The sequence below is a fragment of the Mycobacterium simulans genome (genome assembly GCF_900232995.1).
Lineage (GTDB): Bacteria > Actinomycetota > Actinomycetes > Mycobacteriales > Mycobacteriaceae > Mycobacterium > Mycobacterium simulans.
In genome coordinates this window covers 103781-160836 of record NZ_OCVX01000003.1, presented here as the reverse complement: position 1 = coordinate 160836, position 57056 = coordinate 103781, and the positions used below count along the sequence as shown (strand labels likewise).

Here is a 57056-nt window from a genome sequence, read left to right as displayed (position 1 = left end):
GCGCGCCAGGGCCTTGGGAGCGTGACCCCCGAACCAGATCGGTGGGTGAGGTCGCTGCACCGGTTTGGGCTGGATGGGAAGGTCGTCGACAACACGGAACTGGCCGTGGAACGTGACCCTGGGGTCGTCGGACCAGGCCGCCTTCATCAATTCCAGGCCCTGAGTGAAATACCTGATATGGGTAGCTTTCTCGACGCCGAAGGCGGCGAATCTGCGAAAGCCGCCGCCGGGTGCGACACCGATGTCGAGCCGGCCGTTGCTGAGCCGGTCGACGGCCGTGGCAGCCGAGGCGAGCTGGAGCGGGTCATGAAGCGACGTCACGAGCACGGCGACACCCAGCCGTAGCCGCTGCGTGCAGGCCGCCGAATACGCCAACAGCTCCAGCGGTGCCAGCAACGGCGCGTCGCCGATGATCTGCTCGAGGACCCACCCTCCCTCGAAGCCGAGCTGCTCAGCGCGCGCCAGGTAAGACCGTAGCCCAGCGGCATCCAAGCGCCCCGAGCCGTCGGAGTCGAGTTGGGGGATGGCAATCGAGAACCTCACTGCACCACCGTACGGTTGCCGGTCGGTACGCTTCAGACATGGTCGCTTTTCTGCCGTCCCTCCCCGGTGCCTTGAGTTTTGGGCAAGACGTGCGCGCCCTGGTCAGCCGGGTCGATACCGCCCGCCATCATGGCGTACCCAACGGCTGCGTGCTCGAATTCAACCTGCGGTCCATGCCGCCGGAGACCACCGGCTTCGACCCCTTCGCGATCGTCACCGGCGCCGGCCGGCCGATGGCTCTGCGCGACGCCGTCGCCGCGATCCACCGTGCCGCAGACGACCCTCGGGTCGCCGGTTTGATCGCCCGCGTACAGCTTCCGCCTTCGCCGATCGGAGCGGTTCAGGAGCTGCGGGCAGCCATCGCGGCGTTCAGTGCCGTCAAGCCGTCGCTCGCTTGGGCCGAGACCTATCCGGGAACGTTGTCCTACTACCTGGCTTCGGCGTTCGGCGAGGTCTGGATGCAGCCCTCCGGCGGTGTCGGGCTGATCGGCTTCGCGAGCAACGCCATGTTCCTTCGCGATGCGCTGCACAAGGCGGGCATTGAAGCCCAGTTTGTCGCGCGGGGCGAATACAAGTCGGCGGCAAACCTTTTCACCGAAGACGGCTACACCGACGCTCACCGCGAAGCTGTCACCCGGATGCTGGAAAGCATCCAAGACCAGGTGTGGCAAGCGGTTGCCGAATCGCGCAACCTTGAAGTGGGCGCACTTGACGAGCTGGCCAACCGGGCTCCGCTCTTGCGTGATGACGCGGTGGCCTCAGGATTGATCGATCGGATTGGATTCCGGGACGAAGCCTATGCGCGTATCGCGGAATTGATTGGTGCCGAGGATAATTCCGACGAAAAGCCGCCGCGACTGTACTTGGCGCGCTATGCCAGTTCGGCTCGGTCGCGTTTGGCGCCACCCATGCCGTCGATTCCCGGCCGCCGGTCCAAGCCGACGATCGCGGTGGTCACCCTCGAAGGCACGATTGTCAACGGACGTGGGGGGCCGCAGATTCTGCCGATCGGTCCGTCCAGCGCCGGTGGCGACACCATTGCGGCGGCGCTGCGGGAAGTGGCTGCCGACGATTCGGTGTCGGCGATCGTGCTGCGGGTGGACAGTCCAGGGGGTTCCGTCACCGCATCGGAGACCATCTGGCGCGAGGTGCAGCGGGCCCGCGACGACGGCAAGCCGGTGGTGGCGTCGATGGGTGCGATCGCTGCCTCCGGCGGCTATTACGTCGCGATGGGCGCCGACGCGATCGTCGCCAACCCGGGCACGATCACCGGTTCGATCGGCGTGATCACCGGGAAGCTTGTTGTCCGGGATCTGAAGGACCGGCTGGGTGTCAGGTCAGATACGGTGCGCACCAACGCCAATGCCGACGCGTGGTCTATTAATGCGCCCTTCACGCCGCAGCAGCAAGCCCACCGGGAGGCGGAGGCGGACCTGTTCTACACCGACTTCGTGGACCGCGTTGCGCAGGGCCGCAACCTTAGTGCCGAAGCCGTGGATATCGTTGCGCGGGGCAGGGTCTGGACCGGAGCCGACGCCCTCGAACGCGGCTTGGTCGACGAACTCGGCGGCTTTCGTACCGCGGTGCGCCGCGCCAAGGTGCTGGCCGGGCTGGACGAGGATACCGAGGTCCGCATCGTCAGCTATCCGGGCTCGTCACTGCGCGATCTGATCTGGCCGAGAACGTCATCGCAACCGGCTGCGGCATCGCTGCCGGATGCGGTGGGTGCGCTGCTCGCCCGATCGGTCGTCGGACTCATCGACCACGTGGAGCAGACGCTGAGCGACGTCAGCGTGTTGTGGCTGGGGGAGTCGCGCTTCTAGCCGGTGAGCCCGCCGCTGATGAAGATGATTTCGCCCAATGGGTCATCGTCTTCCGGGGCGGGAACGTCGATGCCGTTGCGGTTGAACAGCTCGGTTCGGGTGACACCCTCGGCGTCCCACCCCTTACCGCGCAGGTAGTCGACGACGTGGTTGCGTTCGCCGGTGTAGACCAGCGAACCCATGTCGATATCCAAGCCATGTGCGCGAAACGAACCCGACATCTCCCGTGCCCGGTCGACATCGAAATCCACAATGCCCGGCACAAATTCGGTGGCGACCGTGCTGCCCGGAGCGCTGAGCGCGGTGATGTGGTCGAACAACCGGTCCTGGGCCGCCGGTGGCAAGTAGATCAGCAGGCCTTCGGCCAACCAAGCCGTTGGTGCGCCGGTGTCCAGGCCGGCCGCTTGTAGTGCCGCCGGCCAATCAGCACGCAGATCGACGGGAATGGTGCGCCGAGTCGCGGTGGGTTCAGCACCGATACCGGCCAAGGTGGTTGTCTTGAATTCGATCACCTGGGGTTGGTCGAGTTCATAGACCACCGTCCCGGGTGGCCATGGCAGTCGGTAGGCGCGCGCGTCCAGCCCGGATGCCAGGATTACCGCCTGCCGGACGCCGCCGGCCATGGCATTGACGAAGTAGTCGTCGAAGTACTTCGTGCGCACCGCCATTCCGTCGACCATCGCCTGCGCCCGCACTGACGAAATGCCCTCGACCGCATCGAGATCGAGCTCACCGTCCATCATCTTGATGAAGAAGTCGACCCCGACCGCGCGCACCAGTGGTTCGGCGAACGGATCGCTGATCAAACCTTGGGGATCCCTGGTCGCAATCGCGCGTCCGGCCGCGACCATGGTGGCCGTCGCGCCGACGCTGGACGCGAGATCCCAGTTGTCGTCGTGAGCGCGTGCCATGCGGTGTCCTATCTCGGGGTTGTGTACAGGGTGCCACTGATGTACAGCATCTCAGCAGCGGACATCTCCTCGTCGTGAAGTGGCGGAAGTTCGTTGGCCGCACGCAGATCCTGCAGCGAGATGCTCGTTGTCAGCCAGCCGTGATCGCTGAGGTAGGGCCCAGCCTCGTTGCGGTCACCTAGATAGACGAGCCCGGTCATGTCGATGTCGAAGCCGTGCCTTCGCCACCGTTCGGACATGTTCTGCATCCGCTCCCTCATCCGGTCCTCTTGGGCAGGGTCGACGTTATGGAAGCTTTCGGTGGCCAACCGGCTGCCCGGAGCGCTGAACTCGGTGATGGTGTCCAGCAGGCGATCCTGAGTGTCGGGCGGTAGATAGCCCAGCAAGCCCTCGGCGCTCCAGGCGGTGGGCTGGGCCGGCTCGAACCCCGCCGCGCACAATGCAGCAGGCCAGTCGTCACGTAGGTCGACAGCTACCGCGCGCCGGTCCGCGGTGGCAGCGGCACCAAGCTCGGCGAGGGTTCGGGACTTGAACTCGATGACTTGTGGCTGGTCGATTTCGTAAACCACGGTCCCAGCAGGCCACGGCAACCGGTATGCGCGCGCGTCCAGTCCCGAAGCCAGGATCACGACCTGCTTGATACCCACCCGCGCCGCATCCAGGAAGAACTCGTCAAAGAACTGGGTGCGAACCGCCATGTTGTCTGCGACGTCTGCGATCGACCTGATCGGGCATTCTGGGTCGTCGTCGAGGTCGCTCGGGCCCATGTCCCCCGTCGCTAGCTTGGTAAGTAGGTCTACGCCGACGGCTCGCACCAGTGGTTCGGCGAACGGATCGTCGATCAGCCGGTTGTCGGCACGGGTTGCCATCGCACGGGCGGCCGCGACCATGGTTGCGGTGACGCCGACGCTGGATGCCAAGTCCCACGTGTCGCCTTCGTACCTGGTGGAGCCCGTAGACGTCATGCAGTACCTCATTCGAAGATGGCCTAGGTTGATATTTAGCAAATGTAACAAGCTTTCCGTGCAAAGGGTTCCCAAGGTGGGCCGGTTCACGGCAACCTTGAGCGATGACGTCTTTCCAGGCGGCCGGCAAGAGAGTGCTGGTTACGGGGGCTTCCTCGGGGGTGGGGGCGGCGTTGGCCAGGCGGCTGGCCGCCGCGGGTGCGGTCGTGGGCCTGATCGCGCGTCGGCGCGATCGATTGGCTCAGGTACTGGCCGACTGCCGGACGACATCGCCGGACTCCACGATGTGGGTGGCCGACCTGGCCGACACCACTACCGTCGGCCGGCTCGGTCTGCAGGCCTGGCATGGTCTGGGCGGCGTCGACGTGCTGGTGAACAACGCCGCAATTCCGAAGCGCCGGGCCGTCACCGCCCTCAAACCCGATGAGGTGGAGGCCGTCATGCGGGTCAACTTCGTCGCGCCGATGCGGCTGACGCTGGCGCTGCTGCCGAGAATGCTGGCGCGCAGATCGGGCATGATCGTCAACGTGTCGAGCGTGGCTGGCCGGCTCGCAGTTATCCACGAATCTGCCTACTGTGCAAGCAAATTCGCGCTATGCGGGTGGAGCGAAGGGCTGGCGGTCGACTTGGCGGGAACCGGGGTCTCGGTGAAGTTGATCGAGCCGGGTCCGGTAGATACCGAGATTTGGGATCGGCCAGACAATGACGAACCTATCTACCGTGGGCCCAAGGTCGCACCCGATGAGGTGGCCGAGGGCATTGTCGCGGCCATGGGCAGTGATCGCTTCGAGCACTATCTCCCGGACCTGAAACCGATTGTCGATGTGAAAAATGCCGACCTGGACGCCTTCATCGCGGGTGCGGCCAACATGGCGTCCAACGCGCCATGAGGGCGCTGGTCTACGGTGTGCCGCCGGAGCCTTTCGAGGTTCCGGAAGACGCCAACGCGTTGGCAGTGAATCTGGCCCGGACCCCCACAGCGCTGCGGCAGCTGCCCGATCCTACGCTGCTGCAACAGGATTGGGTCATTACTCGGCCCCGCCTGACCGGAATCTGTGGGTCGGACTCCAAGCAGATTCTGCTGGATTTTGGTGAGGGTGATGCCGACAACGCGATGGCGGCATTCTGTTCCTTCCCGCAAGTCATGGGCCACGAGGTGGTCGCCGACGTGGTTGAACTGGGCCCCAAGGCCCGGGGGCTGCGGGTGGGGCAGCGGGTGGTGCTCAACCCGTGGCTGTCATGCGGGCCGCGTGGCATCGAGCCGCCGTGCCCGGCCTGCGAAAGCGGCGATTACAGCCTGTGCTGGAGCTTTGCCGACGGTGACATCAAGCCCGGCATCCACACCGGCGTCTCGGCCGACGTGACCGGCGGATACGCCGAGTTGATGCCCGCCCACGACAGCATGCTGTTTGCGGTTCCCGATTCCGTGCCCGATGAAGCCGCCGTGTTCGCCGACCCGTTCTCGGTGTCCCTACATGCGATCACCCGTCATCCGCCGCCCCGCTCCGGCCGAGTTCTGGTGTACGGGGCCGGCTCACTCGGGTTGTGCGCGGTCGCGATCCTGCGGGCGCTGTATCCGGATGTGGTGGTGGCCGTCGTAGCGCGGTTCACAGCTCAAGCGGAGCTGGCCCGTCGGTTCGGGGCCGCGAAAGTCCTTGCGCACGAGCCGCGTCTGGCCATTATCGAGGACCTGGTCGCGTGGGGCGGGGGCCGGCTGCGGCAGCCGTTGCTGGGTCTGCCAATGGCGCACCCTGGTGCGGTTGATGTGGTCTACGACACCGTCGGGAAGCCGGAGACGTTCGAAGTTGGGGTGCGGGTGCTGACATCCCGGGGGACGCTGGTCAAGGCCGGTGTCCATGGGCCCGGACGGTGGGAGTGGAGTCCGCTGTATTTCAAAGAGATCAGCTGGGTCGGCTCCAACGCCTTCGGCATCGAGGAGGTCGGCGGGCAGCGCAAGCATGCCATCGCCCACTACCTCGATCTGGCTGCGGACAGCCGAATCGACCTGCGCCCCATGCTCACTCATACTGTGCCGCTGGAGCGGTGGCGCGACGCGTTCCTGGCGATCGCCAACCAGGGCGACAGCGGCGCCGTCAAGGTGGCCATAGATCAGCGCTGAGTCGTGGCGTCCTCGGCGCGAGGGCGACGAGCGTAACGCCACCGCGAAATGCCGAGCCGGATTTCGCGGTGGCGTTACGCTCGTGTCGCTACGGTGCGGTATCCGGGCGGGTGGCGCGATAGTAGGTGAGGCGTCCAACGAAGCGGTGTCGCTCCGAGGCGACCTCGGTACAGTCGAACCCGGCGGTACGTAGTAGGCGTGGAATCGCGTCGCCAAGGTTGCCGCTTGCGTGGTGGCTGCGCCTGATAATTCGCGCTGCCAGGCCGTCGTGGCTGGTTATCTCGCCGCCGATGTCAACAAGGTGCAGTCTGCCGCCGGGACGCAGGACACGAAAAATCTCCGCCGCCGCTGCGGGTTTCGTTTCGTCGTCGAGATGGTGCAGCATCATCGACGACAACACCCTGTCGAATTCGCCTTCGGCGTAGGGCAACTGCTGAGCGTAGCCGCGTTCGAAGCGGATCCCGGTCAGCCGGCCGGCCTTTCGCTGAGCCCGGCGTAGGGCCCGCGGATCGGGATCGGATCCGATCACTTCAGCCGACGGATGAGCATGCTTTACCCGCGTCGTGAGATTGCCAGTGCCGCAGCCAATTTCCAAGACACGATGGTCGGCGGCGATTTCGGCCTGGGCGATGAGGATCTCATAGACCTTGTTGAAGCCCATTAAGCGGGTGAGCAGGTCGTAGCCGGGAAGCAGCGCGTCGTGACCGGCCGCTGGGAGGTAATCATGTGGATGATGTTTGGTCACGCAAACCATAATGAGCCGTTCACAAGCTGAAGAATTGGGTGATCATCGCTCAAAGTAGGACTATCTTTGGCACCATGACCCATGCCGCGCGGCTGACCCGTCACCGCGGTGGCGTGCCAATCTATGAATATCGAACCGATCCGGATACACCTCCGGTATCGGTGGTCCGCGGCGGCCGTGACGACCTGCCAGAACGGGGTCGTCACATTCATGATTTCCCGGCGCTCTGGTACGCGGCCACCGCGGGCGTGGTGTACGTGGCTGCCGCGGGTGAGGTGCTCGACCCGGGACAATTGGACGACCTCGAAGCCGGGGTCGCGGTGCTCTTCGATCCCGCTGCGCTTGGTGAGGACGCGCGTTCGCCGTGGCCCTCGTGGCGGGCACACCCGCTGCTCTTCCCGTTCCTGCACGGACGTTCGGGAGGGATGCTGCGCCTCGAGGTGCCCAGAGCCCGGCGACCCGCGTGGGATGACGCGATCCGTTCGATTGAAACAGAGCTGGCCGTGCGACAGGACGGCTATCGGCAGGCGGTTCTGGCGCACCTGACAGTGCTGCTGATCGAGCTCGCGCGCCTGGCCCGCGACGTGGTGGCCGATCTGAGGCGCAGCGGCGAACCGTTGCTGGCCGAAGTGTTCGCGGTGATCGACCGGCGTCACACCGAGCCGTTGTCGCTGCGCGACGTGGCGCGCGAAATTGGCATGACGCCCGGACACCTGACCACCGTCGTGCGCCGCCGCACCGGGCGCACCGTGCAGGAGTGGATCATCGAACGCCGCATGGCAGATGCTCGCGACCTACTGGCTGAAACGGACCTACCGGTCGCAGAGATTGCCGTACGGGTTGGGATGCCCGATCCCGGGTATTTCAGCCGACTGTTCAGCCGGACGCACGGCGCCTCGCCGCGCGAGTGGCGCGGCCGTGCCATCAGAGCGTAAGGGCGCCAACGGATCCCACAACAGGTAGATCGATCGGTGTGATGACGCCCGGTCGCGCTTGGCAGACGAACGGTATGGCGTTGACCGCCGCGATGGCGGTGCTGACCATCAATTCGGTCATGATGTCCTGCCCGGGATGCCCGAACCGGATCATGGCGTCGACTCGTGGTTCGCCTTCGATGACAACGCTGAAACCTTCGGGATCGCTCCATTGCGGGTCGAGTGCGTCATTACTCATAGTCCAACAAATGGCCAGCTCAACCACGGGTCGGCCGTTACGGTGACCGCGATAGGTGCGGCGCTGGCCCCCGACCGTGCCGGCGGCGAACTCTGCCCACCCCAGGTCTAACTTTCGGGTCAGCACCGCATGTTCGACAACGGCGTCCTTGGAGTCGAGTTCGGCACCAAGCATGCTGGCGATCATGTCCAGCGTCTCGAAATAGCCGAGGCCGTATCGCTGGGTTTCCGGATCGAGTGACATCACCCGCTGACGCGGTTGCTTGCCGAATCCGAGAACCGTCCAGACTTCCCTGACGGGGTAGGTCGTGCTGTCCAACGTCTCTACGAGCTTGACGCTGTGCACTTTTCCGCACGCGCCGGTGAGGAAGCCGGCGACGACGTTGATAAAGCCAGGTTCGAATCCCGTGCCCAGAAAGGTCGAGCCGCCCTCGTGCGCCGCCGCGTCGAGGGCCGGGCGCTCGACCGGGTGATGGGTTCCGGTCAGAAAATCTCCCGTGGTCACCACGTTGATGCCGCAGCGCAGCATCCTGGCCACCAATTCATAGTCGATGACGCGCGGCATGTAGTTCACGCAATCCGGTCGGAGCTCGAGCAACGCATCGACATCGTTCGTCGCGGCAACTCCGATAGGTGGCCGGTCGACGAGCACGCCCGCGTCGCGTCCCACTTTCTCCGGTCCGAAAGCGTGGACCCCCACCACGGCGAAATCGTCGCGTTCGAGCAATAGCCGCAGCGCCCGCGTGCCGATGTTGCCGGTCGACCACTGAACTACTCGGTAGGGCATCACATTGACAGTATGGGTCGAACGTTGTTCTAATCGGAATAGCATTCGAATTCGGACGCTGTTCGAAAGCGGGGGGTCCGAAGTGGAGATAGTGGCCAAGGTGCCGGTGCTGCGATACGGGGCACTGGACCGCGCGCATCTGACAAAGCACCTGTGGCGGCTGGCGAAACGCGTCGGCGTCAACCGGGTCACGATCCGCGAGCTGGCGGCCCAGGCGGGTACGGCGCCGTCATCGGTGTACTACCACGTTCGCGACAAACGGGAACTGCTCGATCTGCTGATCGAATCGGTGCTCGCGCAGATCGAGGTACCGCAACAGGGCGACTGGGAATCCCGCGTGGTCGCGCTCTACACCAACGCGTGGCAGGTGCTTCTCGAGGTACCCGGCATCGCGGCGTTGCTCCTACAGCATCCGCATACCGCGGCAGCCACCGAGATGGATCGCGCCTCTCGCGGCATCCTTCGCGAATCCGGTCTGCGGGCAGAACATTTCGAAGCGGCGCACGCCGCGTTGTACATCCACCTATTGGGTTCGGTGCAGCTCGAGCACATGCGGCCCACCGACGCGGCGGCTGATGGGCCAAACGACAGGGCGTTTGCATACGGGTTGCGCCTGATCCTGGCCGGTCTGCGCAACGAAATTGGGGATACAACATGACAACGACGATCGATCTTGCCGATCCGGCGATCTGGGCATCGCGATTTCCCGAAGACCTGTTCGCCGAGTTGCGCGTCCGCACGCCGGTGTTCCACCAGCAACTCACCGACGACGTGAAATCTATGGTAGGTCGCGAGTTTTGGGTGTGCACCAGGCACGCAGACGTCGCGCGGGTGCATCGCGACTACGAGTCGTTCACGGCGACTCGTGGTCCGCTGATTCAGGACGTGCCCTTGTTCGACGCCTATCCGGCCATCGTGAGTCTGGACCCGCCGGATCACACCATCCGTCGCCGAGTCATAACGGGTGCCTTCACACCACGCGCGGTGGCGAAGTTGGAAGACGGAATTCGCGCTCGGGCCAGGACGATGGCGGGCGCGTTGCTGGAATCTGGTGGCGGTGAGTTCGTTGACCTGGCGGCGGGACTGCCGATCTCGGTGATCGGTGACATCGTCGGGATCCCCGAGGCCGACCGGCCGCGAGTGTTCGGTCTGATCGACCGTGTCTTGAAGACCGCCGGTGGCCAGATGTCGATCCCCGACGGTGACGACGTGGTGCCGTTTGCCGAGTTGTTCGGATACGCCAGTGAGTTGACCGCACACAAGCGTGCACATCCCGTGGACGACATTTGGAGCACGCTCTGTACCACGCAGATCACGGCCGAATCGGACGAGAGTTTCCTGCTTCCATCCAACGAGCTCGAGATCTTCTTCTTCGTCTTGGGCTTGGCCGGCGCCGACACGACGCGAAATGCGTTGTGTGACGGCATACGCGCCTTCGTCGCCAATCCCGACCAGATTGCGGTCTATCGGTCCGAGCCGGAGGCGCGGCGCACGGCGGTCGAGGAAGTGATCCGCTATTCGACGCCCATCATGTTCTGGGTTAGGGGAGCGACACGAGATGTGCGGCTCGGCGATGTGCTGATCCCCGAGGGTGGGCGTGTGGTGACGATGTTGCGCTCATCCAACCGCGATGAAGACGTATTTACGGATCCGTACCGCTTCGATATTCGCCGTGATCCCAACCCGCACCAGTCGTTTGGTGGTGGCGGCGCCCATCACTGTCTGGGCGCGATGCTTGCCCGCGCCGAAGTCAGGGCTGCCCTCGACGAGATCCTACTGAATACCAACGTCATTGAAGTCGGTGAACCGACGATGAGGCTCCCCGACCTGTCCAACAACATGACCGTGTACGAATCACTCCCGGTCAGTTTCGACTAGGCCGCCGACTGTGAAGCACACGACGCGTGATCGGCGTGTCGCGTCGCACAGTTCACAGTCGGCGTGGTCATCGGGGATTGGCGCGCAAGTAGCTGTAGACGCCAGCGAAGTTGCGGTTTACGTCCTCGGGAATGGGCACGGGACCGCCGAGAGCGCGTGCGCCCCAAACGATTTGGGCGGTGCGCTCGACCAGGGCGGTGACGTGCAATACCTTGTCGGGCCGGGGACCGACGGCCACCAAACCGTGGTTGGCGATCAGCGCGGCGCCGCGGCCGTCCAGCGCCTTGACCGCGTTGATACCGACCTCGGGCGTGCCGGAGGCGGCGTACTCGGTGCAGCGAACGTCCCCGCCGCAGTAGACCGCGAACTCGTCGATGCAGGCCGGAATCGACTCATGTGCGACGGCGAACATGGTCGCCCACACCGGATGGCTGTGGATGACGCTGCCGATGTCGTCGAACGCCTCGTAACACGCCAGGTGCAGCTTCATCTCCGTCGACGGCATGCGGCCGTCTTTGGCTTGCAGCACAGCGCCTTCCGGGTCGACCAGCACCAGGTCTTCGAGCACCATGTCGGCGTAGTCAACCGACGACGGGGTGATCACCAGGTTGCCGTCGGAGCGCCGGGCCGAGATGTTGCCTGCCGTGCCCTCGACTAGCCCCCGGCGCAGCATGTCCTTGGCCGCCGCCAGGACCGCGGCCTCTGGATTGTCGACAAACTTCATGAGCGCAGCACCTCCGGGTTGACGATATGGGCGGGCGCACTGCCGGATAGCAGCGCCTCCAGGTCGTCGGCGACCATCTGCGCCTGCCGGGCCTCAGTGTTCCACGTGGCTCCGCCGATGTGCGGGGTGAGGACGACGTTGGCCATCGCCGTCAGCGGATGATCGGCCGGCAGCCACTCGCCCGCGAAATGATCCAGGCCGGCGGCGGCGATCTTGCCGGCGCGCAGGGCCTCGACGAGCGCGTCGGTGTCATGTAGCTGGGCCCGGGCGGTGTTGAGGAAGACGACACCGTCGCGCATCGCGGCGAACTGCTTGGCGCCGATCATGCCGACCGTGTCGTCGGTGACCGGTGCGTGGATGGAGACGATGTCCGATTCGGCAAGCAGTTCGTCCAGGCTGTGCCGGGCATCGTCGTTGTACGGATCGTGCGCGATGACCCGCAGCCCCAGCCCGGACAACCGCCACTGGGTGGCCCGGCCGACGGCGCCCAGCCCGACCAGCCCGGCGGTGCGCCCGGCGATCTCCCAACCGCGGAAGCGCTGGTAAGGAATCATGCCGTCGCGAAACATATTGCCCGACCGCACATCTGCGTCGGCGGTCACGATATGGCGGGTGACGGCCAGCAGCAGAGCCACCGTCATCTCGGCGACCGCGTCGGCGTTGCGGGCCGGGGTGTTCAGCACCGGAATGCCGGCCGCGGTGGCGCCGGCGACGTCGATGTTATTCGGATCCCCGCGGGTCGACGCGATCGCGCGAAGGCGCAGTTCGAAAACGGGGTCTCCCACCGAATCACTTTCCACCACAACGATATCGGCGGCTTCGGCGGTGATCCTTTCGGCCAACTGCTGGGCGCTGTAGATCCGCAGCGGGGTCTGATCGATCCAGGGGTCGTACACCACATCGGCCAGCCGCTTCAGCTTGTCGAACCCCGGGCCACGCAGGGGGGCGGTCACCAGGGCACGCGGTCGAGACCTCACGTATGTCAATGCTGGCGTACCGTAGCGCCCGTGTCACGTGAAGACGTCACAATCGGCATCGACGTTGGCACCACCGCGGTCAAAGCGATAGCCGCAGACGAGAGCGGCAACGTCAAGGCGCGGGTGCGGATTCCGCATCAGCTGCGGGTGCCCGCTCCCGACCAGCTAGAGCACGACGCCGACGAGGCGTGGCGGCGTGGGCCGTTGACGGCACTAGAACAGCTGGCTCAGCCGAGTGCTCGAGCGGTGGCCGTTTCGGCGATGGTGCCCTCGCTGACCGCCGTGGATGCTGCCGGCCGACCCCTCACGCCCGGCTTGCTCTATGGCGACGTCAGGGGACAGGTGCCCGGTGCCTCAACTAGACCGGCGCAGCCGGTACCCGCGGTGGGTGAGGCGGTCGAGTTTCTGCGCTGGACAGCGGCCCAGGCGCCGGACGCGGTCGGGTGTTGGCCGGCGCCCGCGGTGGCCAACCACGCGTTGGCGGGCGAGGCGGTGATCGATTTCGCCACCGCGATAACGAGCCTTCCGTTATTCGATGGGACTGGATGGAGCTCCGCGGTGTGCGCCGAGTGCGGTGTGACGGTCGACCGCATGCCGCGGGTGGAAACCTTCGGAGCGGCTGCCGGGCAAGTGCACGGCACCGGCTCGGTGCTGGCGGTCGGCACCATCGACGCCTTGTGTGAACAGCTTGTGGCCGGCGCCGACAACGACGGCGACGTGCTGGTGCTGTGTGGCACCACATTGATCGTGTGGACGACCATCTCCGAGGCCCGGCAGGTGCCCGGCCTCTGGACCATCCCGCATACGGCCGCAGGTAAGAGCCAGATCGGCGGCGCCAGCAACGCCGGCGGGTTGTTCCTCGGTTGGGTGGATCGCGTCTTCGGACCGGGCGATCCGGAGGCGGTCGATCCGCGGCGGGTGCCGGTGTGGTTGCCGTACATACGCGGCGAGCGCACTCCTCTGCATGATCCCGATCGCCGCGCCGTGCTCGACGGCCTGGATCTCACTCAGGATGCGGCGGCCCTGCGGCGGGCGGCCTACGAGGCATCCGCATTCGTCGTCCGCCAACTCATCGAGCTGAGCGGCGCGCCGGTCTCGCGCATTGTCGCTTCAGGTGGCGGCACGCGGGTGCAGCCGTGGATGCAGGCCATAGCCGACGCGACCGGTCGTCCGGTGGAGGTGACCCGGGTTGCCGAGGGCGCGGCGCTGGGAGCGGCTTTCCTCGCGCGCATGGCCGTAGGTTTGGAAACGACCATCGCCGACGCGGCCCGGTGGGCCCGGATCGAGCGCGTCGTCGAGCCCCGGCCGACCTGGACGGGGCCGACCAAAGACCGCTATCGCCGGTTCCTCGAGCTCAGCGGATCACGGCTGGCTTAACGGGTGGCGCGATACCCGGTATGTCGTTCTACCCTTATGCAATGACAGACCACGACCAGACTGCAACCCGTCGAGAGATCGCAGATGCATTGCTCGCCGCGCTCGAACGCCGGCATGAGGTAACCGACGCCATCGTGGAGGCCGAGAACAAGGCCGCCGCGATTGAGGCGATCGTCGCACTGCTCGGCACGTCGCACCTCGGCGCCGAAGCGGTAATGAGCATGTCGCTAGACCAACTCACCCAGGACGTGCGTAAGAAGATCCTCGCCGAACTTGAAGACCTGAACAAACAGCTCAGCTTTACCCTCAAAGAGCGCCCGGCGAGTTCGGGTGAAACCCTCGAGCTGCGCCCCTTCTCCGCCGCTGAGGATCGTGACATCTTCGCCACGCGCACCGCGGAAATCGGCGCCGCCGGCGACGGATCCGGTGGACCGGCCGGTAGCGTCGACGACGAGATCCGCGCGGCGATGCGACGGGTGCAGGACGAAGAGGCTGCGTGGTTCGTTGCTGTCGATTCCGGCGAGAAGGTCGGCCTGGTATTCGGTGAGCTGGTCCACGGCGAGGTGGACGTGCGGATCTGGATCCATCCCGACCATCGCAAGAAGGGTTATGGCACTGCGGCGCTGCGCAAGTCGCGATCGGAGATGGCATGGGCCTTCCCGGCCGTACCGATGGTCGCCCGTGCGCCCGCCGCCCACCCCAGCTAGCAGCAGCTCGGCAACGCCGCGCAGGGCCTATCTTGTTGAGCAGCAACGGTTCTGCTGATGTCGCTTTTGTCGTCACCGTCATGGGTTGTTCAAACAACAACACCACAACCCGACATCGTCGAGATCGCAATCGACGAACCCGAACTCGCACCACCGACAGCGATCGGTTGGATGGCGAATGGGTATTTGCCGCCGTTCGCTGATCGACAGCTAGGCGCAAGAGTATCTCCAAGAAGAGCGGCCCAGGTCTGAAGTCGTCGTAGACTCGCGTGACCCTACCGCTGATCACTCTGCTTTCAACTCTCACATCAGCGGACCGGCCTAAAACCCTTGTGTATTACGAAGATTCGGTGATCCTGCGGAGCGGCTCTCACAGTGGCGGAGCTTTCGTACCGACCTTCCCGCGCGCAGTTGGTGGCGCTCCCAGGGACCACGAAACATGCGGATATCGCATCAATCTGTTCGCAATCTTTTACTAGACGCATATACGCGCGCTTCCTAGCGTGGGCTCATAACCAGGCCAGATCCGCGTGTACCGCAGAAAGCTGATGACCGTCATGAACTTTTCGGTATTGCCGCCGGAGATCAATTCGGCGTTGATGTTCGCGGGTGCGGGCTCGGGGCCGATGCTGGCAGCCGCGAACGCTTGGGACAATCTGGCCAGCGAGCTGCAGTCGGCGGTTGCGGGCTTCTCGTCGGTGACGTCGGGGCTGGGTGGTCAGGCATGGCAGGGTCCAGCCGCGCAGGCGATGACGGGCGTGGCGGAGAGGTATGCCGCGTGGTTGCGCGCGGCAGCTGCTCAAGCCGAGCAAGCGTCGATTCAAGCCGCAAACGTGGCCGTGGTGTTTGATGCGGCGCGCGCGGCCACGGTGCATCCGGCGGTGGTGGCGGCCAATCGCTCTGAGCTGGTGTCGTTGGTGGTGGCGAATCTGTTTGGTCAAAACGCGCCGGCGATCGCCGCCACCGAGGCGCACTACGAGGCGATGTGGGCTGCGGATGTCTCGGCGATGGTGAGTTATTACGGCGGGGCGTCGGCGGCGGCTGCCCAGTTGGTGCCAGTGCAGAGCACTATGCGGGATTTGTTGCAGACTCTGCCCAGCTTGGGGATCGGCAACCGCGGCAGCCTCAATCTCGGGAATGGCAACACCGGCGACCAAAACCTTGGCAACGGAAACTTCGGCAACTCCAACCTGGGCAGCGGAAATGGCAGCGGTTTCCTTGGGCAAGCTTCGAGCTTCAACGTGGGCAGCGGGAACTTCGGCAACTCCAACCTGGGTAGCGGCAACGGAAGCGTCGCGCGGGGTATCGCGGCAAGCTTCAACGTGGGTAGCGGCAACGTCGGCAACTCCAACGTGGGTGGCGGGAACTTCGGCAACCAAAACTTCGGCTTCGGGAACTTCGGCAATGGGAACATTGGTATCGGAAACGGGGGCCCAAACATTGGCCTTCCGTTGGAGCCCTCACCCGGCGATGGAAACGTCGGCATAGGTAACTCTGGCAACGGAAACTTCGGCGGCGGAAACGTCGGTAACGCAAACATTGGCTTCGGCAACGCCGGGAGCTACAACTTCGGCTTGGGGAACACCGGCAGCAACAACTTCGGCTTCGGGAACACTGGCAGCAATAACATAGGCATCGGGCTCACTGGTAATAACCAGGTGGGCTTCGGCGGGCTGAACTCGGGTAGCGGGAATATCGGCTTCGGGAACTCGGGCACCAACAACATCGGTTTCTTTAACTCGGGCAACGGTAACGTAGGCGTCGGGAACTCGGGTTGGGTCAACACAGGCTTCGGGAACTCGGGCGAAATAAACACCGGATTCGGGAACTCGGGCTTAGTCAATACCGGCATCGGGAATGCGCGAGATGTCAACACCGGCTTTGGCAACGCCGGCGGCAGCAATACCGGCTTTGCAAACGCGGGTGACCTCAACACCGGAAGTTTTAACGGTGGCTTCCTTAACACCGGTGACTTCAATTCGGGGTTGCTTAACTCGGGTAGTTTTAACGGTGGCGACTCTAATTCGGGCTTCTATAATTCCGGATCGACGAATACCGGCTGGGGAAACTCGGGCGATACGAATACCGGAGGTTATAACTCTGGCAACCTGAACACTGGCTTCGGTAGCTCGGGCGATGGCACCGGCCCGAACTCAGGATTCGGAAACACTGGCAGCGGAAATTCGGGCTTCTATAACTCTGGCAAGGGAAACTCGGGCATGCAAAACTCAGGTACGTTGCAGAACTCGGGAATCGGCAATGCGGGCCAGTCGCTGTCAGGTTACGGCAATCTGGGCAATATAGCTTCAGGTTTCAACAACAAGGCCACCGGCATCTCCGACTTAAGCTTCATTTCTGGATTTGGGAACACGGGCGAAGAGCAGTCCGGCTTTGGCAATTTTGATGCCGATCCGACCCGCCAGAGCGCGTCATCAGGCATTGCGAATTCCGGTGTGCAAAACTCGGGCGGCTTTAATGCCATTGATTTCGTCTCGGGATTTCTGCATCGTTAGTTAAACATCTCGATTTGCCGGGGTTGGCCCGAGGCGGCCGTTGAGCACGTGGGGTGGCTTCCTCACCACGGCCGGGCGCATTTGAGCCACGCCGACGACAGTAGTGGTGGGTCCGACGATCGGGCTTTGGTAACGGCTGGCGTGGCTGAACTGCATCAACGGCTGTCGCGGTCAAGCACAGTTGCGAATTACGCATGAATCTGTTCGCAATTTTGTACTGGACGCCGATACGCGGTCTGCATACCGTGACCTAGCAAGCAGAAAGGCCCTGATCAGAACCCTTCCGAGCAGAACGTTTGGCAGGAAAACAATGACGTCTGAGTCGAAGGTCCATCGCATCTACTTACGTGACGGCGGTGAGGCGTGATGCCCGGTCAGGTTGAGACCGTTACCGTCTTGTTCACCGATCTGGTCGATTCGACCGCGCTGGCGTCGCGAGTGGGTCCGGAGCGCGCCGAGGAGCTGCGCGTCGAACACTTTAGGCTGCTGCGCGGAGCGATTGCTGGCGCCGACGGGTTCGAGGTAAAGAACACCGGCGACGGGGTGATGGTGGTGCTGCCGTCAGCGGCCGCTGCCGTCGAATGCGCTCAAGCGATCCAGCAGCGCCACGAACTGCGCAACCGCCACGCCACGGAACAGCTGTTGGTGCGCGTGGGGATCAGCATGGGCGACGCGACGCGCTCGGATGGGGATGTGTTCGGACCTCCTGTGGTGGAGGCGGCGCGGCTGTGTGCCAAGGCAAATCCGGGTCAGGTGTTGCTGTCGGATGTGACCCGGGTGATGGTCGGTCGTCGTGGTGAGCACACGTTCCGTTCGGTCGGCGACCTCGAACTGAAGGGCCTGCCCGAGCCGGTGGCGGCGTGGGAGCTTTTGTGGGCGTCGCTGGCGGGTGCAACCATCCCGCTGCCGCCGCGGTTGCAGGTGTTGCCGTTAACCACTTATGTGGGCCGCGAAGACATCCGCGACCGGTTATCTCAGGTGCGCCAGCTCGCAATCGAGGGAGCGCGCCAGGTAGTGCTGATCGCCGGAGAGCCCGGCATCGGCAAGACGCGGTTAGCCGCGCAGTTGGTGTCGGAGGCTCACGCCGAGGGCGCCACCGTGCTTTTCGGGCATTGCGATGAGGAGTTGGCAGCGTCGTACCAGCCTTGGGTGCAGGCGTTGCGCGACCTTGTCGAGCATGCCCCGATGGAGGTGTTGGCCCAGCATGTGGGCGAGCACGGCGGCGAACTGTGCCGGCTAGTGCCCGAGCTGGCGCGCCGGCTGCCCAACGTGCCCGCGCCGCGGGTCGGTGACCCGGCGGCGGAGCGGTGCCTGCTGTTTGGGGCGGTCGTCGGACTGTTGCAGTGCGCGGCCGCCCAGGGGCTCTTGGTGGTGGTGTTGCTCGATGATCTGCACTGGTCCGACAAACCGTCGCTGGCACTTTTGAAGCACGTCGTCGCGCATGTGGTGCAAGCGCGCCTGTTGTTCTTGTGCACATACCGCGACAGCGAGATCGATGCGAATCATCCGCTTAGTGCGTTGCTGGCCGATCTGCGTCGAGAAGCCGGTGTGGAGTGGGTGACATTGCAGGGCCTGGCGCAGCAGGAGGTCGAGTCGCTGATAGCGGCCGCCGCGGGTCATGAGCTCACCTCCAAGGGTCGCAGGCTGGCCGCGGCGGTGTGTCGTGAGAGCGACGGCAACCCTTTCTTTGTCACCGAAATCCTGCGCGATCTCGTCGAGTCCGGGGGGATTGTGCAGGGCGACAGTGGCCACTATGTCGTTACCGCCGAGATCGGCAAGTTGCGTATCCCGCGCAGCGTCCGTGACGTGGTCGCTCAGCGGATCCACCGGCTCGGATCCGACGTCGTCAGCGTTTTGAGCGCTGCCGCGGTGATTGGGCGTGAGTTCGATCTTGAGCTGCTGTCGGTGGTCAGCGAACGCTGCGAGGACGACCTGCTCGCTGCGCTGGAGTCGGCGGTAGCCGGGTCGGTGTTGAGGGAGAGTCCAGAAGCGTTGGGGCGGTTCGTGTTCGCGCACGCGCTGATCAACCACACGCTGTGCGAGGCCCTTAGCCGAACCCGACGTGCACGGCTTCACCTCCAGATCGCCCAAGCCATCGAAGACATCGCCCGGGGCGACGTCGATGAGAGGCTTGGCGAGCTGGCCTACCACTGGGCGGCCGCGGGGCCGGCGGCCAGCTCCGGCAAGGCGATCTCCTATGCACGTCGCGCCGGCGAGCGCGCTCTTGCGCAGCTGGCCCCGGATGAGGCGCTGCGCTGGTTCGCCCAGGCTCTCGAGCAGCTCGGGAAGGCACGCAATGTCAGCGAGGCCGATCGCTGCGACCTGATGATCCTCATGGGCGAAGCGCAGTGGCAGACCGGGGAGCCGGCCTACCGCGATACGTTGCTGGCCGCCGGTGGGATCGCGTCAGGTATCGGCGACCGGGAGCGCATGGCCAGAGCCGCGATCACCAACACCCGCGGCTGGCTGAGCAACTGTGGCGATGTCGACACCGAGCGGATCGCGGGGTTGCAAGCGGCCATCGATGTGGTGCCCGCCGGTTCCCCCCATCGGCCCCTTTTGCTGGCGCAGCTGGCCGCCGAAGCGTGCGTCGACTGGGATTTCGCCACTCGGATACGCCCGCTCATCGACGAGGCGCTGGTGTTGGCGCGCCACGGCGCCGACAAACACGCACTGGCGAAGGTGCTGGAGTTGGTCACCTCGGCATTGGCGATGCGACCCGATCTAATGGCCGAGCGGCTGGGGCTCACCGGCGAGCTGCTGGCCCTGGCCGATGGTGTGGATGACCCATTCCTCGGCTGCATGGCCGCGGCCATGAGATTTATCGCCACGGTCGAAGTCGCCGACATCGACGAAGCCCGCGAGTGCGCGCGCCGAGCGTGGCTGCTCTCCGAGCAAACCGGTCAGCCCCGGATACGTTGGGTGGCACTGTTTCTCGCGACAGTGATGGCATCGGTCGACGGCGATCTGGAGCTCGCCGACAGGCATTCCCGCGACGGGCTGGCGGTCGGGATGGCCCTCGGCTTTCCAGACGCAGCCGTTTTCTACAGCCCCCAGTTCAACTACGTGCGATACGAACAGGATCGGATCGACGAGGAAATCATCGACGCGAACTTCCAGTTGAGAAAACTTGCGCCTGGCCTGTCTTCGATACCGGCCAGACTGTCGTTCTACCTCACCGAACACGGCCGGTACGACGAGGCAGGCGACCTGCTCGACGAGGTGATCCAAGCCGGTTTCGGGTCGCTGAACCAGGACTACCTGCGGCTGTATGCCCTGGCGCATTGGGGCTTAACCGCGGTGCGCCTTGGCGACCGCGATGCCATCGCGGAGATCTATGACCTGCTGTACCCCTACCGCGCCCACCTGATCTACCCCGTCCCGATCGCCTTCTCGTCGGCCGGCACGATCCTCGGACGCCTGGCGGGCGCGCTTGGCCGATTCGATGACGCCGAACAGCATTTCGCCGCAGCAAGCACACTGCACGACCGCATCGGCGCGCCGCTGTTTGAGGCACGGAACATGCAGTACTGGGCGGAGATGCTGCTGTCGCGAAATGCCGACGCAGACAAGCCACGGGCTCTGGCGATGCTGCATCGCGCCCGCGATACCGCCCGGGACCTGGGAGGGGCGGCAATCGTCAGGCACACAACACATCTCATCGATGCCACCGAAGTGCACCAGACAGGAGCGGCATGACTAGCAGAATCGCAGTGCCCCGGCGGCCTGCCCACAGATACACCCCTGATCGTGCCAGTGAGGGCAACGCCCGGACCGTCGCCACGGCAGACCGAAACACGGCGTATGAACCCGACCAGCCGTCCGACCACCCGCGCCCACAGCTCACGCAACGCCGCCAGCCGTCACCAACCGCGGTGCTGCTAGTAGCGGCTTTCGGCGCCTTTCTCGCCTTTCTCGATTCGACGATCGTCAACATCGCATTTCCGGCAATCCAAAGACATTTCCACAACAGCGACATCGGCAGCCTGTCGTGGGTGCTCAACGCCTACAACATCGCGTTCGCTGCGATCCTGGTGGCAGGCGGCCGGCTCGCTGACCTTCTCGGGCGCAACCGGATGTTCATTTACGGGGTCGTGTTATTCACGGCCGCTTCCGGGTTATGTGCCGCCGCCGACAGCGTCGGGCAGTTGGTTGCGTTCCGTGTGCTGCAGGGTGTTGGCGCGGCGATTCTCGTGCCGGCATCGCTCGGGCTTGTCGTCGAGAGCTTCGAGGCCACGCGCCGGGCGCACGGGGTAGGCCTGTGGGGTGCGGGGGCCGCGATCGCATCGGGCCTTGGCCCGCCGATCGGCGGTGCCCTCGTCGAGGCATCAAGTTGGCGGTGGGTGTTCCTGGTGAATCTTCCACTAGGCGTCGTGGCTTTGATGGTGGCCCGGCGGAGGCTGGTCGAAAGCCGCGCCTCGGGGCGGCGACGCGTTCCCGATCTGCGGGGGGCGGCGCTGCTCGCGGCCGCGCTGGCGTTCTTGACGCTCGGTCTGATCAAGGGCCCCGACTGGGGCTGGGCGAGCGCCACCGTCATCGGGTCGTGCGTGGCGGCGGCCGTGGCGATGGCGGGATTCGTCATGAGCTCGCGGAACCACGCGACGCCACTGATCGAGCCGGCGTTTCTGCGCATCCGCTCGTTCGTAACCGGCAACACGTTGACCCTGGTCGCAAGCGCCGGGTTCTACGCATATCTGCTGACCCACGTCCTGTTCTTGAACTACGTGTGGGGTTATAACTTGTTGCGCGCGGGCCTGGCGGTCGCTCCCGCCGCGTTCGTCGCAGCCATTGTCGCTGCGGTGCTTGGGCGCGTCGCTGACCGGCATGGGTATCGCATCATCATCGTTGCCGGCGCGCTGACCTGGACCGGCAGCCTGCTGTGGTACATCGAACGCGTCGGGCCGACACCGGATTTCCTCGGCGCGTGGCTGCCCGGCCAGCTGTTGCAGGGCATCGGAGTCGGCGCGACATTGCCGATGCTTGGCAGCGCCGCCCTGGCCGGGCTGGCCGCAGGCGGCAGCTACGCCACCGCGGCTGCCGTCGTCAGCAGCACCCGCCAGCTCGGTGCGGTGATCGGCATCGCGCTCCTGGTGGTAGTGGTCGGGACGCCGGGGCGCGAGGCGGCCGAAGCTGCGCTACGAAAAGGATGGGTGTTGGCCGCGATCTGCTTTGCCGCCGTCGCGATCGGAGCGGTGTTGCTGGGCCGCACCCGCCACGTCACGATCGACGCGGTCGAGTCCGAGCCGACGCCGCACCTCGAACCGTTGGCATCGAGGCCGGCACCCCGGCACCGCGCACTCGCCGAACCCCCGTCGGCCGCTTCCAGCGAGGACCCGCTTGGGGCTCTGCCATTGTTTGCGGGACTGGACGCTGTCGCGCTGGCGGGACTACGAGACTGCGCCGAGCAGGTTGAGCTGGCGGCCGGCTCGTACCTATTCCGGGCCGGCGACGCCTCCGACTCCCTCTACGTGATACGTAATGGGCGGCTGCAGGTGCTGCGCGACGACGTGGTGGTCACGGAGTTGGGCCGCGGGGAGGTCGTCGGCGAGCTCGGATTGATGATCGACGCGCCCAGATCCGCTTCGGTCCGAGCCGTGCGGGACTCCACACTAGTGCGACTGACCAAAGCCCAATTCGACAATGTCGCGGACTCGGGTGTGCTCAGGGCACTGGTCCGAGCCTTGGCCAGTCGTCTGTACCAGACGCCGCCATCTAAGGCTGCCCACCCGACGCCCGAAGTGGTCGTCGCTGTTATTGGCGTCGACGCCACGGCGCCCGTCGAAATGGTGGCCGCCGAACTGTCCACAGCACTGTCGAGACGGCTCCGAGTGGAAACATTCGGCCACATCGACCGCGACGGGTTGGAGCGCGCGGAGCGGGCCGCAGACAAGGTGCTGTTGCACGCCGCGGCGCATGACGGGGATTGGTGGGACTTCTGCCTGCGCGTCGCCGACCGCGTGGTGCTGGTCGCCGCCGATCCGGTACCGGCGCCTGAACGGCTACGAGCGCGAGCCGCAGGAGCCGATCTGGTGCTGGCGGGACCGCCCGCAACCAGGGATCACCGGCGCACATGGGAGGAATTGATCACCCCGCGGTCGGTGCATGAGGTCCGCCCCGGACATGCGGCAGCCGACTTGCGCCCGCTCGCGGCACGCATTGCGGGCCAATCAGTCGGGCTGGTCCTCAGCGGTGGGGCCGCGCGCGCCTTCGCCCACCTGGGTGTGCTCGAGGAGCTGGAGGCAGCCGGCGTCGAAGTCGGACGGATCGCCGGGACCAGCATGGGAGCGGTTGTCGCCGCTCTCGCCGCGATGGGCCTGGACGCAGCCGCCGTGGATGCCCACATCTACGAGTACTTTGTCCGCAACAATCCCGTCACCGACTACACGCTGCCCAGCAAGGGGCTGATTCGGGGCCGGCGTACCCTGGCCGCTCTCTACGACGCATATGGCGCACGCCTCGTGGAGGAACTACCGAAGGAATTCCGCTGCGTCAGCGTCGATCTGCTGGAGCGGCGGGCCGTCGTGCACCGCCGCGGCCCGCTCGCCGAGGTTCTCGCCTGTTCGGTGTCGCTGCCGGGCTTGTACCCGCCGAAACTCTACGACCAGTCGCTGCACGTCGACGGGGGCGTGCTCGACAACCTACCGGTGACCACGCTGGACCGCCGCGACGGTCCGGTGATCGCGGTGCAAGTCGGCGCCGGAAGGGAGGCACACCCCACACCGACGGCCGAACACGGGCGCTCACTACGGGTGCCAGCCATCAGCGACACCCTGATACGCACCATCACGATCGGCAGCGGCATGGCGTCGGCGGCCGTGCTGGCGCAGGCGGACCTGGCGATTACGCCCGACACCAGCGCCATTGGCTTCCTCGAGTTCCACCAGATCGACCGTGCCCGCGAGGCGGGTCGAGTCGCCGCGCGCGAAGCCTTACCGCAGATCATGGCACTGGTGTAGCGGTGAACCGGCGATGGCCATCTCAGATGCGTCGGTGCTCAGCCATCTGACCGACGCAGACGTTGGCGGCCTGGCCGCTGAGCTGGACGCGATCCGCGCCGAGATCGAGGACTGCCGTGGTGAGCGCGATGCACGGTACATCTACCGCACCATCGCCCTTCAGCGCGCTGTTGAGGTCGCCGGCCGAGTGGTCCTGGCGGCCAGTTCCAGGCGCTGGGCTTGGTGGGCCGGCGCGGCAACGCTCGGTTTGGCAAAGATCGTCGAAAACATGGAGATCGGCCATAACGTCATGCACGGCCAGTGGGATTGGATGAACGACCCCGAGATCCACTCGTCGTCCTGGGAATGGGACATGGCGGGCACGGCCAAACGCTGGCGGTTCACCCACAACTTTCAGCACCACAAGTACACCAACGTGCTGGGGATGGACACTGACGTCGGTTACGGGTTCCTGCGCGTCACACGCGATCAGCCCTGGCGCAAGCACCACATCGCCAACCTGCTGATGAGCGCCCTGCTCATGCTCGGCTTCGAGTGGGGAGTTGCGTTGCAGCACTTGGGCTTGCAGCTGCGCAATCTGTTCAACGGTCGCGCCGATCGCGCGGCCAAGCTGGAGTTGCGCGAACGTTTTTCCAAGGCCGGCCGCCAGCTGGTCAAGGACTACCTGGCGACCCCGGCGCTGACCTCGCTGTCGCCGGGTGCGACCTTCACATCCGCTGTGACTGCCAACGTTTTGGCCAACGTCATCCGCAACGTGTGGATCGACGCGGTGGTGTTGTGCGGTCATTTCCCTGACGGCGCAGAGAAGTTCACCAATCAAGACTTGGACAACGAGACGAAGGGGCAGTGGTACCTGCGACAGATCCTCGGCAGCGCCAATATCGATGCCGGGCCGCTGCTGGCGTTTCTGACCGGCAATCTGTCGTATCAGATCGAGCACCACCTCTATCCCGACCTGCCCAGCAACCGGCTCGCCGAGATTGCGGTGCGGGTGCGCCAAGTCTGCGACAAATACGACCTGCCCTACACCACCGGCCCCTTCCTGACCCAGTTCGCCCAGACGTGGCGCACCATCGCCACGCTGTCGCTACCCGCGAGGTCGCAGGTCAGTCATGGCGCGTCACCGGCATCAAACCGCGTCGACGTGTAGGACATCATGCACAGTCACACCCTGATGCAGCGTGTTGAGCGCTGCACGATCCCAGATTCCATTCGAGAACACCAGGGCGTCGTCAAACCAGATCCTGCATCCATCCAGAATCATGTCGAGATGTAGAGGCGAGCCCCAGCCAACCTTCGACCGCGGTTGTGATGGAGTTCCCAACCCAAGGTGCAGGCCCGGGTGGCGCTCATTTATGTGCGACAGGAAATTGACCCATTCCGTAATTCCTTCATTGGTGCCGAAGCCAACTTCGCCGACGCGGTCGGCGTTTTCGACCTTAAAGAAGTTACTCAGAACATACGACACCACTGGATCGGCGCAGGTTACCTTCTTGACCACGGATTCGGTAATTTCAAGGGTAACGGGACTAGTGGCCAATCGAGGATCGCCGGGAAATCCAAAGCTTGAATTTATCGCCCCATCAGCCACAACGGTTCCGGTCACGTGAGGAGTATAGGTATTTACCTCTCCGGGCGGCAGGATAGCGGGAAAACGTCCACAGAAATACCCGCTGCTGTTTGTCCATCCGCCGTCTGCTAATGGGCGGACGTGCAGATCGGTTCCGGCCTCATTAGTAATGTGGATGTCGTGTGTCGACCGAGCAGCTCCGATGACAGAATTATTCAAACTGTCCAGGGATGAACGATCGACGGCGAGAGTCAGTTTGAATAGCTGTGGGGAGAAGTTGAATAGCCGGAAGATTCGGGTCGGACTTAGCCCACCGGCAAATTCGAGGTACTCGAGTATCTTTGCGCGATGGCTGCTGGATACCCTGCTGACGAGCAGCAACACATCGCAGTCTGCAAGGTCGCATTCGTCGAATGCGTCGGCGGGCTTTATCCAAACGCCAACCGAATGCGCACCAATCCGTTCGCGTAGAGTGTCGAGCAAGCTTTGGTCATCGTCACCCTGCAGTTCGTGCGAATAAAGCATGAGTACCCGGTCATCGGGCTTCAATTCGAGATAGCTGGTGCAGAGTGTGTCCATGCCGTTAATTACAGATGGCTCGGCAGGTCTTTCCTTATTTTTCATTTGTCACACAAATACTTCCTCAGTAGGTACACCGGCGCAATTAGGGTCTCGACAGTAATGCGCCCACCCACCAGTCTCGTGGCTGGCCTCGTCGATATGCCCGCTGACGTAGCATTCCTTCCAACTCGAATCCTATTTTTCGTGCCACGGCCCGCGAACTCTCATTTCCCATCATTACCTTCGATCCGGTGTATTGGCAGTTCATCAAATCCCCACTGGCACAATCTATGGGCTGCTTCGGTGGTGAATCCGCCATTGCGATAAGCCGGTGCGGTCCAATAGCCTAGTTCTACGACACCGCGCAATACTGGCATCAGCGCACAGGTTCCGGCCAGCTGACCCGTTGAGGCTTCATAAAATCCGAAGCCGTAGGTGGTATCTTCTGCCCAGCCTACGGATGAGTCGGCAATGAATTTGCGGGCGTCTTCGTGAGTATATGGCACTGGGAACCACAGATACTGCGCAATCAGCGGATCATTACAGGCTTCAACGATTGCATCCTCGTCGGCTGCCGTCACGCAGCGTAGGACAAGGTGCTTAGTCGACAATACTGGGGGTTCCATCGCGTGGATCTGTGGCTTTCGGATCGCTGTGGCTAAGAGGGGTGTCACCGTCTCCTGGTGCAGGAAACTTCGGAACTACGTGAGCCCATTGACAGCGCTGATACAGAGCCAGGCGTCGTCAGCCAATTTCGTTGGGGCGGTGCGAGCGGTGGCGATTTTTTCATTGATGGCACGCAGCGTCTCGAGATCTGCCGGTGAGAAGCCCGTAGCCGCGAGCGATTCGTTGCGAGTGATTACGACAGACATTGATCAACCCTTTCTTGATTCCGAACTTTCTTGATTCCGAACGGCCGTGCCTACGTTGCCGGCGATTGCGCCCGCCCTGCACGACCGACCTGTCCTGACCGACCGGGGGAACTCTTGCACATGCGCAACAATAAATCAAGCATATGATTACTTCTATGGAATGTTGCCCTAGGCGAGTGTTGGCTGGTGCTCCGGACGCGATCGACTTCTTCGCCGACGAGTCCCTGCTACCGAACCCGTACCCCTACTTCGACCACCTCAGGGCGCAGAGCCCGGTGTTGAACCTGCCGCATCACGACGTGGTGGCTGTTACCGGCCACGAGGAGGCCACGGTGGTCTACAAGGACGCCGGGACCTTCTCGTCGATTGTGGCGGTCGGCGGACCGTTTCCACCGCTGCCGTTCGAACCCCAGGGCGACGACATCGATGAGCAGATTGAGCGGTATCGCGACCAGATGCCGATGAGTAAGTACATGACCACGATGGACCCACCCGAGCATTCCCGGGTGCGTTTCCTGCTGAGTCGCCTGCTGACGCCCAAGCGCATTCAGGCGAACGAGGAGCTGCTGCGGCGCCTCGCTGATGAGCAGATCGACAGCTTCATCGAAGCCGGGAAGTGCGAGTTTGTGTCCGGATACGCCAAGCCGTTCTCGTCCAAGGTGATTGCGGACCTGCTTGGCATACCGGTAGAAGACCGCGAGACGTTCGACGCACCGCGCCCCCACGTCCCGGTTGGCGCACTGGATCACATACCGATACAACACAATTCGCTCGAGTGGCTCGATGACAAGTTCGGCCATTACCTGCTGGACCGGCGACGCGAGCCTCGCCCGGACGTGCTGACGCGGCTGGCGAACGCGCGCTATCCCGATGGGGCGACACCCGAAATCGCCGACGCCGCCCGTTGCGCCACCCTTTTGTTCACGGCGGCGCGAGGCGTCACCGCCGTGTTGCTGACCTGGTCGCTTCGAATGCTGGCCGACCGCCCCGATCTGGTGCGGCAGCTCCGCGACGACCACAGCCGGATCCCGAATTTCATCGAGGAGGTCCTCCGGATGGAAAGTCCGGTGAAGAGCGATTTCCGGTTGGTGCGCAAGACAACCACGCTTGGCGGCGTTGCGATTCCCGCGGGCACCACCGTGATGGTGTGCCTGGGAGCCGTCAACCGCGATCCCCGCAAGTTCGAGGATCCGCACGAATTCCGGTTGAATCGGCCGAATATGCGCGACCACGTGGCTTTCGGCCGGGGCGCTCATTTCTGCCCCGGTACACACCTGGCCCGGGTGCAGAGCCGCGTTTCCATCGAGGGCATCCTCGACAGGATGACCGAGATCAGATTGTCGGCGGCCGAACACGGCCCGGCCGGCGCTCGCCTTAGCTACGAACCGACGTACACGCTGCGCGCACTGTCCGAACTACACCTGGAATTCAACCCAGCTCGGCGCTGATGTAGACCACCTCGCCGAACGGGGCGTCGTCGCCGTCAACCGGCGGCAGTCCGTGTTGGGCGAGCAGGTCTGAGTTGTTCGCGCTGGCGATCCGCCAGCCGTGGGCGGTGAGGTATGTCCCGGCGTCCGTGCGGTCGTCGAAATACACCAGTGCGGCCATGTCGAGGTCGAGGCCGTGGCGATTCCACCGCTCGTTCTGGCGCTGCATGCGGCGCCGCAGTTCAACTTCGTTGAGCTCGTTGACGTCGAGCAGACCCTCGGTGGCGAATCGGCTGCCCGGCACACTCAGCTCGGTGATCTGATCCAATAGCCGGTTCTGGGCGTCGGCGGGGAGATAACCCAGCAGCCCTTCGGCGATCCATGCGGTCCGCCGCGCCGGATCGAAGCCGGCTTCTTGCAACGCCGCGGGCCAGTCGTCGCGTAGGTCGGCGGCTACCGCGCGACGGTCCGCCGTCGTCGCAGCACCCAAACCGGACAACGTCGCGGTCTTGAACTCGATCACCTGCGGCTGATCGACTTCGAACACGATGGTGCCGGAGGGCCAGGACAGCCGGTAGGCGCGGGAATCCAGGCCCGACGCCAAGATCACGGCCTGTCGGATGCCGGCCCGTGTGGCGTCGATGAAGAAGTCGTCGAAGAACCTGGTCCGGACGGCCATGGCGTTGGCGAAGTGGCGCATGCCGTTCGCCTCGTCCTCATCGAGGTCGGCGGCATCGAGCTCACCGCTGGCCATCCGGGTGAAGAAGTCGACGCCGACCGCGCGGACCAGCGGTTCCGCGAATTGGTCGTGGGCCACGGCCCCGGCACCATGGGGGTTCCGTGCTGCCACGGCCCGGGCCGCCGCCACCATGGTGGCCGTCAGGCCCACGCTGGATGCCAGGTCCCATGTATCGCCCTCGAACCGCGCGCTGCCCAGCTGGGTCATTCGTGTTCCTCCCCAATGCCTACCCAATGTCTAACGCTTCGATATTTAGCCAATGTAATGAGCTACCAAAACTGTACCGGAGCGGGCGACCCTGACAGGACCTGCGCAGACCAGCTGTTAGTCTCGTACACGGTTTGACGCGCTGTAGATAATTCGGCCGTACGTCCTGGCCTGCGGGTGTTGGGCGCGTAACGCAGGTTGACCCCCGGCTGCGCAGGAGGAAGAGTGCTTTCGGCTTTCATCTCGTCACTGCGAACAGTGGACCTGAGAAGGAAGATCCTCTTCACGCTGGGCATCGTCATCCTCTACCGCGTCGGTGCCTCATTGCCGTCCCCCGGCGTCAATATCCCGAACGTCCAGCAATGCATCAAAGAGGCCAGCGGTGGCGCGGCGGGACAGATCTATTCGCTGATCAACCTTTTCTCCGGCGGCGCGCTATTGAAGCTGACGGTGTTCGCGGTGGGGGTGATGCCCTACATCACCGCCAGCATCATCGTGCAGCTGCTTACCGTGGTCATCCCGAGGTTCGAAGAACTGCGGAAAGAAGGCCAGGCCGGCCAGGCGAAAATGACCCAGTACACCCGCTACCTGGCGATCGCGCTGGCGATCCTGCAGGCCACCAGCATCGTGGCGCTGGCGGCCAACGGCGGGCTGCTGCAGGGCTGCCAGCTGGACATCATCTCCGACCAGAGCATCTTCGCGTCGGTTGTCATTGTGCTGGTGATGACCGCTGGTGCGGCGCTGGTGATGTGGATGGGCGAATTGATCACCGAACGCGGGATCGGCAACGGCATGTCGCTGTTGATCTTCGTCGGCATCGCCGCTCGCATTCCCGCCGAGGGGCACAGCATCCTCGAAAGCCGCGGAGGGGCCATCTTTGCGGCGGTTTGTGCGGCCGCGCTGATCATCATCGTCGGCGTGGTGTTCGTCGAGCAGGGCCAGCGCCGCATCCCGGTGCAATACGCCAAGCGCATGGTGGGCCGGCGGATGTACGGCGGGACCTCGACGTATCTGCCGCTGAAGGTCAACCAGGCCGGCGTTATTCCGGTGATTTTCGCGTCCTCGCTGATCTACATACCGCATCTGATCACCCAGCTGGTTCGCAGCGGCGCCGGCGGTGTCGGCCACGGCTGGTGGGACAAGGTCGTCAATACGTATCTGTCGGACCCGAGCAACCCGGCTTATATCGGCATCTATTTCGGGCTGATCGTCTTCTTCACGTACTTCTACGTGTCGATCACGTTCAACCCCGACGAACGTGCGGATGAGATGAAGAAATATGGCGGCTTTATTCCGGGCATTCGGCCGGGGCGCCCGACCGCCGATTATCTGCGCTTTGTGCTGAGCCGGATTACCCTGCCGGGCTCGATCTACCTGGGCGTGATCGCGGTGCTGCCCAATCTGTTCCTGGAGATCGGCAACGGCGGAGCGGTCCAGAATTTACCCTTCGGGGGTACCGCGGTCCTGATCATGATCGGCGTCGGTTTGGATACGGTCAAACAGATCGAGAGTCAGCTCATGCAGCGCAACTATGAAGGGTTCCTCAAGTGAGAGTTGTTTTGCTGGGACCGCCGGGGGCGGGCAAGGGGACGCAGGCCGAGAAGCTGGCCGAGAAACTCGGGATCCCACAGATCTCCACCGGCGAACTGTTCCGGCGCAACATCGAAGACGGCACCAAACTCGGCGTGGAGGCCAAACGCTATCTGGATGCCGGTGACCTGGTGCCTTCCGATCTGACCAACGAACTCGTCGACGACCGGTTGAACCACCCGGACGCGGCCAAGGGTTTCATCCTCGACGGATATCCGCGCTCGGTGGAACAGGCCAAGGCGCTGCACGAGATGCTGCAACGCCGGGGGACCGACATCGACGCGGTCCTGGAGTTCCGGGTATCGCAAGAGGTGCTGCTGGAGCGGCTCAAAGGCCGTGGCCGCGCCGATGACACCGACGAGGTCATTCTCAATCGGATGAAGGTGTACCGCGACGAGACCGCTCCGCTGCTCGAGTACTACCGCAGCGAGTTGAAGACGGTCGACGCCGTCGGCACCATGGATGAAGTGTTCGCCCGCGCCTTGCAAGCCCTCGGGGTGATCGCAAGCACGGCGGAGCCGGGCGCAGCGGGTCGCCCCTCATCAAACCCAGGGGTGATCGCAAGCACGGCGGAGCCGGGCGCAGCGGGTCGCCCCTCATCAAACCCAGGCAAGTAACGATGCGCGCTCTGGCACGACTGCGGGGTCGCAGAGTCGTGCCGCAGCGCACTCCCGGCGAACTCGACGCAATGGCCGCGGCGGGGGCGGTCGTAGCTTCGGCGCTGCAAGCAGTCCGTGCGGCCGCGATCGCTGGTGTGTCCAGCCTGGGTCTTGACCAGATCGCTGAGTCGGTGATTCGCGAAGCCGGCGCGACCCCATCGTTCCTGGGCTATCACGGCTACCCGGCGTCGATCTGCGCTTCGGTCAACGACCGGGTTGTTCACGGAATACCCTCCGCCGCAGAGATATTGGCGCCCGGTGACCTGGTGTCAATCGACTGCGGTGCGGTGCTGGACGGCTGGCATGGCGATGCGGCAATCACCTTCGGGGTCGGAACCCTGGCTGTGGCCGACGAAGCGCTGTCCGAGGCGACCAGGGAATCACTGGAAGCCGGAATCGCGGCGATGGTTGTCGGCAATCGGCTGTCCGACGTGGCACACGCCATCGAAACGGGCACGCGTCGCGCCGAACTTCGGTATGGGCGTTCGTTCGGTATCGTCGACGGATATGGGGGCCACGGCATCGGCCGGGAGATGCATATGGATCCGTTCCTGCCCAATGTGGGCACGCCGGGGCGCGGACCACTGTTGGTGGCGGGCTCGGTCTTGGCCATCGAACCAATGCTGACCCTGGGAACTACAAAAACCCTGGTGCTCGAGGACAAGTGGACGGTCACCACCGCCGACGGATCACGAGCGGCACACTGGGAGCACACCGTGGCGGCGACCGAAACCGGGCCTCGCATCCTGACGGTTGCCTAAGTCGGTATTGCCCAGCTCGCCCCCGCAAGCGGGTGGGGGCCCCACCTCACACCGCTACGCGGTCTGCATCGTCGCCGGGCTGGGCCTGAATTGCCCGGCTCCTCCTCACACCGCTACGCGGTCTGCATCGTCGCCGGGCTGGGCCTGAATTGCCCGGCTCCTCCTCACACCGCTACGCGGTCTGCATCGTCGCCGGGCTTAGGCTGAATTGCCCAGCTCCTCCTCGGCCGCGATGCGGCCGCATCGTCGCCGGGCTGGGCCTGAAATGCCCGGCTCCTCCTCACACCGCTACGCGGTCTGCATCGTCGCCGGGCTGGGCCTGAAATGCCCGGCTCCTCCTCACACCGCTACGCGGTCTGCATCGTCGCCGGGCTAGCGTTGAACTAAACGTCTACTCGACTCGTGTCAGTAGCGGAGGTGATCGAGTGGCTCGCGTGGCCGGCACGGCGGCTGCAGAAGCCGCTCTAATGAAGGCACTCTACGACGAGCATGCCGCGGTGCTGTGGCGCTACGCGCTCCGGTTGACGGGAGACGCAGCGCAGGCCGAGGACGTCGTCCAAGAGACGCTGTTGCGGGCCTGGCAGCATCCGGAAGTCGTTGGCGACACCGAGCGGTCGGCACGGGCGTGGTTGTTCACCGTGGCTCGCAACATGATCATCGACGAGCGACGCAGCGCACGGGCCCGCAATGTCGTCGCTTCGACCGACGTGGAAGGCGCGCCAGAGCAGTCCACGCCGGACGAGGTGAATGCGGCGCTGGACCGGCTGCTGATTGCCGACGCGATGGCTCAATTGTCGGTCGAGCATCGCGCGGTGATCGAGCGGTCCTACTACCGCGGATGGACCACAGCGCAGATTGCAAGCGACCTCGCAATCGCTGAAGGAACTGTGAAGTCGCGCCTACACTATGCGGTGCGGGCACTGCGGCTCACTCTGCAGGAACTTGGAGTTACACGATGAGAGCCATCCGAATGGCTGTTGGCTCCGAATACTTGAGGGTGACAGGAGATGGATGACATGAGGACGCCGCTACGAGGGCTCGGCCCGCCCGGTGGCCCGCCCGGCAACAAAGGGGTGCGTGAATTGACGACGGATGACAACCACCGTTATGCGACGTGGGACGCCGCTTACGTGCTGGGGTCACTGTCCGCGGCCGACCGCCGCGAATTCGAGGCGCACCTGGCTAAGTGCCCGCGATGCCGGGATGCCGTCTCCGAACTTTGTGGCGTGCCCGCCCTGCTTTCGCAGCTCAGCACGGACGACGTCGCGGCTATCAACGAGTCCGCCCGCACAGTTGGGACCCCACCGGCACCACAGATGTCGCCGGAGTTGCTGCCGTCACTGCTGGCAACGGTGCGTTGGCGTCGTCGCCGTACGCGCCTGACGACCTGGGTGGCCTCGGCCGCCGCGGCCGTGGTGCTGGCGATCGGCGTGCTGGTGGGTATCCAAGGCCATTCGGGCTCTCCGCAGCAGGCGACCGTGTCGGCACAGCCGATGGCGCAGGTCGGGACAAGCCTGCTGACCTCGACGGTTTCGCTGAGCAGCCAGCACTGGGGGACATTCATCAACCTGCGCTGTGTCTGCCTGGCGCCGCCGGATGCCCACCATGACACGTTGGCCATGGTCGTGGTGGGTCGCGACGGCAGCCAAACCCGGTTGGCGACCTGGGTGGCCGAACCCGGTCACACCGCGACGCCTGCCGGCAGCATTTCGACGCCGGTCGATCAGATCGCCGCCGTACAGGTTGTCGCCGCTGATACGGGCCAGGTTCTGCTGCAGCGTTCGCTATAGCGGCTAGACCAGGGGGGTCGCGACGGGCGGTGAACTGAAGTTCGCCGCCCGTCGTGTTACAGACATGCCCAGGAAGTACCGGGTGGTCGATTACATCGTCGAGCACCTCGCGGCAATTGGCGTCGACCACATCTTCGGTGTGGACGGCGCCAATATCGAAGACCTCTACGACTCGGCCCATTTCCAGTCGTCGATTACCGCGGTGCTGGCCAAGCACGAGTTCTCCGCAGCCACGATGGCCGACGGGTACAGCCGCAGCGGGGGCGGGCAGGGAGCCGGGTTGGGTGTTGTGGCGGCGACCTCCGGCGGTGGCGCGCTGAATCTCGTCCCGGGCCTGGGGGAGTCGCTAGCAAGCCGGGTCCCGGTGTTGGCGCTGGTCGGCCAGGCCCCAACGTCGATGGACGGGCGGGGCAGCTTTCAGGACACCAGCGGCAGCAATGGATCGCTGAACGCCGAGGCGGTGTTTTCGGCGGTGTCGGGGTCGTGCGAACGCGTGCTCACGCCGGCCGACATCGTATCGGCGCTACCACGGGCCATCGCGGCGGCGCGCACCGGGGGGCCCGCCGTGTTGTTGCTGCCCAAGAACATTCAGCAAGGAGATGTTGAGGCCGGAAGGCGCCTGGAATGCACGCAGGACCTGCGACCCATCGGCAACCCGCATCCGATCGTCGCGGTCCTGCGCCAGGTGAATGGCCCGGTCACGATCATCGCGGGCGAGCAGGTCGCCCGGGATAATGCCCGAGCGGAGCTCGAAGTGCTGCGCACGCTGTTGCGCGCGCGGGTGGCCACCGTTCCTGATGCCAAAGATGCCGCGGGCACACCGGGTTTCGGCTCGTCGTCGGCGCTGGGGGTCACCGGTGTCATGGGTCACCCGGGCGTGGCCGAAGCGGTGGCCGGCAGCTCGGTATGTCTTGTGGTCGGCACCCGACTGTCGGTCACCGCACGCACCGGCCTCGATGATGTGCTGGCATCGGTGCAAACGATCTCGATCGGGTCTGCGCCGCCGTATATTCCGTGCACTCACGTGCACACCGACGATCTGCGCGGCTCGCTGCGCATGCTTACCCGGATGCTGTCGGGATCCAGACGACCAACGGGCGTGCGGGTCCCGGATGCGTTGCAGCGCACCGAGCTGATGCCACCACCGTGGTGCGGTGCCGGGGTTCGCTACCGCGATGCCATGGCGGTGCTGGACGGTGTGCTGCCCGACGGGACCGACATCGTGGTCGACGCCGGCAATGCCGGTGCGGCCGCAATCCACTATCTGCCGGCCCGCCGGGGCGGCAGATTCGCCGTCGCGCTCGGGATGGGCGGCATGGGCTACAGCTTCGGCGCCGGCATCGGGATGGCGTTCGGGCGCGTTAGTAGCGGACGGCCCGGTGGACGAACCGTCGTAATTGCCGGGGACGGTGCATTTTTCATGCACGGCATGGAAGTGCACACCGCAGTTCAGTACCGGCTTCCGGTGATCTTCATCTTGTTCAACAACAATGCCCACGCCATGTGCGTGACCCGCGAACAGCTGTTCTACGACGACCTCTATAGCTACAACCGGTTCCGGGCCAGCCAACTGGGCTCTGGCCTGGCTGCCATGTTCCCGGGACTGACGTCCGTCGATGTCACCGACCTCGACCAGTTTGCCGCGGCATTGCGCGCGGCTTTGGACGTCGACGGCCCGGCGGTGGTCAGCGTCGAATGCGCCGCTGACGAAATTCCACCGTTTGCACCGTTTCTCACCGGCGCATCAGTCACACCCGCTGCCACACAAGAGATTGCGACTGCAAAGGAGGACCGAACCGATGTCGCTGCCCGCGCTTGAAGATATCCCTACCCCCATCGACGGGGTGACCCGCATCGAAACCAGCCCGCGCGAGAAGGCCACCCCAATCATCATGGAGATGATGCGGTCGGTGTACCCGCACCACGAAGTCTTCGGTGAGTACTGCACCGTCAACGACTTCATCGACTGCCCACCCGACGAGCTGTTCGAGTACATGGCCGACACCCGCAGCCTTGAAGAGTGGACCTACAGTCTGCGCGGGTTCACACCCACCGACGAACCGGGACTCTGGCTGGCCTTCGACCGGCTCGGCTCGGAGACCAAGATCTATACCCGCACCGTCGTCAACGAGCAGGCCCGGACCGTCGACTACCACTGCGCGTGGGATCAGGGCAAGCATCTGTGGATGGTGTACCTAATGCGCGTCATCGACGCCCAGGTGGTCTTCGACAAGCCGGGTTCGGTTGTGCTGTGGACCAATTGCCACCACCCGTTCTATGACAAAAACCCATATCCGGAGGCCGCGCCACCGCAGCGCCCGGTCTGGGTGGGCGACTTCTGGGACATGTTCGGCGCCGGCCACCTGCTGGAACTGAAAACCCTCAAAGCCATTGCCGAATACCGCCACCACAACGGCTTGCCGGTCACACCCGAATGGATGAGGTGACCACATCGTGAGCCAACCCACCGTCAGCCTGACGGACGTTTCGACCTACCTACCCGGTGAGCCGATCGGCGCAGACTACTACGCGCAGTTCGCCGAGTCCGACGACCTTCGCGACAACGTCATGTTCCGCTCTCCGAAATTCCGCCATCACGTCGCACCGGACGAGAGTTCGATCGACATGATCGAGCGCGCGGCGCACGGCCTCATCGAGCGGCACGGACACGACGTCATCGAAGGTGCCGACATATTGATCAGCCACACCCAGGTACCGGACATGGCGTTCTACGGGCAGGGGGCGGGCATCGCTCACCGCCTTGGCATGCGCCCCTCCTGGGTGCTCGACCTGCACAACGGCGGTTGCGCGGCGTTTGTGTTGGCGCTCAACGTGGCTCGCCAACTCATGGTGGCGGGTCAGGGGCACACGGCATTGATCGCGATTGCGCAAAACGCTGCCGGTCAGTTTTTCGATCAGCCCGGTGTTCGCCGCAAGGCGCAGTCCGCGGTTCCGGGTGATGGTGCTGCGGTGGGGCTGGTCACGCTGTCGGACCAGTCACCCGTTCTTGATATTGAGTGCCGCACCTATGGCGAGTACGCCGGTGAGATGACGCTCGCCTTCAATCCGCCCCGAAAGTGGTGGCAAGCCGGGCCAGGGGAGGGCTCCATTGGTTTCACCGAAAGCAAGATCACCAAGGTGTTGGCTCGCGGCAACCGGCAGGTTCCCGAAGTGGCGCTGTCGGTCTGTGATCGAATCGGCTTACATTCCAAGGACATAGACCTTTTGGTCACCAACCAGCCCAACCGGGTGTTCCTGCGCAATTGGCGCGAAGCGCTCGAATTGCCCCCGGAACGTCATCGCGACACCTTTGATGAGTGTGGCAACCTGTTCGGTGCCGGTATCCCAATTAACCTGGACCGGGCCATATCCGACGGTCAGGTCAAGTCCGGCGCTGTGGTCATGATGGCGGCGTTTGCGCACGCCGGCGATTTCGCGGGCGCGGCAGCGGTGCGCTGGGGCGGGCGAGCCTGATGTCGTCCTTCGGGGGGTCTGTCGACAGCCAAGTCAACGGCGAGATCGACTACGGTGTGCCGAACGCAATCGACCCGTTTGCGTTGTCTCTCAATGAGAATCCATATCCTCCGCTACCGGCGGTGCGAGCGGCGTTGATTCGCTCGATCGATGCGGCCAATCGCTATCCGGAGTTCCAGCCCGAACGCCTGCGCGGCCTGATCGCTGGTCATATAGGCATGCCGGCCGACCAGGTGGTGTTGGGCGCTGGAGCGACCGGTGTCGTGATGGAGGCATTGCAGGCATTCACCGCGCCGGGCGACTGCATCGCCATGGCTTCGCCCACCTTCGATGGCCATCCGATCGTCGCGCAGATGGCTCGGTTGAACGTGGTGACGGTCCCGCTGGATGAGTACGGCCACAACAATCTCGACGGGCTGGCCGAAGTTGCTGCGCACGCCCGCGTGGTGGTGGTGTGCCGGCCGCACAACCCGACGGGCACCTTGGAGCCGTCCTCAGAGATAGTGAGATTCCTGTCCCGGGTGCCGCGTGACACCGTGGTGCTGCTCGACGAGGCCTATATCGAATTCGTTGCCCCGGAGCTGCGGCTCGACATTTCGGCGTTGGTCGCGCGCTTCCCCAATCTGGTGGTGGTGCGGACGTTTTCCAAGGCGTACGGTCTGGCCGGACTGCGGATCGGTTATGGGCTGGCGTCGCCTGCGCTGGCCCGGACCCTGTGGGAGCATCAGCCGCCGTACGGCATGGCGAGCACCAGTTTGCTTGCCGTAGCGGCCTCGTACGAGGCCGAAGATCAACTACTGCAACGGATCCGGCTGATTACCGCCGAGCGTCGCTATCTTCGGATGCGCTTGAGTGCGATGAGGGTTTACACCTGTGATGCGCACGCCAATTTCATGTACCTGCCGTCAAGGGGGCGGTCGTGGCGTGAAGTGTTCGCCGACACCGGGTTGCATGTGCGGTTGTACGACGACGGCAGCGCGCGGATCACCGTCGGCGGCCGCGAATCGACCATGGCGGTGCTGTCCGCGGTGGGGCAATTGCGGGAAGAAGGGGCGTGGCTGCCTCACAAAAGCGTGACCCTATCGCTGTTGCCCGCGCCAATTGGGAGCGCGCCGGGTGGGGCGATGTGTCGGAGGGCATGGTCGCGGTGACGTCGGTGATGCGTGCGCATCAGATCTTGCTGGCGCGCGTCGAGACGGCGCTGCGTCCGTACGATTTGAGTTTCTCCCGGTTCGAGCTGCTGCGGCTATTGGCGTTTAGCCGCACCGGGGCGTTGCCGATCACCAAAGCGTCCGATCGGCTGCAGGTCCACGTCACCAGCGTCACGCACGCGATTCGCCGACTGGAAGCCGACGGCCTGGTGGAGCGCGTGCCGCACCCCACCGACGGGCGGACCACGTTGGTGCAGATCACCGAACTCGGCCGGTCCACGGTCGAGGATGCCACCGTCACGCTCAACGAGCAGGTGTTCGCCGACATCGGCATGGGCGCCGACGAGTCGCGGGCGCTGGTGTCGTCGATCGAAATGTTGCGTCGCAACGCGGGCGACTTTTGACCGCTCGCGCCACTCAGCCGCTCACCGCAGCGTCTGGATCACCGCGCTGAAGTCCAAGGCGGCGTGGGAGGCGTCGGACGCGATGAACTCTGCATAAATCTCCGCGGCATGGCTGCCCAACGGTGCAATCGCACCCGTCGAAGCGACCGCATCCATTGCCAGACTCAAGTCCTTGCTCATCAATGCGGTCGCGAAACCGGGCTTGAAGTCGTTGTTGGCCGGCGACGTGGGCACCGGGCCCGGCACCGGGCAATTGGTGTGCACCGCCCAGCAATTGCCGGTGGCTCCGGTGATGACATCGAACAACGACTGCGCCGACAGCCCGAGCTTCTCGGCCAGCACGAAGGCCTCGCCGATCACGATCTGCTGCACCGCGAGCACCATGTTGTTGCACAGCTTGGCCGCTTGCCCCGCGCCCGCTGCGCCGCAGTGAATGATCTTGCCCGCCATGGGTTCCAGAATCGGATGCGCCCGACGCAGGCTTTCCGAGGCCCCTCCGACCATGAACGCCAGGGTGCCGGCCACCGCACCCTTCACCCCACCGGAAACGGGTGCGTCGAGTTGCAGCATGCCTCGCGATTCGGCCAGCGCATGCACCTCGCGGGCGTCGTCGACCGAGATCGTGGAGCTGTCAATGAATAGCGAACCTGCTCGTGCGGCGGGCAGCACATCGGCGTAGCAGCGCTTAACGATATCGCCGCTGGGCAGCATGGTGATGACCACGTCTGCCTCGGATACCGCTTCGGCGGCGCTGTCGCACATCGTCGCGCCCTTGGCCGCCGCGGCGGACGCCGCAGCGGGGACCGGGTCATACCCGCGCACGATGTGTTCGGCGGCAAGCAGATTCGCCGACATCGGCGCGCCCATGTTGCCTAGCCCCAGGAACGCGATGGTGCTCATGTCGGCCTTTCTAAGCTTTCTAAGCGCTTGCGCGGAAACGCGCGGCCTCGGCTCGACCGATGACCACCCGCATGATTTCGTTGGTGCCTTCCAGGATTCGATGCACCCGCAAGTCGCGGACGATTTTCTCCAGACCATACTCGCGCAGATAACCGTATCCACCGTGCAGCTGCAGTGCCTTGTCGGCGACGTCGAAGCAGGTGTCGGTCACATAGCGTTTGGCCATCGCGCACAACTCGACCTTGTCGGTGGCGTCCTCGTCCAGCGCAGTCGCTGCCCGCCACAACAACAGTCGCGACGTCTCGAGACCGGTCGCCATGTCGGCCAGGGTGAACCGGATGGTGGGCTCGTCGAGCAAGGTGGCGCCGAACGCTTGGCGCTCGCGCACATAGGCGCCAGCCTTGTCGAAGGCGGCCTGTGCGCCGCCGAGGGAGCACGCCGCAATGTTGAGCCGGCCGCCGTTGAGGCCGTTCATCGCTATTCCGAAACCGGCGCCATCGCCGTCCGTGCCACCCAACATCGCGTCCGCGGGTATGCGTACCCCTTCGAGCACCACTTGCGCGGTGGGTTGTGCATGCCAACCCATCTTCTCTTCGTGGGCGCCGAAACTTAGCCCCGGAGTGTCCTTTTCGATGATGAAGGCCGAAATGCCGCGTGGGCCTTCATTTCCGGTGCGGGCCATCACCACATAGACGTCGGATGCGCCCGCGCCGGAAATGAACTGCTTGACGCCGTCGAGCACATAGTCGCCGCCTTGTTTGACGGCGCGGGTGCTCAACGCGCTGGCGTCGGACCCGGCGCCGGGCTCGGTCAGGCAGTAGCTGGCGATGACGTCCATTGTGGCCAGCCGCGGAATCCAGTCCTTGCGTTGTTCGTCGGTGCCGAACTTGTCGATCATCCATGCGCACATGTTGTGGATGGAAAGGAAGGCAGCGGTGACCGGGTCTGCGATGGCCAACTGCTCGAAGATGCGCACCCCGTCGAGCCGGCGCAGCCCACTGCCGCCCACGTCGTCGCGGCAGTAGATCGCCGCCATCCCGAGTTCGGCGGCCTCGCGCAACACGTCCACCGGAAAGTGGTTGGTGGCATCCCATTCCAGGGCGTAGGGAGCAAGGCGTTTGGTGGCGAACGCGGCCGCGGTCTCGGTAATCACCCGTTCTTCGTCGTTGAGGGTAAACATGGTGTAGCCAGCTCTAATTCATCGTGGGGATGACGAATTCCGCGCCGTCCTTGATGCCGGACGGCCAGCGCGACGTAACGGTCTTGACCTTGGTGTAGAACTGGATCGACGTCGGGCCGTGCTGGTTGAGGTCGCCGAAGCCGGACCGCTTCCAGCCCCCGAAGGTGTGGTAGGCCACCGGAACCGGGATCGGCACGTTGACCCCGACCATGCCCACCTGCACCCGGGAGACGAAGTCGCGTGCGGCGTCCCCGTCACGGGTGAAGACCGCCACGCCATTGCCGTACTCGTGTTCCGACGGCAGCCGCAACGCGTCTTCGTAATCGTGGGCCCGGACGATGCACAGCACGGGCCCGAAGATTTCGTCGGTGTAGATCGACATGTCGGGGGTGACGTGGTCGAAGAGGGTGGGTCCGATGAAAAAGCCGCCCTCCAGGTTGGCGTCACTGAACGCGAGGTCGTCGCTGGCGCGTTCACGGCCATCGATGACAATTTCGGCGCCGGCTTCCACACCCTGGTTGATGTAGTCACGCACCCGGGTGAGCGCCGCCTCGGTGACCAGTGGGCCGTAGTCGGCCTTGGGATCCAGGCTGTGCCCCACCCGCAGGTTGTTGATCCGCTCAATCAGCCTGGCACGCAACCGTTCTGCGGTCTGCTCGCCGACGGGAACGGCGACGCTGATCGCCATGCAGCGTTCACCGGCGCTGCCGTAGCCGGCGCCGATCAGCGCGTCGACGGCCTGGTCGAGGTCCGCGTCGGGCATCACGATCATGTGGTTCTTGGCGCCGCCGAAGCATTGTGAGCGCTTGCCGGTCGCCGCGGCCGTCTCATAGATGTACTGCGCGATGTCGGAGCTGCCGACAAAACCGACCGCCTTGATATCGGGGTGATTCAGGATTGCGTCGACGGCTTCTTTGTCGCCGTGGACAACCTGGAAGACTCCCGGGGGCAGGCCCGCCTCGAGGAAGAGCTCGGCCAGCCGAACCGGAACCGACGGGTCGCGCTCACTTGGCTTGAGAACGAACGCATTGCCGCAGGCTAGGGCCGGTCCGGCCTTCCACAACGGGATCATGGCCGGGAAGTTGAACGGGGTAATGCCGGCGACCACGCCGAGTGGCTGCCGCAGCGAGTAGACGTCGATGCCGGGGCCGGCGCCCTCGGTGTACTCGCCTTTGAGCAGGTGGGGGATTCCGATGCAGAACTCGATCACCTCGATGCCGCGCTGGATGTCACCCTGGGCATCGGGGAGCGTCTTGCCGTGCTCGAGCGACAGCAGCTGGGCCAGTTCGTCGTTGTGGTCTTTGACCAGCTGGATGAATCGCATCAGCACCCGGGCCCGGCGCTGTGGATTCCATGCGGCCCAGCTCTTTTGCGCCTCGACGGCCGATGCCACCGCGGCGTCGATGTCGGCCCTGCCGGCCATCGGCACTTTCGCCTGGACCTGGCCGGTATTGGGGTCGAAAACGTCAGCGGTGCGGGTGGACCGGCCGGTGGTGCGCTGCCCGTCGATGAAGTGCGAAATCTGCGTAGTCATGTTTCGTCCCATAGACGTAGGGGAGTAACGGCAATATACTTGCATATCCTAGTAATGCCGTTTGGCGTTGGCAAGGTCGCCTACCGAAACTGTCGTGCCGTGGGCCTGTGCAGATTGTCCGTTAACGGAAGCCCGCATTTGACGAATATGTCCATGGTCCCCGCGGCCTACCGTGAATAACCTTTCCGGCGCGCACCACTAGGCGCGAGCCGATGAAGGGAGGAGGTGACCCATGACCCACGAACTTCTGTTCGGCGAGATTGAGACTGCGTACTCCGCCAGTTGTATAACTCGGGCCGACGACATCGTCGAGTGACCAGGTCACATTGGACGACGCGGGCGGGGATCTCGTCACCCCGGTTAGAGATCCCCACCGCGCGCTTTAAGCTGCTGTGCGCGAGCTCGAGCACACGGCGGAGGTCGATATGGTGGTTTCGAGGCCATCGGCGGCGGACATTGACGCCGCGGCCAGGCACTACGGTTTTCACCTCGACCCCGACGCCCAACCCGGCTTCCGGGCCTTCGTCACCCGCACGCTGGGTTCCTACGACCTAGTCGACGAGCTGTATAACCAAATCGCGCGCCCCCAGACTCCCGAACGCGCCTATCAATTCCCGTCGCCCGATGAAAACCCGTTGGGCGCTTGGTATGTCACCGCCGAGATCGCTTCCGGCGCCGACGGGCCGTTGGCCGGCCGGGCGGTGGCGATCAAAGACAATATCGCCGTGGCCGGGATCCCGATGATGAACGGGTCCCGTTCGGTTGAGGGCTTTATCCCGAGCCGTGATGCGAGCGTGGTCGAGCGGTTGCTTGCCGCCGGGGCGACGATAGCCGGCAAGAGCGTCTGTGAGGACCTGTGCTGCTCTTCGTCGAGCTTCACCGCGGCCTCCGGGCCGGTGCGCAACCCTTGGGACACCGCCCGCGAGACGGGTGGCTCGTCCAGTGGCAGCGCCGCCCTTGTCGCGGCCGGTGCCGTCGAATTGGCCATCGGCGGTGACCAGGCCGGATCCATTCGGATACCGGCGTCGTTGTGCGGCATCGTCGGGCTCAAGCCGACTCACGGGCTGGTGCCCTACACCGGCGCGATTCCGCTCGAGCGCACCATCGATCACCTGGGTCCCATGGCACGGAGCGTCGCCGATGCCGCACTGTTGCTCACCGTGATCGCCGGGCCTGACGGCCTGGATCCCCGCCAGCCAAACGGCTTAGTGACGGTTGACTACCAGGCCGCGCTGACCGGCGATGTCGGCGATCTGCGAGTGGGCATTGTCACCGAGGGCTTCGGCCATCGACATTCGATGCCGGAAGTGGACGAGCTGGTCCGCGCGGCTGCGCAGCGCTTGACCGATATCGGTTGTGCAGTAGGAGAAGTCAGCGTTCCATGGCATCGCCACGCATTTCACGTCGCCGCGGTCATCATCATCGACGGTGGCACCTACCAGATGCTCGACGGTAATGGTTGCGGGCTCGGCGCGGATGGACTCTACGACCCAGAGCTCATGGCGCACTTCGCAACTCAACGGTTGGCCAATGCCGATCAACTCTCCTTCGTCGTCAAAGCGATGGCATTGAGCGGACACTACGGACTTCACGCGCTGGGCGGCGCGACCTATGCCAAAGCGCGGAATCTGGTGCCGTTCGTGCGGGCTGGCTACGACGATGCTCTGGACCAGTACGACGTGCTAGTCATGCCGACGACTCCCGTAACCGCCCAACCGCTTCCCGATAACATGACGGAGCTTGGGCCGGCGATGGGCAAGGTCGTCAACACCGCGCCGTTCGATATCACCGGCCATCCCGCGATCACGGTGCCCGCCGGCCTGGTCGACGGCCTGCCCGCCGGAATGATGATCGTGGGCAAGCGATTCGACGACGCCACGGTGCTCAAGATCGCCAATGCCTACGAATCCCTATGCGGAGGATTTCCTACCGCTTAGGGGCAGGTGGCGTCGACCTCGAACGTCTTGCTCACCTGCTGCCCCGCGGTGTCAACGCCGGTGCCGGTGCCGATCACTCTGTAGGAGTTGCCGGTCTTGGTTGCGCTGGCGCTATTTCCGGGCGCGCCCTCGGTGAAGCTGATGGCCACCCCGTCGACGGTGCCGAGCCCGGCGGTGTGGACTGCCGACGCGTCCGGCTCCAGGCCGACGATGACGCCGGTGACCATGTCGCCGACGGCGATGGAGAACTTGCCATCATTCGTCGAGCACACCACCGGGCCACTGACGTTTTGCGTCTGACCGCCGATGATGACTCTTGTTTCACCGGCCGCGGCGGGCGTGTTCGCAGCCGCCGCCGAGCTTGCGGCTGCGCTGGACCCCGAACTGGGCGACGGTTCGGAACCCTTCTTGTCGCCGGAGCACCCTGCCGCGCCCGCGACGATGGTCGCCGCGCTGACGGCGATCAACAACCCACGCAACACCCAAGTTCTCCTAACCGGTAGGTCCGCACCCGCGATGCCAGCGGGATCTAGTGAAGCAGTATGGATGGCCGCGCTGCTGTCGTACAGATGGGTTTAATTGCCGCGCAGATTTTCGATATACCGCTGGGTTTCCTCCCAGGTGGGCAGCAGGCCGGAAGCGCGTACCTCGTCGAAGCTGGGGGCTGCTGCATCGCGGTCTGACAGGCTGGCGGCGGCACCGTCGACCAGCGGCCAGTCGATCGCCAGGGTGGGGTCGGTAGCGCAGATCGTATGCTCGCGCTGCGGGTTGTATTCCGCCGAACACAGGTACATGACGGTCGAATTGTCTTGCAGGGCAAGGAAACCGTGCGCCAGTCCTTCGGAGATGTAAATTGTCCTGCGGTCTTGATCGTCGAGCAGAACCGAGGCCCACCGGCCGAAGGTCGGTGAGCCCAAGCGGATGTCGACGACGACATCGAATATTGAGCCGGACACACAGGTGACGTATTTGGCCTGACTCGGTGGCAGCTGGGCGAAGTGCAAGCCGCGCAACACACCTGCCGACGACACCGAGCAGTTGGCTTGCCGGACATCCAAGCGGTGACCGGCGAATGCGCTAAACCCATGGTCGGTAAGCCATTCAAAGAACAGTCCACGAGGATCGCCATGGATGGTGGGGGTGATCTCCCAGGCGCCGGGGACGTCGAGTTCGCGTACCTTCATCTCACTGACCGCGCTGTTCGTAACGGGCCTCCGCGGCGTCTTTCAGCGGACGCCACCAGTCCTCGTTTTCCCGGTACCAGTCGATCGTGGCACGCAAGCCTTCCTCGAAGTCGGTGTGCTTTGGGGCCCAACCCAATTCGTTGTACAGCGATGACGGGTCGATGGCGTAGCGAAGGTCGTGGCCGACGCGGTCGGTCACATGGTCGAAATCGTCGGGCTCGCGCCCCATCAATTGCAGCAGCGTGCGCAGCACGGTCAGGTTGTCGCGTTCGCCCTCGGAGCTGATGAGATAGGTCCGGCCGATCTGACCCTTGTCCAGGATTCGGCGGACCGCGCTGTTGTGGTCCTCGACGTGGATCCAGTCGCGGACGTTGTGGCCGCTGCCGTATAGCTTGGGCCGCCGTCCGGTGAGCACGTTGGTGATTTGGCGCGGGATGAACTTCTCGACGTGCTGATAGGGCCCGTAGTTGTTGGAGCAGTTGGAGATTGTCGCGCGTACGCCGTAGGAGCGCACCCAGGCCCGCACCAGCATGTCGGCGCCCGCCTTGGTCGCCGAGTACGGGCTCGACGGATTGTAGGGCGTGGCCTCGGTGAACCGCTCCGGGTCGTCGAGCTCCAGGTCGCCGTAGACCTCGTCGGTGGAGATGTGGTGCAGGCGCACCCCGTGGCGTCGCACCGCTTCCAGGATCGTGAAGGTCCCGATCACGTTGGTGTGCAGGAACGGCTGCGGGTTGTCCAATGCGTTGTCGACGTGGGATTCGGCGGCGAAGTGCACCACGGCGTCGGACTTGGCGACTAGCTGGGAAACCAGGTCGGCATCGGTGATATCGCCTTCCACCAGCTTGATGGCACCTTCGACGTCGGCCAGCGACTCGCGTCTGCCGGCGTAGGTGAAGGCGTCGAGCACCGTCACCGTGTCGTCGGGATATTCGCGTACGGTGCTGTGCACAAAGTTCGCGCCGATAAAGCCCGCGCCACCGGTGACTAGCAACCGCATGGTCAAACCTTAGCCGAGCAGCCCCCCAGCCAATTCGGCGAGCGCGGGGACCAGGTTTTCGCTCTTGGTGAGGACCTGGACCGGCACATGGTCGGCACCGGCATCGAGGTGCTCGTTGAGCCGAGCCGCGATGGCATCGGTCGTGCCGTAGGCGACCACGGCGTCGACGAGGCGGTCGCTGCCTGGTGGGGCGATGTCGTCGTCGGTGAAGCCCAGCCGCTTCCAGCTGTTCTGGTAATTGGCCAGCTTGAGATAGACATTGAGGGCCTTGCGGCCTACCGCGCGGGCTTTGTCGGCATCGGTGGTCAGTACCACCTTGTGTTCGGGTGCCAGGAACGCCGACGGACCGATCAGCTCACGGGCGTGTGCGGTGTGTTCCGGAGTGGTCAGGTACGGGTGGGCTCCCGCGCTGCGTTGCGCGGACAGTTTCAGTACCCGCGGGCCCAGTGCCGCCACCACCCGGCGGTTGGCCGGCACGCCATAGTCGTCGAGCCGATCCAAATACTGCGCCAGCGCGTCGTAAGGCTTGCGGTATTCGCTGGTCGCCTCCGGGTGACCAACACCGATACCCAGCAGGAAGCGGCCCGGGTAGGCCTTTTCGATCCGGTGGAATGACTCGGCGACCGGCTTTGCGGCCGCGGACCAGATGTTGACGATGCCGGTGGCCACCTGCAACGTGGTCGTCGCTTCGAGGATGGGTTCCACCCAGGCCAGCTCGGCGGGCGGTGAACCGCCGACCCAGACGGCCCCGTAACCGAGGGCTTCGATTTCTTGGGCTTGTTGAGGCGTGACGCCGAATCCGAATGATCCGAACCGGCCCAGGCTGGGCCTGTTGGCTCCCGAACCGGCATGGGCACTAGCTTGAGCATCAGTCATGCAAGGTCCAACCCGCACTCAGTCGGGGCCTATTCCAGCGGCGTTTTGCACCGAGTGCAGCGGTGCGAGTATTGTGGACCGACGGTGCGGCGTCCCGTGCCGGCTCTTGGCGTGCCCAGTCCTGAAATTTCTCGGAGCACTTCGCGGAATTTCCATCACCTGCTCACGTTTTGTAGTCCGGACACCTGCTGCGCCGAACCGGGTGCACTGACAAGAAGTAAGGATCGCCAGAAAGCCAATGGCCAAGAAGGACGGTGCCATAGAGGTCGAGGGTCGTGTGGTCGAGCCCCTGCCCAATGCCATGTTTCGCATTGAGCTGGAAAACGGCCACAAGGTGCTCGCCCACATCAGCGGCAAGATGCGGCAGCACTACATCCGCATCCTCCCCGAGGACCGGGTGGTGGTGGAGTTGTCGCCCTATGACCTGTCCCGGGGCCGCATCGTGTACCGGTACAAGTAGTAACGACGCCAACGTCTAAAGCGAAGCCCAGAGAACAGGACCGAGACTGCCGTGAAGGTGAACCCGAGCGTCAAGCCGATCTGTGACAAGTGCAGGGTGATCCGTCGGCACGGGCGGGTCATGGTGATCTGCTCCGATCCGCGCCACAAGCAGCGGCAGGGCTGAGTCCCCAGGACTGACGCCCGCCGCCGGACAACTGAATGCAGACCTCCCAGCACCAATGAGCGGCTGGCATCTATAGAGATGGGCCAGCTCATCCACGCCCGGACGGAGGCCGGGCCCCGCAGCCCCAATCGATTTTTGGGGCCAGGGAACGGACTGGGACAAGACCTCCGCTAAAGAAGAGGAAACGCCACCTATGGCTCGACTAGTAGGCGTCGATCTACCACGCGATAAGCGGATGGAGATCGCGCTGACCTACATCTATGGCATTGGCCGTACCCGTTCGAACGAAATTCTGGCGGCCACCGGCATCGACAAGGACCTGCGCACCAAGGACCTCACCGATGACCAGCTGACCCATCTGCGTGACTACATCGAAGCCAACCTGAAGGTCGAGGGTGACTTGCGCCGCGAGGTGCAGGCCGACATCCGCCGCAAGATCGAGATCGGCTGCTACCAAGGCCTGCGGCACCGCCGCGGCCTGCCGGTGCGTGGCCAACGGACCAAAACCAACGCGCGGACCCGCAAAGGCCCCAAGCGCACCATCGCAGGCAAGAAGAAGGCCAGGTAAACGATGCCACCGAAGAAGGCAACTGGGGCAGGACCCAAGAAGGGCCAGAAGACCCGCCGCAAAGAAAAGAAGAACGTCCCGCACGGTGCCGCGCACATCAAGAGCACCTTCAACAACACGATCGTGACGATCACCGACCCGCAGGGCAACGTCATCGCGTGGGCGTCGTCGGGTCACGTCGGCTTCAAGGGATCCCGCAAGTCGACTCCGTTCGCCGCTCAGCTGGCAGCGGAGAACGCCGCGCGCAAGGCCCAGGAGCATGGCGTGCGCAAGGTCGACGTGTTCGTGAAGGGCCCGGGCTCGGGCCGTGAGACCGCGATCCGGTCGCTGCAGGCCGCTGGTCTGGAGGTCGGTGCGATCTCTGACGTCACCCCCCAGCCGCACAACGGCGTCCGCCCGCCCAAGCGCCGCAGGGTTTAGGAGATAGACACATGGCTCGTTACACCGGACCCGTCACCCGCAAATCGCGACGGTTGCGCACCGACCTCGTCGGTGGCGACCAGGCCTTCGAAAAGCGTCCCTACCCGCCCGGCCAGCACGGCCGCGCGCGGATCAAGGAGAGCGAATACCTGCTGCAGCTGCAGGAGAAGCAGAAGGCCCGCTTCACCTAAGGCGTGATGGAAAAGCAATTCCGCCGCTACTACGAAGAGGCCGTGCGGCAGCCCGGCAAGACCGGTGAGGAATTGCTGAGGATTTTGGAGAGCCGGCTGGACAACGTCGTGTACCGCGCCGGCCTGGCGCGCACCCGCCGGATGGCCCGCCAGCTCGTCAGCCACGGACACTTCAGCGTCAACGGCGTACATGTCAACGTCCCCAGCTACCGGGTTTCGCAGTACGACATCATCGACGTGCGGGACAAGTCGCTCAACACGGTGCCGTTCCAAATCGCCCGGGAGACCGCGGGTGACCGTCCGATTCCGAGCTGGCTGCAGGTCGTCGGCGAGCGCCAACGCATCTTGATCCACCAGTTGCCCGAGCGGGCACAGATCGACGTCCCGCTCACCGAACAGCTAATCGTCGAGTACTACTCGAAGTAAGTTCCCCGCACCGCCGGTGCAGGACACCTAACGGCATCAAATAGCGGGTGCCGAGAAGGAGAAAGAAACACCATGCTGATCTCACAGCGACCCACACTGTCCGAGGACATCCTCACCGACAACCGGTCCCAGTTCGTAATCGAACCGCTGGAGCCGGGATTTGGTTACACCCTTGGTAATTCGCTTCGTCGGACCCTGCTGTCGTCGATTCCCGGCGCGGCTGTCACCAGCATCCGCATCGACGGTGTGCTGCACGAGTTCACGACGGTGCCCGGGGTCAAAGAAGATGTCACCGACATCATCTTGAACCTCAAGGGTCTGGTCGTGTCGTCCGAGGAGGACGAGCCGGTGACCATGTATCTGCGCAAGCAAGGACCCGGGGAGGTTACCGCCGGCGACATCGTGCCGCCGGCCGGCGTCACCGTGCACAACCCTGGCATGCACATCGCGACGTTGAACGACAAGGGCAAGCTCGAGGTCGAGCTCGTCGTCGAGCGCGGCCGTGGCTATGTGCCGGCGGTGCAGAACCGGGCTTCGGGCGCCGAAATCGGCCGTATCCCAGTCGATTCCATCTACTCGCCGGTGCTCAAGGTCACGTACAAGGTGGACGCCACCCGTGTCGAGCAGCGCACCGACTTCGACAAGCTGATCCTCGACGTGGAGACCAAGAGTTCCATCACCCCCCGCGACGCGCTGGCGTCGGCGGGCAAGACCCTGGTCGAATTGTTCGGCCTGGCACGCGAACTCAACGTCGAAGCCGAAGGTATCGAGATCGGCCCGTCGCCGGCCGAGGCCGACCACATCGCGTCCTTTGCGTTGCCGATCGACGACCTCGATCTGACGGTGCGGTCCTACAACTGCCTCAAGCGCGAGGGTGTGCATACCGTCGGCGAGCTGGTGTCGCGCACTGAGTCGGATCTGCTCGACATCCGCAACTTCGGTCAGAAGTCCATCGACGAGGTGAAGGTCAAGCTGCACCAGCTGGGCCTGTCGCTCAAGGACAGCCCGCCGAGCTTCGACCCTTCGGAGGTTGCGGGTTACGACGTCGCCACCGGTACCTGGTCCACCGAGGGTGCCTACGACGACCAGGACTACGCCGAAACCGAACAGCTCTAAATTGCGTCCAATCTAGACAGGAGCGTCAGCAATGCCCAAGCCCACCAAGGGCCCTCGCCTCGGCGGGTCGTCTTCGCACCAGAAGGCGATTCTGGCCAACCTGGCCACGTCGTTGTTCGAGCACGGCCGGATCAAGACCACCGAGCCGAAGGCGCGGGCGCTGCGGCCCTACGCGGAGAAGCTGATCACCCACGCCAAGAAGGGCACGTTGCACAATCGGCGTGAGGTGCTCAAGAAGATCCGCGACAAGGATGTGGTGCACGCCCTGTTCGCCGAGATCGGGCCGTTCTTCGCCGACCGCGAGGGCGGCTACACCCGCATCATCAAGGTCGAGGCGCGCAAGGGCGACAACGCTCCGATGGCAGTGATCGAACTGGTACGAGAGAAGACGGTTACCTCGGAGGCGGACCGGGCACGGCGCGTGAAGGCATCGAAGAAGGCTGCACCCGCGGTGGCCGCGGCGGCGCCGCAGGCAGCGGTGGAGCCCGAGGCTGAGGTGCCCGAGGCTGACGTGGCCGAGGCTGAGGTGTCCGAGGCTGAGCCCGCCGAGGAGGCCCCCGCGGACGAGCCCGAAGAGGCCCCTGAGAATTAATGGGGACGTCCGTCTGCGGCTCGATATCGCCTACGACGGAACCGATTTCGCGGGCTGGGCGGCGCAAGCTGGACAGCGCACGGTCGCCGGTGTTCTCAATGAGGCGCTGACGACCGTGTTCCGCACGCCGGTGCGGCTGCGCGCGGCGGGGCGCACCGACGCGGGAGTGCATGCCACCGGCCAGGTGGCCCATGCTGACGTTCCGGTCGAGGCGTTGCCGAACGCCTATGCGCGCTCATCGCGCACCGGTGATCCGGAGTTTGCGCCGTTGTTGCGTCGGTTGGGCCGATTCCTGCCCACCGATGTCCGTATCATCGACATCGCCCGCGCACCAAGTGATTTCGACGCTCGATTTTCGGCGCTGCGACGGCACTACACCTACAGATTGTCGACGGCGCCTTACGGGGTGGAACCGCAGCAGGCGCGCTACGTCACCGCCTGGCCGCGCGCTCTAGACATCGATGCGATGAATACGGCGTCGCGAGAGCTGTTGGGCTTGCACGACTTCGCGGCGTTCTGCCGACGTCGCGATGGTGCAACCACCATCCGAGACCTGCAGCGGCTGGATTGGTCGCGGGACGGCGACCTGATCACCGCGCGAGTGACCGCCGACGCGTTCTGCTGGTCGATGGTGCGATCGCTGGTGGGAGCCTTGCTGGCCGTCGGCGAGCACCGGCGCACCGCGGCCTGGTGTCGTGAATTGCTCACCACCACAAGCCGTTCCAGCGACTTCGCGGCCGCGCCACCGCATGGCCTGACGCTGATCGGTGTCGACTATCCGCCAGACGACGAGCTCGCGTCAAGAGCCGTGATCACCCGGGATTTGCGGACGCGTTAGCCCGCTGACGGAGGGCGACCCATCACGGTGAGGCGGACCCCGTATCGGGGACCCGAACCCGCGCCGCTTCGGCCCGAGCCGGCAACCGGCATGCCGCCCACCACATTTCCGGCTGGTGCGAAGTCAGCCGGCTCGACCACATCGCTGACGAATTCGGTAGCGGGCGTCAGCGTTGGCGCCGGGCTTGCTCCCGCCCAAGTGGGGGGTACTGAGAGCTTACCGATTACGCCTGCGTTGCCCGCAGCCGCGGCCACGGGTCCGCTGCTCACCATTTGTGCCGCGCCTGTCGCGGCCGCAGCGGCCTCGGGTGCGGCGGCGGCTGCCGGACCGATGAGCCCCATGGTCTTGGCGGTTGAGGCAAAGAAGCTGGCAATGCCGGCGCCGAAAAATGGCAGCCCGAGGGTGTCGTAGAAAAAGTTGGCGAAGGGCGCGTACCACTCAAGGAACCGTTCGATAGGTCCCGGTGTGTCGGTCAACGGGGTTGTGAGGCCACGCAACACGCCCGGTACCTCCGACATCAGCCGCGACAGCGTGGACTGCGTCGCACCGGCCGTGGTGGCTGCGGCACGGGTAACGGCACCGGCCTGCGTGGCCGCACCGTTCGGGCTGGTGGTCTGCGGGGGCGGACTGTGGGGCGTGACCGTCGCGGCGGTTGCCGCGGGGCCGGCGTAGCTGTACATGGCCGCGGAGTCTTGAGCCCACATTTCGCCGTATTCGGCCTCGGCGGCCGCAATCGCAGCGGCATTGATACCCAGGACATTGGCGGAGACCAGCGACGCCAGCCGGACGCGGTTTGCCGCAATCTGTGGCGGAGGCACCGTCGCCGCGAATGCGGTCTCATACGCAGCGGCCGCCAGACGCGCCTTGCTGGCCGACTCCTCGGCCCGAGCGGCGGTGGCACGCAGCCACGCCACGTAGGGTGCGACCGACTCGGCCATGGCCGCCGACGAGGGGCCCACCCACTCTTCGCAGCGCAGCGTGTTGATCACCTTCTCGTAATCGGTTGCGGTCGAGGTCAACTCGGCGGCCAACCCGCTCCACGACGATGCGGCGGTCAACATCGGCGCCGACCCCGGACCCGAATACATACGCGCGGAGTTGATCTCGGGCGGCAATGCCCCAAAGTCCACCGTTGGCAACATGTCGCTTCCTTCCTGAACTGTTAGCCCGCAGCCGGCGGACGTGACATGACCCTGAAGCGGCGCCCGTATCGACGTCGAGCGAATTTCGCGGGCCGTTCCCCGTTGGTCAGCGGCGCGCCGGGAAACAGCGGCCCGGACGCATTGGTCGGAGCGGCAGCGACTCCGATGTCCGAAATCCCAGCGGCGCCATCGTTTAACGCGGGAGACGAGGTGGCCCAAGTCGCTGGCACCGATATCAACCCGACCTGGTCGGCCTGGCCCAAACCCGCTGCCACGGGCCCAGAAACCGCCCGCGCCAAGCCCGGGGCTACCACCGCGGCGGCGGGGGCACCGGCGGCTGCACTCACGGGTTCGGAGATCAGTTGCTGTGCGAACAGGGTACCGAGCTGGATGATCCCCATTCCGAAATACGCCAATCCCCACGTGTTAACCAAGACGTTCCAGTCGTTGGTCGGAAGTATGGGAAACCAAGGCGGTTTCACCGGTTGCAGCTTGGAGATCAGCTGCGGGGCAATGTCGGGGTTTGTGGTGGTCGGCGGCGGCGCGAACGGGGTCAATACGGAGGCCGCAGACGAAGCGGCGGCGTAGTTGTACATGGCCGCGGCGTCTTGCGCCCAGAACTCGGCGTACTCGGCTTCGGTGGCCGCGATCGCTGGTGTGTTCTGCCCGAAAAAGTTCGTTGCGATCAGCGCCGTCAGCAACGCCCGGTTTGCCGCGACGAGCGGCGGCGGCACGGTCATCGCGAATGCGGCCTCGTAGGCCGCGGCGGCGGCCCTAGCCTGCATGCCCGTCTGCTCGGCTTGCGCGGCCGTGGTTTGCAGCCAGGCCACATAGGGTGCGACGGCGCGGATCATGGAAACCGACGCGGGTCCTCGCCACGGCAGGCTCGTCAGCTCGGAGAGCACCGAGCTGTAGCCAGTCGCCGCCGACGTGAGCTCTGCCGCGAGCGCGTCCCAGGCGGCCGCGGCGGCCATCAGGGGCCCCGAACCGACACCGGCGTACATGCGACCGGAGTTGATCTCGGGCGGTAATGCCCCGAAGAAGTTCGGGTCGATCGGCGCGTCAATAGTGATCAAGGCTTTCTTGAGCAGGGAAGTAACCGTCCGACACAAAGACAGACTAGAGAAATAATATTATATAGCAATAATCGCTTCAGGATATAGTAGCTCGACTGGCGTTAGGCCTGGGCCGGAAGTAGGTGCTCGCCGTTCTTATCGGTGGACAAGCACAGTGAACAGATATATGCGCGGTGCGCCTCGCAGCTCAACATGTCGGGCCGCTCGAAGTCTTGAGCGCAAACATGGCAGTTCAAGCGCTCGGATGAGGGATTGCCGTGCTCGTCATACATCGGCAAATCGATGCCGTCGTGGGTGCGGCGAATGTAGTACTTGCCTTTGGTGAGGATTGCCAGGATTGGCGGCATCGCCAACGCGATGACGATCGCCACCAACGGCGAATAGGGCCGCAGTACCGCGCCCAGACCGCCGAAGAACGCGACGATCGAGATCCCGGCGGCCAACAACATCGACCCGAAGCCGACCGGGTTGATGGCATACAGCATCCCGCGACGGAACTCAGGGGTGCGCGGGGAGCGGCCGAGTAGGAACTTGTTGAAGACAATGTCGGATGCCACCGTCACCACCCACGCCATGCCGCAGTTGGCGTAGAAACCAAGAATGGTATTAAGGAAGTCAAACATGTTGGCTTCCATCAGGATTAGCGCGATGCCAAGGTTCACCCCAAGGAACACAACGCGCCCGGGGTAATGCTTGGTGACACGCGTGAACGAATTTGTCCATGCCAGAGAGCCCGAATACGCATTTGTGACGTTGATCTTGACCTGGCTGAGGACCACCAAGACAACCGCGAGGGTAAGCGCCAGCCAGCCCGGCATGAAATTGCAGTAGATCTGCGTGAACTGGTGTACCGGCAAATTGGCGATTGCCGTGGACCCGGCGATGTTGGAAATCAGATAGACCGCCAGGAACAGCCCGATTATCTGCTTGATCGCGCCGAAGACCACCCAGCCGGGCCCAGCTAGCAGCATCCATGTCCACCATCTGCGTGAGTTCTTCGGTGTACGCGGCGGCATGAAGCGTAGGTAGTCGATCTGTTCGGCGATCTGAGCGATCAGGGATAGGCAGACGCCCGCCGCCAGCAGGACGGAGCCGACGGTGACGCCGCCGTGGCCGGCTTTGCCGGCATAGGCGAAGAACTGCCCAACCGAATCGGGATGGCTGATCACTAGGTAGCAAAACGGGGCCACCATCAGACACAGCCACAATGGGGTAGTCCAAAGTTGAAGCTGCGACAGGACTTTCATGCCGTACATCACCAATGGAAAGATCAACAAGGTTGAGCAGGCATAGCCCAGCCACAGCGGAACATGAAGGCCGAGGTTGAGGCCTTGAGCCATGATTGAGCCTTCGAGCGCGAAGAAGATGAAGGTGAACGTCGCAAAGATCACGTTGGTCACCACCGACCCGTAGTAGCCGAAGCCACTTCCGCGGGTAATCAGATCCAGGTCGATGTTGTAGCGCGCTGCGTAGTAGGCCAGCGGCAACCCGGTGGTGAAGACCACCAATGCGAATATCCCGATGCCCCATAGGGCATTCGCAGTACCCCAGGTGATGCCGACGTTGGCCCCGATTGCGAAGTCGGCAAGATAGGCGATGCCGCCGAGAGCCGAGATTCCCACCACCGCGGGTGACCACTTCCGGTAGCTGCGTGGTGCGAAGCGCAGCGTGTAGTCCTCGAGTGTCTCACCGCTGGCCGTGGCCTTGTCGAGGTTCGCTGGGAGAGTGCTCTCGATGTCTGTTTCGACGCCGTGCATTAATCCTCCCGAACGCAAACCTGTCAAAGGATTGCCAATATCCTTGTGAAACCTTGAAAGTGCGGGTCAGCGTCGTTGGTGAGGTGCGGTGATCCTAACCGCGTATTGCGCGGGGTGCCAACTATGTCGAATCTTAGAGTTTGCTCGCGACGAAACTCGCGGCCTCGTTGGTCAAGCCGGGCACGTAGCCCATATGTGCCTTCCATTGGTTGCCGCCCGAGCAGATCGGGTCGCCCTCATTGCAAAGGTTGAGGATCTTGCCTGCGAAATGCGGACTCAAGGCGGTCATCAGCCC

General features: G+C 64.4%; 50 protein-coding genes and 4 pseudogenes (1 of these 54 cut by a window edge). 32 read left to right on the top strand and 22 right to left on the bottom strand.

Annotated features, from left to right (window positions below; genetic code table 11):
- Positions 1-543: the 5' portion of an LLM class flavin-dependent oxidoreductase gene (locus MSIMFI_RS01370; RefSeq protein ID WP_191495864.1), read on the bottom strand. 393 nt of this gene lie to the left of the window's left edge; the window shows 543 of its 936 coding nt (coding positions 1-543); the start codon lies at positions 541-543; its stop codon lies off the left edge, out of view.
- Between the two features lie 38 nt (positions 544-581).
- On the opposite strand from MSIMFI_RS01370, the gene sppA reads away from it, so the two are divergent.
- The gene (gene sppA / locus MSIMFI_RS01365) at positions 582-2366 is read left to right on the top strand and encodes a signal peptide peptidase SppA (protein ID WP_191495863.1); all 1785 of its coding nucleotides are present in this window, start codon (positions 582-584) and stop codon (positions 2364-2366) included.
- Here sppA and MSIMFI_RS01360 read toward each other — a convergent pair.
- Positions 2363-3277, bottom strand: a complete 915-nt coding sequence (locus MSIMFI_RS01360) for a class I SAM-dependent methyltransferase (RefSeq protein ID WP_191495862.1) — start codon at positions 3275-3277, stop codon at positions 2363-2365. The genes sppA and MSIMFI_RS01360 overlap by 4 nt on opposite strands.
- 8 nt (positions 3278-3285) lie before the next feature.
- The gene (locus MSIMFI_RS01355; RefSeq protein ID WP_191495861.1) at positions 3286-4242 is read right to left on the bottom strand and encodes a class I SAM-dependent methyltransferase; all 957 of its coding nucleotides are present in this window, start codon (positions 4240-4242) and stop codon (positions 3286-3288) included.
- Between the two features lie 104 nt (positions 4243-4346).
- Here MSIMFI_RS01355 and MSIMFI_RS01350 point away from each other — a divergent pair, with 104 nt between their 5' ends.
- On the top strand, positions 4347-5132 hold the full coding sequence (locus MSIMFI_RS01350; RefSeq protein ID WP_191495860.1) for an SDR family NAD(P)-dependent oxidoreductase: 786 nt from the start codon (positions 4347-4349) through the stop codon (positions 5130-5132).
- Complete coding sequence (locus tag MSIMFI_RS01345; protein WP_191495859.1) at positions 5129-6361, top strand: zinc-dependent alcohol dehydrogenase; 1233 nt, start codon at positions 5129-5131, stop codon at positions 6359-6361. Before MSIMFI_RS01350 ends, MSIMFI_RS01345 begins: the two co-directional genes overlap by 4 nt.
- Positions 6362-6449: 88 nt before the next feature.
- Here MSIMFI_RS01345 and MSIMFI_RS01340 read toward each other — a convergent pair whose 3' ends face one another.
- Positions 6450-7106, bottom strand: coding sequence for a class I SAM-dependent methyltransferase (locus MSIMFI_RS01340; RefSeq protein WP_396819268.1), 657 nt, complete (start codon positions 7104-7106; stop codon positions 6450-6452).
- 74 nt (positions 7107-7180) lie between these two features.
- On the opposite strand from MSIMFI_RS01340, the gene MSIMFI_RS01335 reads away from it, so the two are divergent.
- Positions 7181-8041, top strand: coding sequence for a helix-turn-helix transcriptional regulator (locus tag MSIMFI_RS01335; protein WP_191495857.1), 861 nt, complete (start codon positions 7181-7183; stop codon positions 8039-8041).
- Here the strand turns inward: MSIMFI_RS01335 and MSIMFI_RS01330 are convergent.
- Positions 8031-9065 (bottom strand): NAD(P)H-dependent amine dehydrogenase family protein, encoded by a 1035-nt coding sequence (locus tag MSIMFI_RS01330; RefSeq protein WP_191495856.1) that lies wholly within the window; start codon positions 9063-9065, stop codon positions 8031-8033. The two genes, MSIMFI_RS01335 and MSIMFI_RS01330, sit on opposite strands and share 11 nt — an antisense overlap.
- Positions 9066-9156: 91 nt before the next feature.
- Here MSIMFI_RS01330 and MSIMFI_RS01325 point away from each other — a divergent pair, with 91 nt between their 5' ends.
- Both MSIMFI_RS01325 and MSIMFI_RS01320 read left to right on the top strand, forming a co-directional pair.
- Positions 9157-9723 (top strand): TetR/AcrR family transcriptional regulator, encoded by a 567-nt coding sequence (locus MSIMFI_RS01325; protein WP_224770031.1) that lies wholly within the window; start codon positions 9157-9159, stop codon positions 9721-9723.
- Positions 9720-10943 carry a cytochrome P450 gene (locus MSIMFI_RS01320; protein WP_191495854.1) on the top strand — a complete coding sequence of 408 codons (1224 nt, stop codon included), beginning with the start codon at positions 9720-9722 and terminating at the stop codon, positions 10941-10943. The genes MSIMFI_RS01325 and MSIMFI_RS01320 overlap by 4 nt, the downstream gene beginning before the upstream one ends.
- A gap of 67 nt (positions 10944-11010) precedes the next feature.
- Here MSIMFI_RS01320 and MSIMFI_RS01315 read toward each other — a convergent pair whose 3' ends face one another.
- A complete protein-coding gene (locus tag MSIMFI_RS01315; RefSeq protein ID WP_191495853.1) occupies positions 11011-11667 on the bottom strand; it encodes an L-fuculose-phosphate aldolase in 657 nt (218 codons plus the stop codon).
- On the bottom strand, positions 11664-12644 hold the full coding sequence (locus MSIMFI_RS01310; protein WP_191495852.1) for an NAD(P)-dependent oxidoreductase: 981 nt from the start codon (positions 12642-12644) through the stop codon (positions 11664-11666). Before MSIMFI_RS01310 ends, MSIMFI_RS01315 begins: the two co-directional genes overlap by 4 nt.
- Before the next feature lie 30 nt (positions 12645-12674).
- Between MSIMFI_RS01310 and MSIMFI_RS01305 the strand changes: the two genes are divergently transcribed.
- From MSIMFI_RS01305 to MSIMFI_RS01280, 6 genes and pseudogenes are all read left to right on the top strand, one after another.
- Positions 12675-14021 (top strand): xylulokinase, encoded by a 1347-nt coding sequence (locus MSIMFI_RS01305; RefSeq protein ID WP_191495851.1) that lies wholly within the window; start codon positions 12675-12677, stop codon positions 14019-14021.
- Between the two features lie 41 nt (positions 14022-14062).
- Positions 14063-14728 (top strand): GNAT family N-acetyltransferase, encoded by a 666-nt coding sequence (locus tag MSIMFI_RS01300; RefSeq protein WP_191495850.1) that lies wholly within the window; start codon positions 14063-14065, stop codon positions 14726-14728.
- Between the two features lie 557 nt (positions 14729-15285).
- On the top strand, positions 15286-17241 hold the full coding sequence (locus MSIMFI_RS01295) for a PPE family protein (protein ID WP_191495849.1): 1956 nt from the start codon (positions 15286-15288) through the stop codon (positions 17239-17241).
- Positions 17242-17607: 366 nt separating this feature from the next.
- Positions 17608-20940, top strand: coding sequence for an ATP-binding protein (locus MSIMFI_RS01290; RefSeq protein WP_191495848.1), 3333 nt, complete (start codon positions 17608-17610; stop codon positions 20938-20940).
- Positions 20937-24197: an MFS transporter gene (locus MSIMFI_RS01285; protein WP_191495847.1), complete on the top strand. Its 3261-nt coding sequence runs from the start codon at positions 20937-20939 to the stop codon at positions 24195-24197. Before MSIMFI_RS01290 ends, MSIMFI_RS01285 begins: the two co-directional genes overlap by 4 nt.
- A 13-nt stretch (positions 24198-24210) precedes the next feature.
- Positions 24211-25290 (top strand): annotated as a pseudogene (locus MSIMFI_RS01280) (fatty acid desaturase family protein); the annotation flags it as partial.
- 36 nt (positions 25291-25326) lie between these two features.
- Here MSIMFI_RS01280 and MSIMFI_RS01275 read toward each other — a convergent pair.
- The 3 genes and pseudogenes from MSIMFI_RS01275 to MSIMFI_RS01265 form a co-directional block, all read right to left on the bottom strand.
- Positions 25327-26391 (bottom strand): M29 family metallopeptidase, encoded by a 1065-nt coding sequence (locus MSIMFI_RS01275; RefSeq protein WP_191495845.1) that lies wholly within the window; start codon positions 26389-26391, stop codon positions 25327-25329.
- 40 nt (positions 26392-26431) lie between these two features.
- Positions 26432-26954, bottom strand: a pseudogene (locus MSIMFI_RS01270) (GNAT family N-acetyltransferase).
- 75 nt (positions 26955-27029) lie between these two features.
- Complete coding sequence (locus MSIMFI_RS01265; RefSeq protein WP_191495844.1) at positions 27030-27200, bottom strand: hypothetical protein; 171 nt, start codon at positions 27198-27200, stop codon at positions 27030-27032.
- 176 nt (positions 27201-27376) lie between these two features.
- On the opposite strand from MSIMFI_RS01265, the gene MSIMFI_RS01260 reads away from it, so the two are divergent.
- Positions 27377-28648 (top strand): cytochrome P450, encoded by a 1272-nt coding sequence (locus MSIMFI_RS01260; RefSeq protein ID WP_224770029.1) that lies wholly within the window; start codon positions 27377-27379, stop codon positions 28646-28648.
- On the opposite strand, the gene MSIMFI_RS01255 is transcribed toward MSIMFI_RS01260, so the two are convergent.
- Entirely contained in the window at positions 28629-29573 is a 945-nt protein-coding gene (locus MSIMFI_RS01255) for a class I SAM-dependent methyltransferase (RefSeq protein WP_191495842.1), read from the bottom strand. The two genes, MSIMFI_RS01260 and MSIMFI_RS01255, sit on opposite strands and share 20 nt — an antisense overlap.
- 225 nt (positions 29574-29798) lie before the next feature.
- Here MSIMFI_RS01255 and secY point away from each other — a divergent pair, with 225 nt between their 5' ends.
- From secY to MSIMFI_RS01205, 10 genes and pseudogenes are all read left to right on the top strand, one after another.
- Positions 29799-31124, top strand: a complete 1326-nt coding sequence (secY, locus tag MSIMFI_RS01250) for a preprotein translocase subunit SecY (RefSeq protein WP_191495841.1) — start codon at positions 29799-29801, stop codon at positions 31122-31124.
- Positions 31121-31660: pseudogene (locus tag MSIMFI_RS01245) on the top strand (adenylate kinase); the annotation flags it as partial. The gene secY and the pseudogene MSIMFI_RS01245, both read left to right, overlap by 4 nt.
- Positions 31661-31782: 122 nt before the next feature.
- The gene (gene map / locus MSIMFI_RS01240; protein ID WP_191495840.1) at positions 31783-32583 is read left to right on the top strand and encodes a type I methionyl aminopeptidase; all 801 of its coding nucleotides are present in this window, start codon (positions 31783-31785) and stop codon (positions 32581-32583) included.
- A gap of 425 nt (positions 32584-33008) precedes the next feature.
- Positions 33009-33542 carry a sigma-70 family RNA polymerase sigma factor gene (locus MSIMFI_RS01235; RefSeq protein WP_186241744.1) on the top strand — a complete coding sequence of 178 codons (534 nt, stop codon included), beginning with the start codon at positions 33009-33011 and terminating at the stop codon, positions 33540-33542.
- A gap of 57 nt (positions 33543-33599) precedes the next feature.
- Entirely contained in the window at positions 33600-34373 is a 774-nt protein-coding gene (locus MSIMFI_RS01230; protein ID WP_186245584.1) for an anti-sigma factor family protein, read from the top strand.
- A gap of 64 nt (positions 34374-34437) precedes the next feature.
- The gene (locus MSIMFI_RS01225) at positions 34438-36192 is read left to right on the top strand and encodes a thiamine pyrophosphate-binding protein (protein WP_191495839.1); all 1755 of its coding nucleotides are present in this window, start codon (positions 34438-34440) and stop codon (positions 36190-36192) included.
- Positions 36173-36820, top strand: a complete 648-nt coding sequence (locus MSIMFI_RS01220) for an SRPBCC family protein (protein ID WP_186241746.1) — start codon at positions 36173-36175, stop codon at positions 36818-36820. The genes MSIMFI_RS01225 and MSIMFI_RS01220 overlap by 20 nt, the downstream gene beginning before the upstream one ends.
- A gap of 7 nt (positions 36821-36827) precedes the next feature.
- Positions 36828-37847 (top strand): 3-oxoacyl-ACP synthase III family protein, encoded by a 1020-nt coding sequence (locus tag MSIMFI_RS01215; RefSeq protein WP_186241747.1) that lies wholly within the window; start codon positions 36828-36830, stop codon positions 37845-37847.
- Entirely contained in the window at positions 37847-38998 is a 1152-nt protein-coding gene (locus tag MSIMFI_RS01210) for a pyridoxal phosphate-dependent aminotransferase (RefSeq protein WP_191495838.1), read from the top strand. The genes MSIMFI_RS01215 and MSIMFI_RS01210 overlap by 1 nt, the downstream gene beginning before the upstream one ends.
- The gene (locus MSIMFI_RS01205; protein WP_186241749.1) at positions 38902-39402 is read left to right on the top strand and encodes a MarR family transcriptional regulator; all 501 of its coding nucleotides are present in this window, start codon (positions 38902-38904) and stop codon (positions 39400-39402) included. The genes MSIMFI_RS01210 and MSIMFI_RS01205 overlap by 97 nt, the downstream gene beginning before the upstream one ends.
- Before the next feature lie 21 nt (positions 39403-39423).
- Here the strand turns inward: MSIMFI_RS01205 and mmsB are convergent, their stop codons facing one another.
- From mmsB to MSIMFI_RS01190, 3 genes are read right to left on the bottom strand one after another with little or no spacing between them, the layout of a single operon-like run.
- Positions 39424-40302, bottom strand: a complete 879-nt coding sequence (gene mmsB, locus MSIMFI_RS01200) for a 3-hydroxyisobutyrate dehydrogenase (protein ID WP_191495837.1) — start codon at positions 40300-40302, stop codon at positions 39424-39426.
- A 19-nt stretch (positions 40303-40321) separates the two neighbouring features.
- Entirely contained in the window at positions 40322-41482 is a 1161-nt protein-coding gene (locus MSIMFI_RS01195; protein ID WP_186241751.1) for an isobutyryl-CoA dehydrogenase, read from the bottom strand.
- 13 nt (positions 41483-41495) lie between these two features.
- Complete coding sequence (locus MSIMFI_RS01190; protein WP_191495836.1) at positions 41496-43016, bottom strand: CoA-acylating methylmalonate-semialdehyde dehydrogenase; 1521 nt, start codon at positions 43014-43016, stop codon at positions 41496-41498.
- Positions 43017-43441: 425 nt separating this feature from the next.
- On the opposite strand from MSIMFI_RS01190, the gene MSIMFI_RS01185 reads away from it, so the two are divergent.
- Positions 43442-44953 carry an amidase gene (locus MSIMFI_RS01185; protein ID WP_191495835.1) on the top strand — a complete coding sequence of 504 codons (1512 nt, stop codon included), beginning with the start codon at positions 43442-43444 and terminating at the stop codon, positions 44951-44953.
- Here MSIMFI_RS01185 and MSIMFI_RS01180 read toward each other — a convergent pair.
- The 4 genes from MSIMFI_RS01180 to MSIMFI_RS01165 all read right to left on the bottom strand — a co-directional run bounded on the left by MSIMFI_RS01180 (position 44950) and on the right by MSIMFI_RS01165 (position 48010).
- Positions 44950-45435, bottom strand: a complete 486-nt coding sequence (locus MSIMFI_RS01180) for a lipoprotein LpqH (RefSeq protein WP_186241754.1) — start codon at positions 45433-45435, stop codon at positions 44950-44952. The genes MSIMFI_RS01185 and MSIMFI_RS01180 overlap by 4 nt on opposite strands.
- Positions 45436-45528: 93 nt before the next feature.
- Positions 45529-46137 carry a dTDP-4-dehydrorhamnose 3,5-epimerase gene (gene rfbC / locus MSIMFI_RS01175; protein WP_191495834.1) on the bottom strand — a complete coding sequence of 203 codons (609 nt, stop codon included), beginning with the start codon at positions 46135-46137 and terminating at the stop codon, positions 45529-45531.
- Position 46138: 1 nt separating this feature from the next.
- A complete protein-coding gene (gene rfbB / locus MSIMFI_RS01170) occupies positions 46139-47134 on the bottom strand; it encodes a dTDP-glucose 4,6-dehydratase (RefSeq protein WP_191495833.1) in 996 nt (331 codons plus the stop codon).
- Between the two features lie 9 nt (positions 47135-47143).
- Complete coding sequence (locus tag MSIMFI_RS01165) at positions 47144-48010, bottom strand: LLM class F420-dependent oxidoreductase (protein ID WP_191495832.1); 867 nt, start codon at positions 48008-48010, stop codon at positions 47144-47146.
- A gap of 238 nt (positions 48011-48248) precedes the next feature.
- On the opposite strand from MSIMFI_RS01165, the gene infA reads away from it, so the two are divergent.
- The 8 genes and pseudogenes from infA to truA all read left to right on the top strand — a co-directional run bounded on the left by infA (position 48249) and on the right by truA (position 52786).
- Positions 48249-48470, top strand: coding sequence for a translation initiation factor IF-1 (gene infA / locus MSIMFI_RS01160; RefSeq protein ID WP_003418601.1), 222 nt, complete (start codon positions 48249-48251; stop codon positions 48468-48470).
- Positions 48471-48521: 51 nt separating this feature from the next.
- Positions 48522-48635: a 50S ribosomal protein L36 gene (rpmJ, locus tag MSIMFI_RS01155; RefSeq protein WP_003879483.1), complete on the top strand. Its 114-nt coding sequence runs from the start codon at positions 48522-48524 to the stop codon at positions 48633-48635.
- 193 nt (positions 48636-48828) lie between these two features.
- Positions 48829-49203 (top strand): 30S ribosomal protein S13, encoded by a 375-nt coding sequence (gene rpsM, locus MSIMFI_RS01150; protein ID WP_085249867.1) that lies wholly within the window; start codon positions 48829-48831, stop codon positions 49201-49203.
- Positions 49204-49206: 3 nt separating this feature from the next.
- Complete coding sequence (rpsK, locus tag MSIMFI_RS01145) at positions 49207-49623, top strand: 30S ribosomal protein S11 (protein ID WP_191495831.1); 417 nt, start codon at positions 49207-49209, stop codon at positions 49621-49623.
- An 11-nt stretch (positions 49624-49634) separates the two neighbouring features.
- A pseudogene (gene rpsD, locus MSIMFI_RS01140) lies at positions 49635-50240 on the top strand (30S ribosomal protein S4).
- Positions 50241-50312: 72 nt separating this feature from the next.
- Positions 50313-51356: a DNA-directed RNA polymerase subunit alpha gene (locus tag MSIMFI_RS01135; RefSeq protein WP_083113011.1), complete on the top strand. Its 1044-nt coding sequence runs from the start codon at positions 50313-50315 to the stop codon at positions 51354-51356.
- 31 nt (positions 51357-51387) lie between these two features.
- Positions 51388-51948, top strand: a complete 561-nt coding sequence (gene rplQ, locus MSIMFI_RS01130) for a 50S ribosomal protein L17 (RefSeq protein WP_191495830.1) — start codon at positions 51388-51390, stop codon at positions 51946-51948.
- Entirely contained in the window at positions 51893-52786 is an 894-nt protein-coding gene (gene truA / locus MSIMFI_RS01125; protein ID WP_191497963.1) for a tRNA pseudouridine(38-40) synthase TruA, read from the top strand. The genes rplQ and truA overlap by 56 nt, the downstream gene beginning before the upstream one ends.
- Here truA and MSIMFI_RS01120 read toward each other — a convergent pair.
- The 4 genes from MSIMFI_RS01120 to MSIMFI_RS01105 form a co-directional block, all read right to left on the bottom strand.
- Entirely contained in the window at positions 52783-53916 is a 1134-nt protein-coding gene (locus MSIMFI_RS01120) for a PPE family protein (protein WP_191497962.1), read from the bottom strand. The two genes, truA and MSIMFI_RS01120, sit on opposite strands and share 4 nt — an antisense overlap.
- Positions 53917-53948: 32 nt before the next feature.
- Entirely contained in the window at positions 53949-54932 is a 984-nt protein-coding gene (locus MSIMFI_RS01115; protein ID WP_191497961.1) for a PPE family protein, read from the bottom strand.
- A 173-nt stretch (positions 54933-55105) separates the two neighbouring features.
- Positions 55106-56761 (bottom strand): purine-cytosine permease family protein, encoded by a 1656-nt coding sequence (locus tag MSIMFI_RS01110; RefSeq protein WP_191495829.1) that lies wholly within the window; start codon positions 56759-56761, stop codon positions 55106-55108.
- A gap of 133 nt (positions 56762-56894) precedes the next feature.
- Positions 56895-57056: cutinase family protein (locus MSIMFI_RS01105; RefSeq protein WP_191495828.1), on the bottom strand; the 162-nt coding region annotated here is incomplete at its 5' end.

What these genes read in the sequence shown, in the direction of transcription:
- sppA (WP_191495863.1), top strand. Translation starts at nt 582, where the DNA reads ATGGTCGCTTTTCTGCCGTCCCTCCCCGGTGCCTTGAGTTTTGGGCAA.
- MSIMFI_RS01360 (WP_191495862.1), bottom strand. Translation starts at nt 3,277, where the DNA reads ATGGCACGCGCTCACGACGACAACTGGGATCTCGCGTCCAGCGTCGGC.
- MSIMFI_RS01355 (WP_191495861.1), bottom strand. Translation starts at nt 4,242, where the DNA reads ATGACGTCTACGGGCTCCACCAGGTACGAAGGCGACACGTGGGACTTG.
- MSIMFI_RS01350 (WP_191495860.1), top strand. Translation starts at nt 4,347, where the DNA reads ATGACGTCTTTCCAGGCGGCCGGCAAGAGAGTGCTGGTTACGGGGGCT.
- MSIMFI_RS01345 (WP_191495859.1), top strand. Translation starts at nt 5,129, where the DNA reads ATGAGGGCGCTGGTCTACGGTGTGCCGCCGGAGCCTTTCGAGGTTCCG.
- MSIMFI_RS01335 (WP_191495857.1), top strand. Translation starts at nt 7,181, where the DNA reads ATGACCCATGCCGCGCGGCTGACCCGTCACCGCGGTGGCGTGCCAATC.
- MSIMFI_RS01330 (WP_191495856.1), bottom strand. Translation starts at nt 9,065, where the DNA reads ATGCCCTACCGAGTAGTTCAGTGGTCGACCGGCAACATCGGCACGCGG.
- MSIMFI_RS01320 (WP_191495854.1), top strand. Translation starts at nt 9,720, where the DNA reads ATGACAACGACGATCGATCTTGCCGATCCGGCGATCTGGGCATCGCGA.
- MSIMFI_RS01315 (WP_191495853.1), bottom strand. Translation starts at nt 11,667, where the DNA reads ATGAAGTTTGTCGACAATCCAGAGGCCGCGGTCCTGGCGGCGGCCAAG.
- MSIMFI_RS01300 (WP_191495850.1), top strand. Translation starts at nt 14,063, where the DNA reads ATGACAGACCACGACCAGACTGCAACCCGTCGAGAGATCGCAGATGCA.
- MSIMFI_RS01295 (WP_191495849.1), top strand. Translation starts at nt 15,286, where the DNA reads ATGAACTTTTCGGTATTGCCGCCGGAGATCAATTCGGCGTTGATGTTC.
- MSIMFI_RS01290 (WP_191495848.1), top strand. Translation starts at nt 17,608, where the DNA reads ATGCCCGGTCAGGTTGAGACCGTTACCGTCTTGTTCACCGATCTGGTC.
- MSIMFI_RS01285 (WP_191495847.1), top strand. Translation starts at nt 20,937, where the DNA reads ATGACTAGCAGAATCGCAGTGCCCCGGCGGCCTGCCCACAGATACACC.
- MSIMFI_RS01275 (WP_191495845.1), bottom strand. Translation starts at nt 26,391, where the DNA reads ATGAAAAATAAGGAAAGACCTGCCGAGCCATCTGTAATTAACGGCATG.
- MSIMFI_RS01265 (WP_191495844.1), bottom strand. Translation starts at nt 27,200, where the DNA reads ATGTCTGTCGTAATCACTCGCAACGAATCGCTCGCGGCTACGGGCTTC.
- MSIMFI_RS01255 (WP_191495842.1), bottom strand. Translation starts at nt 29,573, where the DNA reads ATGACCCAGCTGGGCAGCGCGCGGTTCGAGGGCGATACATGGGACCTG.
- map (WP_191495840.1), top strand. Translation starts at nt 31,783, where the DNA reads ATGCGCGCTCTGGCACGACTGCGGGGTCGCAGAGTCGTGCCGCAGCGC.
- MSIMFI_RS01230 (WP_186245584.1), top strand. Translation starts at nt 33,600, where the DNA reads ATGAGGACGCCGCTACGAGGGCTCGGCCCGCCCGGTGGCCCGCCCGGC.
- MSIMFI_RS01225 (WP_191495839.1), top strand. Translation starts at nt 34,438, where the DNA reads ATGCCCAGGAAGTACCGGGTGGTCGATTACATCGTCGAGCACCTCGCG.
- MSIMFI_RS01220 (WP_186241746.1), top strand. Translation starts at nt 36,173, where the DNA reads ATGTCGCTGCCCGCGCTTGAAGATATCCCTACCCCCATCGACGGGGTG.
- MSIMFI_RS01210 (WP_191495838.1), top strand. Translation starts at nt 37,847, where the DNA reads ATGTCGTCCTTCGGGGGGTCTGTCGACAGCCAAGTCAACGGCGAGATC.
- mmsB (WP_191495837.1), bottom strand. Translation starts at nt 40,302, where the DNA reads ATGAGCACCATCGCGTTCCTGGGGCTAGGCAACATGGGCGCGCCGATG.
- MSIMFI_RS01195 (WP_186241751.1), bottom strand. Translation starts at nt 41,482, where the DNA reads ATGTTTACCCTCAACGACGAAGAACGGGTGATTACCGAGACCGCGGCC.
- MSIMFI_RS01190 (WP_191495836.1), bottom strand. Translation starts at nt 43,016, where the DNA reads ATGACTACGCAGATTTCGCACTTCATCGACGGGCAGCGCACCACCGGC.
- MSIMFI_RS01185 (WP_191495835.1), top strand. Translation starts at nt 43,442, where the DNA reads ATGGTGGTTTCGAGGCCATCGGCGGCGGACATTGACGCCGCGGCCAGG.
- rfbC (WP_191495834.1), bottom strand. Translation starts at nt 46,137, where the DNA reads ATGAAGGTACGCGAACTCGACGTCCCCGGCGCCTGGGAGATCACCCCC.
- rfbB (WP_191495833.1), bottom strand. Translation starts at nt 47,134, where the DNA reads ATGCGGTTGCTAGTCACCGGTGGCGCGGGCTTTATCGGCGCGAACTTT.
- MSIMFI_RS01165 (WP_191495832.1), bottom strand. Translation starts at nt 48,010, where the DNA reads ATGACTGATGCTCAAGCTAGTGCCCATGCCGGTTCGGGAGCCAACAGG.
- infA (WP_003418601.1), top strand. Translation starts at nt 48,249, where the DNA reads ATGGCCAAGAAGGACGGTGCCATAGAGGTCGAGGGTCGTGTGGTCGAG.
- rpsM (WP_085249867.1), top strand. Translation starts at nt 48,829, where the DNA reads ATGGCTCGACTAGTAGGCGTCGATCTACCACGCGATAAGCGGATGGAG.
- rpsK (WP_191495831.1), top strand. Translation starts at nt 49,207, where the DNA reads ATGCCACCGAAGAAGGCAACTGGGGCAGGACCCAAGAAGGGCCAGAAG.
- MSIMFI_RS01135 (WP_083113011.1), top strand. Translation starts at nt 50,313, where the DNA reads ATGCTGATCTCACAGCGACCCACACTGTCCGAGGACATCCTCACCGAC.
- rplQ (WP_191495830.1), top strand. Translation starts at nt 51,388, where the DNA reads ATGCCCAAGCCCACCAAGGGCCCTCGCCTCGGCGGGTCGTCTTCGCAC.
- MSIMFI_RS01115 (WP_191497961.1), bottom strand. Translation starts at nt 54,932, where the DNA reads ATGTACGCCGGTGTCGGTTCGGGGCCCCTGATGGCCGCCGCGGCCGCC.
- MSIMFI_RS01110 (WP_191495829.1), bottom strand. Translation starts at nt 56,761, where the DNA reads ATGCACGGCGTCGAAACAGACATCGAGAGCACTCTCCCAGCGAACCTC.